Origin of the sequence: Corynebacterium sp. MSK204 (assembly GCF_030229885.1) — a bacterium.
In the GTDB taxonomy this organism is placed as follows: Bacteria; Actinomycetota; Actinomycetes; order Mycobacteriales; family Mycobacteriaceae; genus Corynebacterium.
Genome location: NZ_JASPGQ010000011.1, coordinates 57406 through 98002 on the forward strand (window position 1 = coordinate 57406; position 40597 = coordinate 98002).

The window sequence follows — 40597 nt, forward strand, 5'->3', positions numbered from 1 at the left end:
TCAATCGAGCTATGCGGATTGGCAACAAAGGCGATGAGGCCGGCGGCCACGAAGGAACCCAGGGTGGTAAAGAAGGCCTTCCATTCGCGTCGGACGAAGAAGACAGCCAAAAAGACCGCCGGGGTGAGCTTGATGGCGATGGCGATGCCGGTCAGGATGCCGCGGGTCTTTTTCACCCATAGCAAATCAATGACCACGAGTGCGGTGAGCAGGATATTGATTTGGCCAAAGCTAAAGGTCTGCGTAATTGGCTCGGCCAGCATGGCGGCAAAAAGCCACCACGCCGCCCATTGTTGGCAGTTGAGGGTACGCAATACCAGCGCAATGCAGACCCACAAGGCGAGCACGGAGAGGACCGTGATCACCACGGCGGCAGCGGTGAGGGGGATCCACTGGAGCGGGGCGAAGAGCAGGGCCGCAAACGGTGGGTAGGTAAATGGGAGAGAGACGTTGCGGTCGGTGCCTACGAAATAGTCGCGGTTATAAAGGTCGCTGCCGAATCCGGCCCCGCCTTCGCGGTAAACATCGAGGTCAATGTGGTAAAAGGCGCGAAAATCACCGGAGAATAAGGCAGGAATATCGATAATCCACCACAGGGCGGCAAGCGCTGACAGGATTAGGGGGAGGGCGGTGGTCCACAGGGATTTATTATCGGTTCGGCTCACCTGCAAAATTTTACAGCGGCGCGATCGTGGGGCCAATTTCCCGCGCCCATCGCCGCAGCGCTAGGCTTGTACAACGTGCGTTACTTCTATGACACCGAATTTATCGAGGATGGCAAGACCATTGAATTGGTCTCCATCGGCATCGTCGGTGAGAACGGAAGTGAATATTATGCCGTATCCACGGATTTTGACCCGTCCAAGGCCAACTCTTGGGTTAAGGAAAACGTCTTGGCCAAACTGCCCAGTCCCCAGGATTCCGCATGGAAGCCGGCGAGCACCATCCGCACGGAAATCCTGGAGTTTCTAACGCGCAGCTCTACGCCCATTGAATTGTGGGCGTGGGTCGGCGCGTATGACCACGTGGTATTGGCGCAGCTGTGGGGCGACATGGCGAGTTTTCCCAAGCGCCTGCCGCGCTATACTCGCGAGCTAAAGCAGCTGTGGGAGTTCGCCGGGCGTCCTAGCTTGCCGGCCGTGCCTAAGGGCAACCACGATGCGCTTGTCGATGCCCGCCATAACCTCGTCAAATTCCGCGCCTGCACCGAGGTCTTGCCCTTGTCCAAGGGTAATAGAATCAATTTCTAGCAGTTAACTACCAAGCGACAGGCATTAAATGGTTAAATGGAAGAGTGAGTTGGACAGTAGATATTCCCCAAAGTGTTCTGCCTGATCTTCCGCCCTTGCCTGAGGGCATTGAGGAGGTCTTCCAGGACGTCATCAAGCGCGATGCAAAGCAACAGCCCAGTTGGGATCCCACCCAAGCCGATAACGTGCGCAAGATTCTCGAGTCGGTGCCACCCATCGTGGTTGCCCCAGAGATTGAGAAGCTCAAGCTGCAGCTTGCCGATGTCGCACTAGGCAACGCCTTCCTGTTGCAAGGCGGCGATTGCGCCGAGACCTTTGAATCGAATACCGAACCGCATATTCGCGGCAACGTTAAGACCCTGCTGCAGATGGCCGTCGTATTGACCTATGGCGCGTCCGTTCCAGTGGTGAAGCTGGGGCGCATTGCTGGGCAGTACGCCAAGCCGCGTTCCTCGGATACGGACGCGAATGGCCTGTTGAATTACCGCGGGGACATCGTCAATGGCGTGGACCCCACCGATGAGGATCGCCGCCACGATCCTGCCCGCATGATCCGTGCTTACGCTAACTCTTCTGCCGCCATGAACTTGGTGCGCTCTTTGACCTCCTCCGGCACCGCGGATCTCTACCGCCTGCACGAATGGAACCGCGAGTTCGTCCGGAAATCGCGCGCCGGTGCCCGCTACCAAGACTTGGCCCGCGAGATTGAAAATGGCTTGAAGTTCATGAATGCGTGCGGCGTGCAGGACTCCACCCTGCACTCGGCGGATATTTACTGCTCGCACGAGGCGCTGCTCAAGGATTATGAGCGTTCCATGCTGCGCTTGGGCCAAGATGATAATGGCGATACCAAGCTCTATGACCTCTCCGCGCACCAGGTGTGGATTGGTGAGCGCACCCGTGGGCTGGATGACTTCCACGTTAATTTCGCCGCCATGATCGGCAACCCAGTGGGCATCAAGCTCGGACCTGGAGCCACGCCTGAGCAGGCCGTGGAATACGCCGAAAAGCTAGATCCCAACCGCGAGCCTGGCCGCCTGACCATCATCTCCCGCATGGGCCACGACAAGGTTCGTAGCGTCTTGCCGCCCATCATCAAGGCCGTCGAAGATTCTGGGCACACCGTGGTCTGGCAGTCCGACCCCATGCACGGCAATACCTTTACCTCGTCCAACGGGTACAAGACCCGCCACTTCGACAAGATCGTCGACGAGGTGCAGGGCTTTTTCGAGGTACACCGCGATTTGGGCACCCACCCGGGCGGCGTGCACCTCGAGTTCACCGGCGAAGACGTGACGGAATGCCTCGGTGGCGCCGAGGACATCACCGACCTGGACCTGCCGGGCCGCTATGAATCCGCCGTGGATCCGCGCCTGAATACGCAGCAGTCCCTCGAGCTCTCGTTCCTCATCGCTGAGATGCTGCGGAACTAGGGCACCACCTAGACCCAGAGGGAAGGGGTTCCTTCGTAGTAGGAGGAACCAAACCACCACCCGCTGATAGCGACCGCACCGGTAGCCACCGCCACTGCGAGGAGAAAGACCAGCAGTGAGGCGGGATGGCGATTGGTCAGGGGCCGCTCGGCGGGTTCTTCTTCTGCCGCCTGTGCCGGCGGCTGCGCGGGAGAATGTGCTGCTGCACCCACGCCCGCAGCGGGTGCTGGGGCGGGGACAGGAGCCGGGGCCGGCGCTGGTGCTGGAGCAGGAGCCAGCGGCGGCTCGGGGGAATCGTCGGCGGGCGCCTGGGGGACATCGAGGCGCGTTTCAAAGTCTGGCTGCGGCGGATCCGGCTCGGGCTCAGGGGGAATGACCTCGGTGGGCCCGCCGTCTAAATGCTCGGTAGCGCCTTGCGGGATGGTCCGCGTGGGCTCAAATACATCCGTGGCGCCGATGCCGGAATAATCCGTCGGCGTTTGCGCGGTGCGCGCGGCGGCCGCATTGCGGGGAACCGGGATGGTCACCGTGGGCAGATCCAACTCCCGGCAAATATCTTCGATGGCATCGAGGAACTCCCCGGCATCGGCAAAGCGCTCGCGGGGATCGCGGGCGGTGGCGGTGGCCACGAGGGCATCGACAAGCTTGGGCACGCCCTCAGCGCGCGTGGATGGGGCGGGAACATCATCGTAGAGGCGCGCGGTGGCGTGCGCGATCGGGGTATCCCCGGAGAAGGGCACGGTTCCGGTCAGGAGCTCAAAAAGCACGATGCCGGCCGAATACACGTCGGTAGCGGGGGTTATATCCTCGCCGGTGACCTGTTCCGGTGCCAAGTACGAGACGGTGCCGACGATCATATTCGAGGTGGCCTGCGCATTCGTCGCACGGACCAAGCCGAAATCGCCCAATTTCACCCGGTGATGCGAGGTAATGAGCACGTTATCCGGCTTAATATCGCGGTGGATAAGCCCCGTGGAGTGCACCTCGGTTAAGCCTTGGAGCACGCTGCGCAGCGTCGATAATGCGGCAGGAACGGTAAGCGGGCCGCCTTCGGCAAGCAGCTCCCGCAAAGTGCCGCCATCGATAAGCTCCATGATGAGGTAAATGGGCTCGCCATCGGCGGAAAAATCATGAATGGCCACGAGGTTGGGGTGCTGCAAACGCGCCATCGCGCGGGCCTCGCGGGAAAAACGCTTGATAAAAACCGGGTCATCGTCATAGCGCTCATCCATGACCTTTGCGGCCACTTGGCGGCCCAAGCGCATATCCACGCAGCGATAGACGGTAGACATACCGCCGCGGGCGATGGGGCGATCGATGCGGTAACGGTCTTCCAACACGTCACCAATTTCCAACCTAGTCATACCTCCCAGTATGGCCGATCCCCTAGGCCGCGTTAAAGTAGGTGGCGTGACTAACGCAGAAAACTCCCTGAATTCCTTATTGGCCGGCGAAGAGCTGCTCAGCATGCAGCAGGTGGCAGACAAGCTAGGCCTTCCCATCACGCGCGCCTATGACCTGCTCCAGGACCGCAAATTCATTGTCTGGGACTCGCCCGAAGGCAAGCGCGTGCCGCTCGCATTTTTCAATGACAAGGGGAGCATCGCCAAGCATATCACTGGCGTTATCACCGTGCTTACCGATGGCGGCTATGACGACGAAGAAATCCTGCGCCACCTTTTTACCGCAGATGATTCCCTGCCTGGCCGGCCAATCGACGCCCTGCACGGGCACCTGGCGCGCGAGGTCATTCGGCGGGCTCAGGCGTCTGCTTTTTAGCCCAGCGCTTGGGGAGTTGAGGGCCTTTTTGGCTCACGCCATCGAACATCCACTGCGTTGCGGACCAGGACAAAACGATGACGCCAATGACCCAGAACCAGTTATAGAGCTGGTGGTTGCCATCGCCGGAAAAGCTCAAGCTGATAAATAGCGCTACGCCAGAGGTAAACTTCAGCAGCCACAGCGGCGGGCGGAAGGTGCCCATGAGCGTAAAGATGGAGGCGTAGTACCACGGCAGGGTCACCGAGTTGAAGACGAAGGCAACCTGGTAGGCCGCCGCGGTGCCCATAATCGCATCGCGGGCCGTGTGCCGGCTTAGCCACCACACGATGACCAGCCCGATGAGCATGCACACCATCGCGATGGTGCGCAGGACGCCCAGGATGGCGTTATAGGATGCGTCCGGGTCAAAAATGTGGACCGCTGGGACGATGATGTCTGCGGCCAATGTCGGGCCCGCCAAGGGGTTAATCACCTTAGAATTTCCGCTGACCTGGGATAGCCAGCCCCATGAGGTGCCGGAGGCCCAGGTAATAAGCGCCACGGAGGCGATGATTTCCACGGCAGCGATGAGCCCTGAGCAGACGAAAACTACCGCCGTGCGCGCCGCGGTAGAACCCTTGGGCGCGTAGCGGTGCAGCATCAGCCAGACGATGAAGGGGGCTGCAAAGATCGCGGTAGCCTTCATCGCCACCGCCGTGCCGACTAGCAGTAGCGCGGCGTGGAAGCGCTGGTGCAGCGCGGCCAAAAGCCCCAAGGACACCAGGCCGACCATGAGGGATTCATTATGCATGCCGCCAATGAGGTGCAAGATGATGACCGGGTTGGCAACGCCAATCCACAGCGCGACCGCCGGGTCCGCGCCGAGCTTTCTGGCGATGCGCGGGACCGTCCACGCAATGAGGACAAAGCCCGAGAGCGAAAGCAGCTTATAGATGATGATCCCGGCGGTGACGTTATCGCCCACAACGGTGGTCACGATCTTGCCTATCCACAGGTGCAGCGGACCGTACGGGGTGGTGGTATTGCGCCAGTCTTGGGAGACCTCCAGCAGGAAGGGGCCGGGGTTGATGGCGGCGCCCTCGGTATAAGGGTCGAACCCATCGCGGACCATGGCGCCCTGCATGAGGTAGGAATACACGTCCCTAGAAGCCATGGGGCCGGCGAAAAGCAGTGGGGTGACCCAAGCGATAAGGATGCGTCGTAGCTCGCGCACCCCTCCCTCTGGGCGCGGGTTTTTAAGCTGCCGGCGGATAATCATGCGCCCGGCAAGCACCCAGGCGGCGGCGAGGAGGAAAATGCCCACCCAATACAGCACCAACCCAAGGTTGCGCCCGTGACCATAGGAGAAGAAGCCGATATTGAGCGCTTCGAGCACGCCGCCGCGATTGCGGGTCGAGCCGCCGGAAAAGGACGAGAAAAGGAGCACACACGAGGCCACGAGGCCCAGCGGGAGCGCGCGGGGGACTGGCAAGGAGTAGGTTTTGGCCACGGTGATACCTACTTTTGGCGCGTCGTCGCCTGAATGGCCAAGTGCTCTAGCGTTTCCGTGATCTGCGGATCCACGTTCGCCGCACGCAGATGGGCTAACCCGGATTCCGTCAACGCGGTAATGCGGCGCTCAATCTCATCCGGGGCGCCGGAATCCGCAATGATTTGGGACAGGCGCAGCAAGTCCTGCGTATCGGAGGTGCGGCCGATGAATTTCCGCAGGGTAGCGGCGGCACTGGGGTCGCGTTCATCGGCGCGCTGTAGCGCTAAGGCAAGAAGCTCCGTGCGCTTGCCCTCTCGCAGATCGTCGCCGGCGGGCTTGCCCGTAATTTCGGGGTCCCCAAAGACCCCCAGTTGGTCATCGCGGAGCTGATACGCGATGCCGATATCGTGCCCATAGCCGCGGAAAGCCGAGATTAATTCTTCGCTTGCTCCCGCGATGGCAGCGCCCAAATGCAGGGGCCGCTCGATGGTATAGGCGGCGGTTTTATAGCGATTGACGGAATTGCTCAGCGCCACCGATTCCGAACCGGCTGCCTCGAGGGAAATATCGAGCAATTGGCCGCCCAAAACCTCGGTGCGCATTCCCCGCCAGGGCTCGCGCGCACGCTGCAAAGCCTCTGGGCTGAGCCCAGAATCCTGAAACATATCCTCGGCGTAGACCAGCGCAAAATCGCCCACCAAGATGGCCACGGACGTGCCAAAGAATTCCGGATCCCCTAAGAAATCGGACTCCCGGTGAAGGCGCTCTGCTTCCCGATGCACCGTCGGTTTCCCGCGCCTCGTATTCGACGCGTCAATGATGTCATCGTGGATAAGCGCGCAGGCTTGGATGAACTCCAGCGAGGATGCCGCGCGCAGCATCGCCTCTGGGGATTCCGAACCGCGCCCGGCGGCAAGGTAACCCGCCCACGCGTACATGGGGCGCACCCTTTTCCCGCCATCGAGGACGAATGATTCCAAAAAGCTCATGGCGGTACTGACCGGGGCACCGATTTCTGCCACGTGTTCCCGGCGCTGATCCAAGAAGATGGCCAGTTTTTCGCGCACCGCGCCGGGGATATCCGCAAGCTCAGGAATATTCGTCATAGTCACACTTTCACACGATACCGCCTAGAGCCGAGAAGAAATAACGCAGGTTTATAGCGGCAGGCCCACTCCTAAAATGGCAAAGGGCCGGGGATCCGCCGGGTAGCGATGGTGGCGCACGACATCAAAGAAGCCCACAGACCGGTAGAGGCGAAAAGCCCCGTTGGCTTCCCGTGGCGATTCCGGCGTTGATAATAAAGCATATTGGGCAGGGATATTCCACAGCAGCCCTTTTAGTAGCTGCCTGCCTAAACCGTGTCCTTGAAAGGAAGGCAGCACGTGTACTTCGGACACCTCAAAGTAGCTGCGCAGCATGCCCCATTCGGACTCAGTTATCCCGCCATTGCGGCGCAGGGCGCGGCGCAGTTCGGAATCCCACCAAGTATCTGGTGAGCCTAAAAATCCATAGGCCACTCCCACGACGCCGTTGTCATGCGCAGCGATAAGCGCTGTAAACCCGGGCCGCATGGAATCCGACTGCCAATTGTCCACGCTGCGCGAAAACGTGACCGGGTCATATCCCATGGCCTCGATGTAGATCTCCACGAGTTGGGGAGCCAGCATAGAGAACTCTTGCGGGGTTAAGCGGCGGATTTCGAAACTCACGGTATCTATCACACCAGATACGTGTGGCTACCGGCGGACGAGGGTGGGGGCGGGGTTATTCAGTCGAACAAAGAAAACTATCGAACGTTGTTCGATATGCATCGATTTATGGCTGGTAAAACTCTTGAGTAATTCGAACAGGTGAACTAGAATAGGGGGTAGATGTCCGGTTGGCTACTTAAAGTCAACGGCAATCGAACACGGTTAGTTATTAGCGCAGTACAGGAGAAAAACAATGGCACAGATTATTTCGGCAACGCAGTCCCGCTCTACCGGTCGCTTCGCTGGCAAGCAGGGCGCAAAGCGGGCCCACTTTCTTTTCCAGGCCCGCGAGCTTCTAGATCAGGCCAGAAGCTACGCGGCGGATGGTCGCTTTGACCAAGCGCTAGAGGTGGCTTATCAGTCCGCATTGCGTACGGCGGGTGCGCGAGTAGCCGTGTCGGTGGTCTCTCGCCGCCGGCGCCTGCCAACGAGCGCGTGGGACCGCTTGGCTCTGGTCGGGGCCGAAGAAAAGCAGTGGGCGGAAGCTTTTAAGACCTATTCTCGTACTCGCGCCCGGGTGGGATCTGGCTTGGATGCAACTCCGGATGAGGAGTATGTCTACGGGCTAATGGAGCAGGCGGCGCAATTTTTAGATGAGAGTGAAACCGAGACGATTCTGGGATCCTTTGCGGCATAGCAGCAGCATTGCGGCGCCATAATCACTGTTGAGGGGAATAACTACCTTTTGGGGAACATACTGGTTACTCTGGGCGTTAGTATTGGTAGAAGATATATCGGCCGAAGCCCAGTCCCTAGTTGGAGGAAAAGTGTCTCTTTCTGAGCAGGAGCAACGCACGCTCCGTGAAATAGAGGAATCGTTATTAGCGGACGATCCTAAATTTGGCGCTTCTGTGTCTGAATCTACCTCGATCGGCGGATCCGGCGGCGCAGTTACCCTACGTGGGGTCGCGCTCATCGTGGTTGGTTTGTGCATGCTTGTTGGCGGCGTGGCCTTGGCGCAGCAAAGCTTGTGGTTTATTGCGCTCTCCATCGCCGGATTCCTCGTCATGTTCGCCGCTGGCGTGTGGATGCTCCGCGGCGACCAGCCCGCTAGTGCAGGAAAGAAAAAGTCCACCAATGGGCGGTCAAAGAAAGCAGCCTCGTCTCGTAACAGTGGGGTAGGCAGCAAGTTGGAAGAAAACTTCCGTCGGCGCTTTGAGGAAAGCTAGCTGCGAACTCTTCATTTCCCCAGTCACCAAGAAGGGTGGCTGGGGATTTTTTACGCCTTACCAAAATTTCCCACTTTGCCCCACCTTCTGACCAAAACCGCGGCGCGGTGGGGGCTTGTGGGTGGCAGAGGGTGGTAGCAGGTCGGATATGCAGGCATTGCGCTGTAAGTGGTGTATGAGGTGGGGCGATCTCGATGTTGTAAATGGGGCTAAAGGGGTGGATTTTCGGGGTTGTCAAGGTGGGGCGCGGGATTTCTCCCCACCGTAAAAATACCCTTTTAACTGCACATATTTTTTGAGTTATTAAGAATATGGCGATTTAAGTGGGGTATGTGGGGGAATGTGGGGTAGAGTGGGGCGCAGCGGAGGAATGGGGTTGAAAAACTCTCTTCTGACGTGAGGGAATCCGGAGTTGTCGAGTGAGGAAGGTGGACGCCGGGATGTTTCTCGGAACCTACACTCCGAAGCTTGATGACAAAGGGCGCTTAACGCTTCCTGCAAAATTTCGCGACGAGCTCGCCGGTGGCCTGATGGTTACCAAGGGGCAGGACCATTCTTTGGCCGTGTACCCGCGCGAAGAGTTCGCCGAACGCGCACGGAAGGCTGCGGCGGTTTCTCGAACCAACCCGGAAGCGCGCGCTTTCATTCGTAACTTGGCGGCAAGTGCGGACGAACAGCGGCCCGACGGGCATGGTCGCATCACCTTGTCCGCAGGCCACCGTGAGTACGCGGGCTTGTCCAAAGAGTGCGTGGTGGTTGGCTCAGTAGATTTCCTCGAAATTTGGGATGCAGCCGCGTGGGCTGAGTATCAATCGCAAACTGAAGATGCTTATTCGGCAGCAGATGCCGATGACGTACTTGCGGGCTTGCTGTAAAAGCCCGCATCTCGAGTGCGTGTAAGGACTCTGTCCGAGGCGGATGATTCTGGTGTACTTCCCCGATATCAGAAACCTGCCTCGGACAGGGCCCTATATGCACTCGTCGTGCTTTCCACGATAGGAAGTCCTGCACAGCGGAAATAAGAAAGGGGGACGCGGGGAGTAATGGCTACAACTGACCTTAATTACAATGTGGCGGATAACCACGGCCATGTGCCGGTCATGCGCGAGCGCATGGCAGAGCTCCTGCGCCCCGGAGTGGAGGCTGCGGGCTCGCAGGCTGTGCTTGTCGATGCCACCTTGGGTGCCGGCGGCCACAGCGAGTACTTCCTCCAGACCTTCCCGCAGGCACGCGTTATCGGTGTGGACCGCGATGAGCAGGCATTGCGCAATGCTTCGGCCAGGCTAGAGCCCTTCGGCCCGCGTTTTTGCGCGGTTAATGCTCGCTTCGATGAGTTGGGTACCGCCATTGCCCAGGGCGAGGGTGATATCTTTGATGCTGCCCGCGCCCACGGAATCGCGGGAGCCCTCTTCGATTTGGGCGTTTCTTCCATGCAGCTGGATCAGGCAGAGCGCGGCTTTGCCTATAAGACGGACGCACCGCTGGATATGCGGATGGATCCGAGCCACGGGCTTACCGCCGCTGACGTGCTCAATACGTATTCGCACGGGGACCTGGCGCGGATTCTCAAGACCTATGGTGACGAGCGCTTTGCGGGCAAGATTGCCTCCGCTGTGCTCAAGGAGCGCGAGAAGGAACCGTTTAGCACCTCGGGCCGCTTGGTTGAGCTTCTATACTCGACCATCCCTGCGGCAACGCGCCGCACGGGTGGGCATCCCGCAAAGCGCACGTTCCAGGCGCTGCGAGTAGAGGTCAACCGCGAGTTGGAGGCCATTGAAAATGTGCTTCCCGTAATCACCAGTGCGCTTTCCATTGGGGCGCGCGCGGTCTTTATGAGCTACCAGTCCTTAGAGGACCGCCTCGTAAAGGCAGCATTCAAGGAGCTATCTACGTCCACCACGCCTGTCGGTCTACCGATGGACCTGCCGGGCACCGCACCGGAATTCGCCACGGTTACCCGTGGGGCCGAAAAAGCATCTGCGGCGGAAGTAGAAGAAAATTCCCGCGCCGCGTCGGTGCGCGTGCGGGCTCTAGAACGGCTCGAAGGCACGCCAGAATTTTTACCCCCGGGAGGCAAGAAATGAGCACCATCCCACGCCGAAACCAGCACTTGACGGACAGCCGCGACAGAGAGGCCACTCGCAGCATGGGCGCCAGCCGAGACTTCACCACCGGAATCGACACCGGAGTGCCTACCGCTGTGCGCGAGCGCACCGCCCCTAGGGTTACCGGGAAAACGGCGCGCCGGACGGCTCCTAGCCGTACCCGGGTTCCGCACCGCGGGGCGAAGCGGCTTGGTTCGAAGCAGGTCGTCAGCTTCCGCGGCCGGCGGGTGCAACAGCAGACGAAGCAGAATAATGCTTTTACCCGCGTTGCTGTCTTAGCCGTTACCTTGCTGATTGGCGGGGTAGTGCTGGCCATGTGGCTATCTGGTTTGTCCACCTCGCAGACGTTTAAGATCCAGCAGCTAACGGTGCAGGAATCGCAGTTGGATAATCAGATTGAGTCGCTGAACCGTGATGCAGAGAACTTAAGCTCCTCGGCGGATATTGCCCGCCGCGCGGATGAGCTGGGCTTGGCCGTACCCAAGCAACCCGGCGTGACTGAGGTCGGCGGGGATGGCGAGATCATCGCCAAGCGCGAAGGCACTCCTGATACGGAAAAGCTTATCGATGTTAACGGTGAACCCATCCGCCCGGGCCAAGCCTCGAGCGACCCGAAGGATACGGAGGGAATGTCTGATTCCCTTAACGCTGTGCCGCGCGGGCAGCAGCAACATGCGCGCGGTAATGATGCGGACGAGGATCGGGATGAGCACCGCGGCAGCGATAACGACGATAATCGCGATGACGCCAGCGATAATCGCCCCAACCTTCCCGCCCGCGCGCCGTACACCAGCCAGGCCGATTAAACGGACAGAATAAGTGGTGAAATTCTCTGTGCTCGCGCGTGGTAGCGCGGGCACTGCCCATCTTGTAGGGCACAATCGATACACGCAAGAACCTGTGGCGGCGAAGGGAAGGTGACTGAGCACCGTGACTGCACCGAATAATGGTGGCAACCGTGGATACCGTCCGCGGCCGCGCCGCACCGCTAGCTCTGTTGTGCCCCAAAAAGCGATCATGCGCCAGCGCCTGCGCATCATTTTGACCTGTGTTGTCGTCGCCACCGTCGCCTTGGGCGGGCGCCTTGCGTGGGTCCAATTGGTCTGGGGCCCAGATCTTGCGGCAAAGGCTGTTACCCAGCGCGAACGCGTCTATATCGACCCGGCCCGCCGGGGAGAGATCCTGGACCGGGATGGCCAGCGTTTGGCCTATACAATGAAGTCTCGTTCCTTGACTGTCTCTCCCACGCGCCTGCGCGATGAGCTCAAAGAGCAGGCGAAAATGGAAGCCACGTCCGAGGGAAAACTCGAGGACATGGATGACAGCAAAAAAGATGAGTACCTCACCAACCAAATGGAGGACAAGCTCAAGGAGATGGCTGAGGGCATCCCGAAGATGATTGAGGATTCGGGTGCCTCTGCCTCCAAGGTGGATGCGGGCGATATTAAAAACAAGCTCAAGGCCGATACGCAGTACGAGGTCCTAGTCCGCAATGTGGACCCGGATGTCGCCGTAGAGATTTCCAATAAGTACCACGGCGTCGCGGCTGACCGGCAAGATATCCGCCAGTACCCGAATGGGGCGATTGCAGAAAATGTCGTGGGCAAGGTCTCGATGGATGGCCACGGCCAATTTGGCTTTGAGGCGGCCCGCGATACCGAGCTGACCGGCATTGATGGGCAGTCAACGGAGGATGTCTCCGCCGATGGGCAGGTCATCCCCGGCACGCTGCGCGATGTTGTGGATGCCGTCGATGGTCGCGATGTCACCCTCACCCTGGATTTGGACCTGCAGACTTACGTCCAGCAAAAGCTGGAAAAGGCCAAGGCCAATTCCCAGGCGGAGGGTGCCGAGGCCGTTGTGCTTGATGCCGCGACGGGCCAGGTGCTCGCCATGGCTAATACCGACACGGTGGATCCGAATAAGAATATCGAAGACCAGCTTAAAGAGGGCAAGGACTTCGAGAACCGTAGCATCTCCCACCCCTATGAGCCGGGTTCCGTTGCCAAGATAGTGACGGCGGCAGCCGCATTGCAGGAGGGTATTACCACTCCGGATGAGGTGCACCAGGTTCCGGGCTCCATCGACATGGCTGGCGTGACCGTCAACGATGCCTGGAATCACGGCACCGAGCCGTATACCACCACCGGCATCTTTGGTAAGTCCTCCAACGTGGGCACCTTGATGATCGCGGATAAGCTTGGCCCCGAGAAATATGCCGAGTACCTGAAGAAGTTTGGCTTGGGCGCTAACACGGGCGTTGAGCTTCCGAATGAATCCGCCGGCACGGTGCCAGACCAAGAGCAATGGTCCGGCGGCACCTTTGCCAACTTGCCCATCGGCCAGGGCCAGGCGTGGACGACGCTGCAGATGGCTAGCGTGTATCAAGCATTGGCCAACGGCGGCGAGCGCATCGAACCGCGCATCATCGACGAGATCAAAGACCCCGATGGCGAGACGGAAAAGCTACCCGAGCCTAAGAAGACCCAGGTAGTGGACAAGGAAACCGCCAAGACTGCGGTGGATATGTTCCGCGCCGTCTTCCAAGATGACGATGCCGGGGTGCAAAACGGTACGGCCGCCAACGCCCAATTGGATGGCTACCAGCTCTCCGGTAAGACCGGTACCGCGCAGAAGGTGGACCCGAATTCCGGGGCGTATTCTAATTCTGCCTACTGGATCACCTTTGCGGGCATTGCGCCTGCCGATGACCCACGATTCGTCGTCGCAGTCATGCTCGATGAGCCCAAATCCGGCGTGGAAGACAATGGCGGCGGCGGCCAGTCTGCGGCCCCAATCTTCCGGGATATCTCTTCCTGGCTGCTTAACCGCGATAATATTCCTACCTCGACACCAGCGCCGCGGATGACCCTGCGGGAACAATAGGAGCTTGAAATGTCTGTTTCCTTAGAAAAACTTGCGCAGCTTTCGCACGGACGCGTCATCGGTGATGGCACCGTTGAGGTCAGCGCGTGCGGCTTGGATTCCGCGAGCCTTCCCGAAGGCGCATTATTTGCCGCCCTTCCGGGCACGCGCGTGCACGGCGCCCAGTTCGTCGGCGATACCAAGGCGGGCGCGGTGCTTACCGATGCCCCCGGGCTCGATCACCTTCGCCAGGCTAACGAAACCCGGCCGATCATCGTGGTAGAAGATATCCGCGCAGTCCTAGGTCCGATTGCAGCAGAAATCTACGGACACCCCACCCGCGATCTCACGGTCTTGGGTATTACCGGCACCTCCGGCAAGACCACGACTAGTTACTTGCTGGAGGCTGGCCTCTTGCAGGCCGGGCACTCCGTCGGCCTTATCGGAACCACCGGCACCCGCATCAATCGCACGCCGGTGCCCACCTCTTTGACCACGCCGGAAGCCCCACGGCTGCAAGAACTTTTCGCCCGCATGAAGGACGAGGGCGTGACTCACGTGGTCATGGAGGTCTCCTCCCATGCTTTGGAGCTCGGCCGCGTGCGCGGAACCAACTTTGCTGTGGCCGGGTTCAGCAACCTCAGCCAAGACCACTTGGATTTCCATCCCACGATGGAGGAGTACTTTTCGGCCAAGTCCCGGCTATTCCTAGGGGAGCAGGCCGCCCAGCGCGCGGTCATCTGTGTTGATGATGAGTGGGGCGAGCGCCTCCGCGGAAAGATAGAAGACGCCGGTTCTCCGGTTACGACGGTGGCAACGCGTACAGGCGATGCCACGATCTCCGCCCGGCAGACGGCTACCGAGGCGACCGGTGCACAGGAGGTTGACCTCAACCTAGACGGCACCGACTATTCCTTCCGGCTACCGCTGCCCGGCGAATTCAATATCGCCAATGCTGCGCTCGCCCTAGGGATGGCTACTGCGGTGGGCGAAGACCCGCAGGTCTTTTTGACCGGCGTGGAAAACGTCGCCGTTCCGGGGCGCATGGAAAGGATCGACCGCGGTCAGGACTTCGTGGCCGTGGTGGATTATGCCCACAAGCCCGCGGCCATCGCGGCGGTGCTCGATACCCTGCGCCTGCAATTGGAGGGCACTACCGGTCGCGTCGGCGTCGTCGTGGGCGCCGGCGGTGACCGCGATAGCACCAAGCGCCCGATTATGGGAGAGGCTGCGGCCACCCGGGCGGATCTCACGGTGGTGACCGATGATAATCCGCGCACCGAGGACCCAGCCGCGATTCGCGCAGCGGTCATTGAGGGCGCTCGCCAGGCCGCACCGGACGCCGATATTCGGGAGCAGGGCTCGCGCGCACACGCCATCGATGAAGTGGTGGATTGGGCGGAGCCGGGCGATGCCATCATCGTCGTCGGCAAGGGCCATGAGGTAGGCCAGCTCGTCGGCGAGCGCACGCTGCACTTTGATGACCGAGAGGAAATGGCGCGCGCCATTGAGGAAAAGCTGGCAGGAACGGCGCATCGCGATACTCTTAGGGATACGAAGGAGTAGTAATGATTCCACTTTCTATTGGAGATATCGCCGCGATAACCGGCGGTAGCCTGGATGGCGTTGATGATCCCGATGAACGCGTGACCGGCTTCGTGGAGTTTGATTCGCGCAAGGTCACCACCGGCAGCTTGTTCGTAGCCCTGCCCGGTGCCCGCGTCGATGGCCATGATTTTGCAGAAAAAGCCATAGAGCAAGGCGCCGTGGCCGTGCTGGCCGCTCGGCCGGTGGGGGTACCGGCGATCATCGTCAAGCCCCAAGGCCGCGTGACCGGTAACGCCGCCAATGCCGATATTTATGCCAACGATGAGGATGGCTCCGCCGCCGCTGTGATCGGGGCATTATCCGATCTCGCGCGCGAGGTGACCTCCCGCCTCGCCGCGGAACAGGGCTTGGATATCGTCGGCGTTACTGGCTCTGCGGGCAAGACTTCTACCAAGGATTTGCTGGCTACCATTTTCCGCGCCGAGGGCGAAACCGTCGCCCCGCCCGGCTCCTTCAATAACGAGGTAGGCCTTCCCTATACCGCCCTGCGCTGCGATGAGCACACCCGCTTCCTCGTGGCGGAAATGTCCGCGCGCGGCATCGGCCATATTCGCCACCTGACCGAGATCACGGCCCCGACGGTGGGCGTGGTGCTCAACGTGGGCACCGCCCACCTAGGCGAGTTTGGCTCGCGGGAGAATATCGCCCAGGCCAAGGGCGAGCTTATCGAGTCCCTGCCCGCCGCGGCAGACGGCGGGGTAGCGGTCCTGAATGCGGACGATCCCTTCGTCGCCTCGATGGCACCGCGCACGCAGGCCAAGGTGGTCTATTATTCCGCCAACCGCCCGCAGGCCGCGGATGCGCAGTACTATGCCACCGATATTGAGCTTGACGATGTCGCCCGCCCGTCCTTTACCTTCCACGCCCCCGGCGTCGAGCCGATGAGCATTAAGCTACAGGTCTTTGGCAAGCACCAGGTCTCTAATGCCCTGGCCGCGGCCGCAGCGGCCATCGAATCGGGCGTGGAACCCGCCGTTGCCGCGCGGGCGCTCAGCGGACACCAGACGAGCTCGGCGCACCGCATGGACGTGCGCACCCGCCGCGATGGCGTCACCGTCATCGATGACTCCTATAATGCCAACCCGGATTCGATGCACGCGGCGATTGCCGCCTTGGCCTATACCTCCGCGGCCCGCCCGGATGCCCGCTCCATCGCGGTGCTGGGGGAGATGGGCGAGCTTGGCGGCGAAGCCGTCGAAGCTCACCGCATCCTAGGATCGGTGCTCTCGAAATACCACGTGGATCACCTCGTTGCGGTAGGAGAAGGCGCGCATACCGTAGCCATGGTGGAGGCCGCGCACGCGCACGGCATCCAGACCGAACTTTGCCCCGATATTGAGGCCGCGACGACGGCCGTAGAAAATATCCTGCGGGTAGCCCCTGCCGGGGTGGAGGACTGGTCCACGCGCGCGGCCAAGGACGTCGTCCTCGTGAAATCCTCGAATGCCCAGCGCCTGTGGCGCGTGGCAGAACAGCTCAATCGCCGTTAGTCCCTATCTCAAGGAGAAAGATCTCTAGCAATGACTCAGATCATTATCGCGGGCGTCGTTAGTTTCCTCGTCGCGATTTTTACCACCCCAGTTTTGGTTCGGTATTTTTCTGGCGTCGGAAAAGGCCAAGAAATCCGCGAAGACGGCCCGCAGCTCCACCTGCGCAAGCGGGGCACCCCGACGATGGGCGGACTGGCGATCCTGCTGGCCATCACCGTGGCCTACCTCATCGTGGGAATCTATGCCCGCGCGACAGGCAACGGTGGATTTAGCCCCTCTGGGCTATTGGTCTACTTCTTGACCATGGGACTCGGCGGACTGGGTTTTGCCGATGACTTCATCAAGCTGTTTAAAAAGCGCAACCTCGGACTTAATAAAACAGCCAAGCTGGTAGGCCAGCTGGCCATCGCGCTCATCTTCGGCATCCTCGCCCTACAATTCCCGGATGCCAATGGGCTGACCCCCGCCTCGACGAACCTTTCCTTCGTCCGCGATTTCGACACCTTCGATATCGCCGTCGGCGGCGCCGTTATTGGCACGATCATCTTCTTGGTCTTTTTGTACCTGCTCATCGCCGCGTGGTCGAATGCGGTCAACCTGACCGATGGCCTCGACGGTCTGGCGGCAGGTACCACGGCCATGGTGATGGGCGCCTATACGCTTATTAGCTTCTGGCAGTTCCGCAACTCGTGCTCGATTTCCCCGGCCGCCGGCTGCTACGAGGTCCGCGATCCCTTGGATCTTGCGGTTCTCGCCGCCGCGGGCCTGGGCGGCTGCCTCGGCTTCCTGTGGTGGAATGCCGCACCGGCGAAGATCTTCATGGGCGATACCGGTTCGCTCGCGCTTGGTGGCCTCGTCGCCGGCCTGTCTGTGACCACCCGCACCGAGCTGCTGATGATCGTCATCGGCGCCATCTTTGTTATCGAGACGGTCTCCGTAGTCATCCAGATCGTGGTCTTCCGCACGACGGGCAAGCGCTTTTTCCGCATGGCTCCCATTCACCACCACTTTGAAAACGGCGGCTGGGCCGAAACCGCGGTTGTCACCCGTTTCTGGCTGCTTAGCGCGATGGCCGCAATGGCGGGCATCTGCATCTTCTACGGCGATTGGCTCTCTGCAGTGAGCTTTGGAAACCTGCAATAAATCTTTGGCACTAGATATTTAAGGATTGAGGCACTCATCATGGCTGAGCTATCACCTTTTCTGCGCGGGCGCGTCCTTGTAGCAGGAGCCGGCGTTTCTGGCCGCGGGTGCGTGGCGATGCTCGCGCGCCTCGGTGTAGACACCACCGTCGCCGATTCCAACGCAGCGGCCCTATCGACCTTGGAGGAAGAGTTCGGCGTAGCGACGGTATCAACCGACGCTCCAGCACCGGGTGAGTATGACCTGGTGGTGACCTCGCCGGGGTGGCGGCCCGATTCCGCCCTCTTAGACTCCTTCCAGGCCGCCGGCGTGGAGGTCATTGGCGATGTCGAGTTGGCCTACCGCCTCGACCGCGCCGAGGTTTTCGGCCCGAAGCGCACCTGGCTTGTCGTCACTGGCACGAATGGAAAGACCACCACCACGGGGATGCTGACCAAGATTATGCAGGCCGATACCGCCCGCAGCGGGCTGCGCGCCCAAGCCGTGGGCAATATTGGGGTCTCGCTTTTTGACGCCCTGACCGCCACCCCACGGGTTGACGTGCTGTGCGCCGAGCTTTCGTCCTTCCAATTGCACTGGTCCAGCGAGCTGCGCCCCGATGTTGGTGTCTTACTCAATGTGGCCGAAGACCACCTGGATTGGCACGGTTCCTTCGAGGCTTATGCCCGTGCCAAGGCCAAGGCCCTGCACGGCACCCGCGCCGTGGTGGGCAAGGACGATGTCGCGGCGGGCCGCTACGCCAAAGGAATCGACGGCGTATACGGCTTTACCGCCGGCGAACCGGCCGCAGGCGAGGTAGGGGTGAGCGCCGGGCGCTTGGTCTCCAGGCTGGACGGAGAGGACGCCATAGATCTCGCCTCCGCCGAAGGCATCGAGCCGGCCGGCCTTGCGGGAGTCCTCGACGCGGCGGCGGCCGCGAGCGTGGCGCGGTTGGCGGGCGCCAGCTCCGCCGCCATACAGGAAGGCCTGGCCGCCTATGCGGTGGCCGGCCACCGCGGCGCCGTGGTGCACGAGCACGACGGGATTTCTTATATCGATAATTCCAAGGCCACCAACCCACACGCGGCCGATGCCGCCCTAGAGGGATTCGACTCCGTTGTCTGGGTCGCCGGCGGGCAGCTCAAGGGCGCGGACGTGGATAAGCTCATCGCCACCCACGCCGCACGGTTGAAGGCAGCGGTACTGGTGGGCATCGATAAGAGCATGATCGCGGAAGCGCTGGCCCGCCGCGCCCCGCAAACCCCGGTTGAGCTCATCGAGGATACCGACCCACAGGTGGCGATGGACGCTGCAGTGCGCACCGCCGTGCAACACGCCGAAGCGGGCGATACCGTCCTCTTGGCACCGGCTGCGGCATCGTTGGATATGTACACCGGAATGGCCCAACGCGGCGACCTTTTTGCCGCGGCGGCGCGGGATATCGCCCGCGCGCATTAGACCTTTTTCAATCTAGGAGACTTCATGACGGCCACCTCCCCGCAGCGCCCCCGCGCAAAGAGCATGCGCGAGCGCATTCGTGATGTGCGCGAACAAGCCCGCCAGCAAGCCGGGCTAGATTATCAGCTGCTGCGCCTGATTATCTTCTCGCTCATTGGTATTGGCGTGGTCATGGTCTTTTCCTCGTCCATGGCTACGTCGCTGACAGAAGATGGTGGCGTGTGGAATCAGGCGCTGCGGCAAACCGCGATGGTTATTATCGGCTTGGGTGCATTCTGGCTCGGCCTCAAAGTTTCCCCGCACACGCTGCGCAAATTCATCCCGTGGCTATTGGCCCTTTCCATTTTGCTGTTGATCGCGGTGCTCATCCCCGGCATCGGTACCGGCCGTGAGGAGGTGGGCTCCCAGTCGTGGATCTACATTGGCCCGATTTCCCTGCAGCCTTCCGAGCTAGCACGCATCACGGTGGGCATGTTCGGTGCCTCGGTGCTCGCGGATAAGGAACACCATTCCCTCAAGCTCTCGGACCCGTTCATGATGTACTCGCTCATCGCGGGCCTCATGTTCCTGCTCATCGTGGGGCAGGGTGACTTGGGCATGGCCCTGTCCTTTGCCCTCGTTGTGGTCTTCACGCTCTTTTTCGCCGGCGTTAACAGGCGCGTGCCCATCATCATCGGCATCCTCTGTGCGCTGGGCCTGGTCGCTGTCTTCCTCATCGGCGGCTTCCGCTCCCACCGTTTCCACACCTATTTCGATGCCCTCTTTGGCAATATCTCCGATACCCAGGGCACGGGTTTCCAGTCTTACCAGGGCTTTCTCTCGCTTGCCGATGGCGGCTTCTGGGGCGTTGGCCTCGGCCAATCGCGTGCCAAGTGGTTCTACCTGCCAGAAGCCAAGAATGACTTCATCTTCGCCATCGTGGGTGAGGAGCTCGGCCTGTGGGGCGGCGCGCTGGTGATTTTCCTGTTTGCAGCCTTGGGCTATGTGGGGCTGCGCACCGCAACCCGCGCGCAGAACCAGTACCAATCCCTGCTGGCCGCGACGCTGACCATTGGCGTGGTGACCCAGGCGTTTATCAATATCGCCTATGTCGTCGGCTTGCTGCCGGTGACCGGTATTCAGCTGCCGATGATTTCCGCGGGTGGTACGGCCGCGATTATTACGATTGGCTCGATGGGCATTTTGTGCAACGTGGCCCGCCACGAGCCGATGCAGATTTCTGCCATGCAGAACTTTGGGCGCCCGCTATTTGATCGCCTCTTTTTCATTGGCGAGCCGCAACCGCTGACGGCGAGGAAGCAGAAAAAGCGGGGCCGGCACGCCCAGCCGCAGGAGACCCGTCCGCGGGTGCGCGACGAGCGCTACGGCCGGCCGGTGACCGGAAGTGGGCGGAGGTATCCGCGCGCCGAGCACCGCCCGAGGCGGTAGGCGCTGGTAGCCTTTAGGCTATGAATTCCACGCCATTTTCCGTCGTCCTTGCAGGTGGCGGCACTGCAGGACATATTGAGCCCGCCCTTGCCGTCGGTGAAGCTTTACGCGAGCGCTACGGCGCCAGGATTACCGCATTAGGGACCGAAAAGGGGCTGGAAAGCGATATTATTCCCGCCCGCGGCGTGGACCTGCGCCTAATTACGCCCGTGCCGATTCCCCGCAAGGTGAGCACCAACCTGGCCAAGTTACCCGTCAAGCTTGCGCGGTCCGTCCGCCAGGCGCGGAAGGTCTTAAAGGACGTGGAGGCCGATGTCGTCTTCGGCACCGGCGGATACGTCTCTGGGCCCGCCTATATAGCGGCGAAGACCTTAGGTATTCCGTTTTACGTCCTCGAGACCAATGCCTTGGCAGGTATGGCCAATAAGCTGGGCGTGAAGCTCGGCGGCATCGGCCTTAATGCCCACGCCAATTCCGGCATGGAGGGCGAGGTCATCGGCATCCCAGTGCGCCCCAGCCTGGCCGCGGCTGCCGGGGATAAGGACGGGAATACCGCTGCGGATGCCCGCACGAAGTGGGATTTAGCGCAGCTGCCCACCATCCTCATTACCGGCGGCTCCCAAGGAGCGGCCAGCATCAACGGCGCCGTAGCGGGCGCAGCGGAGGACCTCACTAAGGACTTCCAGCTCTTGCACGCCTATGGCAAGAAAAACGATTCGCCCAAGCCGTATCCCAACTACGCCGCTCTGCCGTATATCGACGACATGGCCGGTGCGCTCGCCGCGGCGGACCTCGTGGTGTGCCGTTCGGGCGCGATGACGGTGGCAGAGGTTTCCGCCGCGGGCCTTCCCGCCATCTACGTCCCGTTGCCACACGGCAATGGCGAGCAAGCGCTGAACTCGCGCGAATTGGTAGAAGCCGGTGCTGCGGTGCAGATTCCCGATGCCGAATTGGGCTCCGATCGCCTCATCGAAGAGGTCCGCGCCATTCTTGATGATCCAGAGCGCCTGAAATCCATGACGCAGGCCGCCGCCCAGTCTAAGGCGGGGGATGCGGCGAATATCATCGCTGACCGCATCGCCACCCGCGTGCAGGACGCAGAATTGCAGGCCGGAAAGAAGGATAAGTAAATGACCGATCCCGCACAGTACGATCTCAGCCGCGTCCACCTCATTGGCATCGGTGGTTCCGGGATGTCGGGTCTTGCCCGCATCCTCGCCGCACGCGGCGCCGTCGTTACCGGCTCCGATGTGAAGGACTCCACCCCGGTGGAGGTTTTGCGCTCGATGGGTGCCAAGGTGGCCATCGGCCACGCTGCGGACAACCTCAAGCTTTCCGGCGAGCTGCCCACCACCGTCGTCACCTCCTTCGCGGCGATTCCGCAAGATAACCCGGAGCTCGTCGCCGCGCGGGAGAATAATATTCCGCTCATTCGCCGCTCGGATCTGCTCGCCGCGCTGATGGAGGGCCACACCCAGGTGCTGCTGGCGGGCACGCACGGCAAGACCTCGACAACCTCGATGGCCGTGAGCGCCATGCAGCACGCAGGCCTGGATCCCTCCTTTGCCATCGGCGGCCAACTCAACCGCGCCGGCACCAACGCGCATGGCGGCACCGGTGAGGCCTTCGTTGCCGAGGCCGATGAGTCCGATGCCTCGCTCTTGCGCTATAGCCCCGATATCGCCGTCATCACCAACGCGGAGCCGGACCACCTTGACTATTTCCACTCCGCGGACGCCTACTTCAAGGTCTTTGCGGACTTCGCGGACTTGGTCACCCCGGATACCGGTTACCTCGTCGTGTGCGCGGAGGACGAGCATGCCGCCGAGATCGGTGAGCAGGCGCTTAGCCGCGGCATCAACGTCATCGGCTATGGCGGCGCGGAGAAAGCGCGTACCACCTCCGTGCCGCTTGCCGCAACGCTGACCGCAGAAGAGACCACTGCCGCCGGCATGGCGTGTACCGTGCAGCTTTCCCTGCCCGGCGTGGAGGAATCCGTGAGCTACCAGCTGCAGATCCCCGGCCACCACATGGTGCTCAACTCCATGGCTGCGCTTATCGCCGGCGTGTTATCGGGCGGCGATCCCCGCACCATTGCGGAGGGGCTCGCGGATTTCAGCGGCGTGCGCCGCCGCTTTGAGTACCGGGGCAGCGTGGACGGGCAGGGCGGTAGCGTCCGCGTCTTCGACGATTATGCCCACCATCCCACCGAGGTTGCCGCGGTGCTGCGGGCCGCGCGCGCCAAGGTTGCGGCCGAGGGCAATGGAGGGCGCGTCATCGCTTGTTTTCAGCCGCACCTGTACTCGCGCACCATGGAATTCGACGCCGAGTTTGCGCAGGCGCTTGCGCTTGCCGATGCCGCCGTTGTACTCGATATCTACGGCGCCCGCGAGCAACCCGTGGAAGGCATTACCTCGCGCATTATCACCAATAAGATGCCGGAAGAGATGGAGGTTATCTTTGAGCCAGACTTTTCCGCCGCGGCCAAGGACGTGGTCTCCATCGCACAGCCGGGCGATATCATCTTGACCATCGGCGCCGGTTCCATCACCCTCGTGGCCGCGGAAATTCTCGATGAATTGCGGGCCCACTAGTGCGGGTGTCGAAGAAGCTTATTTTCGGCATCGTCGGTGGCCTGCTCGCCCTCGTGCTGCTGGTGGGCATCGCGGTGTGGGCGCTGCCCATCTTTAAGGTGAAAAACTTTGAGGTAGAAGGCGTGCACCAACTCGATGCCGCCCAGGTGCAGGAGGCCGCCGGAGTCCCCGAGGGAGAAAACCTTTTGCGGGTGGACGCGCACGCGGCCGCCAGTAGCGTTGCGAGCCTGGACTGGGCGGATTCGGTGACGGTCTCGCGCGACCTGCCATCGACATTGACGATATCCGTGCAGGAACACAAGCCCGTCGCCTTCGTAAAGCGAGACGACACCACTTTCCTCATCGATGCCAAGGGGGAGGAGTTTACCTCTGCAGAGCCTCCCGAAGGTGCGGTGGAGCTTACCGGGGACATCGACAGTGGCTCCTCCGAAGCCCAAGACGCGGTGGCTGCCATTGCTGCGCTTCCTGATGACGTCCGCCACCAAGTCGCCACCCTCGAAGTCACCGATTCCTATTCCTTGCAGTTCACCACCAAAGATGATCGCCGCATTTTCTGGGGAGCCAGCGATAAAAATAACGATGATAAGGCCCGCGCCTTCGCCACCGTGCTGAAGATGGAGGGCCAAGAATGGAATATCTCTAACCCTGAACTGGTCACTACCCGCGGATAGGGTAGATACCTCGGTGGAAGCTGAGATAGGCCCGAAAAATTCCCTGCCGCGCCGCGCCCCAAGCGTATGCGCTGCAGGGTCTTTTAATTTCTCTTTCGGGTGGTGTCAGTGGTGCGGAAGTGGCGGACAAAACCGCAGGCCAGCAACCCTAAAGTGGTACTTGAGAGTCCCGACACGCGTAAAATGAGCATGAAAATTACAGGTGTGTCGTTAAAGATGGAGGGGAACGCGATTCACGCTCGTGAAGCGCATACAATCCTCGTTTAATGCACGTGCAGACTTAAAGTAGCGAAAGGTGAGACCTGCTCACATGATCTCTTCCAACAACAATCTCGCGGATATCAAGGTCGTCGGCGTCGGCGGTGGCGGCGTCAACGCCGTGAACCGCATGATCGAAGAAGGCCTGAAGGGCGTCCAATTCGTCGCCATCAACACCGACTCCCAGGCGCTGATTTTCTCCGATGCCGATACCAAGCTCGACATCGGCCGCGAGGCCACCCGCGGGTTGGGCGCAGGCGCCAACCCTGAGGTGGGCAAGACCTCTGCGGAAGACCACAAGTCCGAAATCGAGGACGCCCTGCAGGGCTCCGATATGGTCTTCGTTACCGCCGGCGAGGGCGGCGGCACCGGTACGGGTGCCGCTCCTGTTGTGGCTTCCATCGCGAAGAAGATGGGCGCGTTGACCGTGGGTGTTGTCACCCGCCCCTTCAAGTTCGAGGGTGCGCGCCGTACCCGCCAGGCCATGGCCGGCATCGAGGAGCTGCGCGAGGTCTGCGATACCCTCATCGTTATCCCCAATGACCGCCTGATGCAGCTCGGTGGGGAAGAGCTTTCCATGGTGGAAGCCTTCCGCGCGGCCGATGAGGTCCTCCACAATGGTGTCCAGGGTATTACCAACCTGATCACCATCCCGGGCATGATCAACGTCGACTTTGCTGACGTTCGCTCCGTCATGTCTGACGCCGGTTCCGCGCTGATGGGCATCGGCTCCGCACGGGGCGATAACCGCGCCATGACCGCCGCCGAGCAGGCCATCAACTCGCCGCTATTGGAATCCACGATGGAAGGCGCCAAGGGCGTGCTGCTTTCCATCGCCGGCGGCTCCGACCTGGGCCTGCACGAGGTCAACTCTGCGGCCTCCATGGTCGAAGAACGCGCCGATGAAGACGTCAACCTCATCTTCGGTACCATCATTGATGACACCTTGGGCGATGAAATCCGCATCACCATCATCGCCACCGGTTTCGACGCCGAGGCCAATGCCGCCCAGGCAGCATCGGGTAAGCGCGCCTCCGAGCAGCGCAAGCCCGGCTCGCTCTTTGATAACCGCGACCGCGAGTCCGGAAACTCCGCCACCCCGGCGCCCGCGCAGCCCGCCGCCGATGACTACGCTCCGCGCCACTCCTATGAGCCGCGCGCCGGCCAGGGTGGCGTGGAGGATCGCCGCGCTGATGAGCGCCGCGTAGACGATCGTCGTTACGATGACCGTCGCGTGGAAGAACGCCGCCCCGAGGAGCGCCGCAGTGAGTCTGGCGGTCTGTTCACCAATTCCGATCGCTTCCGCGAGGAGCGCCGCGATGATGATGGCGACGACGATCTCGATGTGCCGTCCTTCATGCGCTAAGCGCAAACCGCTACGCTGGTGTGCATGCCAGTAAACGAGGAACATCGCACCAGCCGCCCCGTCCGCATGGTTTTTACCAGCCGTGCAGGCGGGGCGTCTGCATATCCCTATGAGTCTTTTAATCTTGGCGGCCACGTCGGCGACGATCCCGCCAACGTGGCGGCTAACCGCGAGCGCCTTTTGCGCGTTACCGGGCTCGAGAACATCGTGTGGATGGAACAGCTCCATACCAATACGGTTTCCGTCATCGATGGCCCGCAAGAGTCCCCGGTGCCAGCGACGGATGCGATTGTGACCACGCAGCGCCGGCTTGGCCTTGGTGTTCTCGTCGCGGATTGCACGCCCGTGCTGCTTGTCGATGTCCCCGCCGGCGTCATCGCCGCCGTCCACGCCGGCCGGCTCGGTGCCCGCAACGGCATCGTGGTCAATACCGTGCGCGAGATGCAGAAACTTGGCGCCCAACCGGAGAGAATCCAGGCGGTCATGGGGCCTGCCGCATCCGGGAAAAACTACGAGGTGCCGGAAGACATGGCCAACGATGTCGAACGGCGCCTTCCCGGCTCGAAATGTAAGACCGCGAAGGGAACGTGGGGCATCGACGTGCGCGCGGGGCTTATCCGTCAATTGATGGGCCTGGGCATTACCAATATCGATTCGGATCCGCGCTGCACCATTGAGGACACGGATTTCTTTTCTTATCGCCGCGAAGGAACCACTGGCCGCCAGGCCGGTGTGATTTGGTTGGAGGCTAATCATGAGTAACCGGAAACAAGAACTGGCAGATAACCTCGCCGCAACAAAGGAACACATTAGCGCCATCGCCGCCGAGCATGAGCGCCCGGCACCGCAATTGCTGGTCGTGACCAAGTTCCATCCCGCAGAGGACATCGCCCTTTTGGCTGAGCTCGGGGTGGAAGACGTCGCGGAAAACCGCGAGCAAGAAGCCCGGGCAAAGGCACAGGAGCTAGAGCAGCTGCGCTTTCACATGATTGGCCAGATTCAAACCAAGAAGGCCAACCACGTCGCGCGGTGGGCTACTAGTGTGCATTCGGTGGATTCGGTGAAGCTGGCCAACGCGCTGGACCGCGGCGTGAGCCTGGCAAAAGAACGCGGCCAGCGAGAGAACAACCTCCCAATATTCATTCAGGTTTCTGCCGATGGCGATACGTCGCGCGGGGGAGTAATCCGCGAGGAATTGGATGAGGTGATCGAGTCCGTCGAGGCGGCGGAGCACCTAGAATTCGCCGGGCTCATGGTGGTTCCTCCTCTCGATGCCGATGCGCGGGAAGTATTTTCCACGGTGCGCGCAGACGTGGATCGCCTGTCCGAACGCCTTGGCCGGCAGCTCAAACTATCAGCCGGGATGAGTGCAGATATGGATGCGGCGATTGCTGCGGGCACCGATATTGTGCGTGTCGGAACCAGCATCATGGGAAAGCGCCCAGTAGGTTAAAAATATCGCAAAAGCGCATTTCACAGCGTAAATCACATGAGTCACATCATTCACATTTGCGCGCTTGAACTTGAACAAATTTAGGTCAGAGGGAGACCCAAAATGTCATTCATTGATAGGACGAAGAATTTCTTCGGGCTTGGTCCGATGGATTTCGAAGAAGACGACGCCTACTACAACGACGAGCCGCGTTACGCGGGCAACGGAGCTGCCACTTCTGCGGCCTACGCCCCACGCCGCGCCCCGCAGGCCTATGAGCCAACCCCAGCGCCTGCGCCCGTCGAGGAGAAGTTCGTTCCGACTATCGTGGCAATCTCCTTGACCTCGTTCAACGATGCCGCCAAGGTGGGCGAACCCTTCCGCGATGGCGATGCAGTGGTCTTTGAGCTTACCGATGCCGAGCGCGGAACCGCCAAGCGCTTCATCGACTTCGCCGCAGGCCTCTGCTTCGGCCTGGAAGGCCGCATGCTCAACCTGTCGAAGGGCATGGACACCCAGCGCAAGGTATTCGCCGTCGTGCCTAAGTCCGCTGATATTGCCAAGCCTGAACTAGAGCGCGCCGCCGGTCTGCGCTAGGTTCGCGGGCTAGGTAAAACGACGCACATCCCATTAACCCCCGTACGGTGCGCAATGCGCACGTGCGGGGGACTATTCGATAGGCTGAGTAATCGTGACTGAAATTGGAATTATTCTCATCTTCTTGGTGAGGGTTTATACATGGGTATTGATCGCCCGGATTATTATTGAGATGATTCAATCTTTCTCGCGGCAATTCAACCCGCCGCGCTGGTTCATGATCATCGCTGAGCCCCTTTTCGCCATCACGGATCCGCCGGTCAAGGCGCTGCGCCGGGTCATTCCTCCGCTGCAGATGGGTGGAATCGCGCTGGACGTTTCCGTCTTGGTGCTATTTTTTATCCTCTCGTTCCTGACAATTTTCCTGCAGGCCATTTTCTTGTAGGACAACCCCGCATCACCCCGTAACCTGTGGTAGACATTGAGAGTCAGCGTTACGTCCATTATTGTGGACTTTCGGTTACAATAAAATGCGATAACCCGTATTATGAACCACATATAACTTTGTGGGGAAGGTTTAGATAAACTGGAACCGCAGCTCCTAAGGCCCTGGAACCTCCGGGGTTGTATCAACTCGAAGGGGAAGACAAGTCATGCCACTGTCACCAGCTGATGTACACAACGTCGCGTTCAGCAAGCCGCCGATTGGCAAGCGTGGCTACAACGAGGATGAGGTAGATCAGTTCCTCGACCTCGTTGAGGATGCCCTTGCCCAATTGCAGGATGAGAACGAAGACCTGCAGGCGCAGGTGAGCGATCTTAGCTCCGGGTCCAAGGCCGGCGGAGCAGGGGCTGGTGCCGCAGCCGCCGCAACCTCTGGCGCAGATGAAGAAGCTCTGCGTAAGGAGATTGAGGCCAAGCTGCGCGCTGAGTATGAAACCAAGTTGGCAGATTCCAAGTCCGAGGTCTCTCGCGCCAAGGAAGAAACCAAGAAGGCCCAGGAGCAGGTCAAGGCCGCCCAGGCCGAGGCCGCAAAGGCCAAGGAGAGCGGTGCCGATGCCCCGGCAGCTGGCGCCACCGCCGCCGCTAATACCGCCGAGCTCAAGGCGGCTCGCGATGAGGCTGCGAAGGCTAAGAAGGAAGCCGAGGAGGCTCGCGCCGAGGCCAAGCAGGCCAAGAAGGAGCTGGAGTCTTCCCAGCGCGAGAACGAGAGCCTGAAGAAGTCCGCTTCCGCCGCTGGCTCCTCGAACTCGGCTGCCTCCAACGCCGCAGCGGCCGCTGCAGGCGCTGGTGTAGCACAGGGCGCAGACGGCCTGGCTACCCCTGATACGCACATGCAGGCAGCCCGCGTGCTGGGCTTGGCCCAGGAGATGGCGGACCGCCTGACCTCTGAGGCTCGCGCCGAGTCTGAGTCCATGCTGTCTGAGGCCCGCACGGCTGCAGAAAAGCAGCTTTCCGATGCTGACTCTCGTTCCAAGGCACAGCTTGCCGAGGCGCAGAAGAAGTACGACACTCAGGTGCAGGACGCAGAAACCCGCTCCAAGAAGCTGGTTTCTGAGGCAGAGTCCAAGGCTCAGCAGACCGAGTCCGATGCTTCCTCCCGTGCCGAGGCCCAGATTCGCCAGGCAGAGGAGAAGGCCGCATCGCTGCAGGCGGATGCCGAGAAGAAGCACACCGAAGTGATGAACACGGTCAAGCAGCAGCAGACCGCTTTGGAGGCACGCATTTCCGAGCTGCGCACCTTCGAGCGCGAGTACCGCACCCGCTTGAAGACCCTCCTCGAGTCCCAGCTGGAAGAGCTCGAGACCCGCGGAACCGCCGCACCAAATGGCGATGCCGGCAAGAACTAAGAAAGCTGGTTGGCAGTAACTAAGCCAAATTAGTTACCCGTAGCGCCCACGCCTCTAGGGGAGTGGGCGCTATTGTGGTTTTATCCCCGCTATGATTGTTCCCATCGCTTCTTTTTAACCCCTGAGAGGAACTGCCATGCTCGTTGCCGCCCTCGTCCTTGCCCTTGTGGCCTTCGTGGCTTTGGTGACGTATGTCTTAAATACCGCCGACTGGGCGTTGTACCTCGTCTTTATCGCAGCGGGTTCCGGCATCGTTTTGTTTATCATTGATTGGGCACGCAAACACCGAGCGGATAATAGTGCCCTTGACGAAGACCTGTCCCAAGGATGGAAACAGAATTAGGGCCCTTCATCGCCCAATTCCGTCTCAACCTGCTCTGTTTCGGTGTGGATTGGCTGATGCAGTCAAATTGAACGGCCAGAAACAATCGCCCCGCAATCGCGGCATGCCAAAGTAGGCGCACGTAGGCGCCTCAACTGGCTGGTGGGGTCCAGGCCGCAGCAGCAACTACACCGATCTCACTAACCGGACCACCCGCGACATCTGCGGTTTACTGGAACGCGGTTTCCTTGGATCCGGTCTCGGATAACTTCTGTCTAATCCGGGGGCTCCCACCGAATGGTCCCATTCCTGCGGACCAGGTGTCCGCGCAGTGGTGGGGCATTGGGGGCATCGTCGTTGACTCCATTGTGGTAGGCGCAGGCTGTGGATAAGTTACCTATGTTGGTCAATCCACCGTGCAACCACGGTTCCAAATGATGAATCTGGCATTCGTCTGCGGGCTTATTGCACCGCGGCCACGGGCAAATTGGATTCTCTGCCGCCGCCAAAAGGCGTTGCTTCGCATTGGCAAAGCGCTCCGTGCGGTACAGGTTGACCGCTCCTTCAAAGGGACTGATGAGGGTAATGAGCCCGCGTTCCTTGAGGGCGCGCTCTAGGTACTCGGCGCCAGTAAGAGTTGCGCCGTTGGTCATCTGCAGCTGGATTTCCTCGCCATCGCCATTGATGATGCGCACGTAGTCATCCAGGTTGACGAGGACATTGGTCATCACCGTGGTTTTAACGGCGGATCCACCGCCGAAAAAGGTCTGTTCCACCGCCTCCAGCGGCTCCTTGCCGCTCTCTTTTAGCGCGGCATGAAGGTCTGCAATGAGCGAGGACCGCGCATCGATGGCCAGGGTCCACGGCGCATTCTTGCGGCGAATGATGCGCACACCAGGCTTAACCTTTTTCTTTTTCGCAGGTAGCTTGGATTTTGCCAGCTTTTCTAGGTCCGCCGTGCTGGCATTGGTGGTGCAGAGTTGCTCGCGGAGGAGCCAGGCATCGAAAAGCGTGGGCATCTTGCGGGCATACTTTTCGATGATGGATAACGCCACAATGGAATGACCGTTGCGGCGGGCACCTTCCATGGCGCGCCGGCGCCGACCGGTGAATTTAGTATTCCCGCAATAAGCCTCTTTGAGCAGGATAAGTTCCCGTGCCGTGTGTTCTGTTGCGCCGTGCGCCCGAAGATCGTCCTCAGACAGGCCAGCGCACCCGGTGACGATATCCATCCCCGGGGCCATAGATGCTAAGTAATTCTCGAGCGCGTTCATGCTTCATAATCTATGGCTGCACGCAACCGCGTACAACAGTAAATTTTCTACCTGTGGATAACTTTTGTGCACAGCGTTCTTGTGGCGCTATACTGGCGGGCACATGCGATGATCCGGCCATCACCGGGGGAGCAATTCAGAAGAACGGCCTGAAGGCTCAGTAGAACTGAACGGGTGGGACCGTTATCTCCTTCACCGAAACGAAGCGGAGCTTTTTAGCTCAAGCAGGGTGGTACCGCGAGCCATTGGCCCGTCCCTGCACCAAGTTATAGCGTGAAGGAAGATAATGGTGAAAAAGATTTACCCCAAGGTCGATATGACCGGCGGCTCGAGCCGGTTCCCGGACATGGAAGAAGAAGTCCAGAAGTATTGGAAGCAGGACGATACGTTCCAGGCTTCTTTGGAAAAGACTAAAGACTGCCCCGAATACATCTTTTATGATGGCCCTCCCTTTGCCAATGGCCTGCCGCACTACGGTCACCTGCTGACCGGTTACGTTAAGGACATCGTGCCGCGCTACCGCACGATGGCCGGAAATTACGTCCCCCGCGTCTTTGGCTGGGATACCCACGGCCTGCCAGCGGAGCTGGAGGCGGAAAAGCAGCTCGGGATCACCGATAAAGCCCAGATCGAGGACATGGGCCTGGACAAGTTCAACGAGTACTGCGCAAAGTCGGTGCTGGAATACACCGATGAGTGGGAAGACTACGTCAACCGCCAGGCCCGCTGGGTGGACTTTGACAATGGCTACAAGACCATGGATATCAACTTCATGGAATCGGTCATGTGGGCGTTCAAGGAGCTCTATGACAAGGGCCTGATCTACAAGGGTTTCCGCGTGCTGCCTTACTCCTGGGCGGAGCATACCTCCCTGTCCAACCAGGAAACGCGCCTGGATGATTCCTATAAGATGCGCCAGGATCCCACCTTGACGGTGACCTTCCCGGTCGCAGGCGCTCGCGAGGGCACCGCGGCGGAAAAGACGCTGGCGGATTACCCCGCGCTTGCCGATGCCTCCTTCCTCGCCTGGACCACCACCCCCTGGACCTTGCCGTCCAACGAGGCGCTGGCGGTTCACCCGGAGGTCTCCTACGCACTATTTAAGGCCACCGACGGCGAGTTCGCCGGCCGCACGTTCATAATGGCCGACAACCTGCTGGGCACCCTGGAAAAGGAACTAGGTGAGGCCGAGGTGCTAGACACCTTCACTGGCGCGCAACTCGAGGGCTTTAAGTACGAGCCGATCTTCGGCTTCTTCCCGGACCTGCGCAATGCCTACCAGGTGCTATTGGCAGACTACGTCACCACCGAAGACGGTACGGGTGTTGTCCACCAGTCACCTGCCTTTGGTGAAGACGATATGAATACCACCAACGAGTATGACATCGAGTTGGTGGTCCCGGTGGATGAGGACGGTAAGTTCACCTCCCAGGTCCCGCCGTACGAGGGCCAGCTGGTCTTCGATGCGAATAAATCCATCATCAAGGATCTCAAGGCCGCTGGGCGAGTGGTGCGCCACGTGACCATCGAGCACTCCTACCCACACTCTTGGCGCTCGGGCGAGCCGCTTATCTACATGGCGCTGCCCGCTTGGTTTGTGAAGGTCACCGAATTCCGTGATCGCATGGTGGAGCTCAACCACAACGAGATCGAATGGTTGCCGGAGCACATCCGCGATGGCCAATTTGGCAAGTGGCTGGAAGGCGCCCGCGACTGGAATATCTCGCGCACTCGCTACTGGGGCGCGCCCATCCCGGTGTGGATGTCCGATGATGACGAGTACCCGCGCATGGACGTCTACGGCTCTTTGGATGAGCTGGAGAGGGACTTCGGCAAGCGCCCGGAGTCGCTGCACCGCCCGCACATCGATGAGCTGACCCGCCCCAACCCGGACGATCCCACCGGTAAGTCCACCATGCGCCGCGTGCCGGACGTGCTGGACTGCTGGTTCGAATCCGGTTCCATGCCGTTTGCGCAAAAGCACTACCCGTTTGAAAACAAGGAGTGGTTTGAAACTCACTCGCCGGCGGACTTCATCGTGGAGTACTCCGGGCAAACCCGCGGCTGGTTCTACCTGCTGCACGTGCTGTCCACCGCGCTCTTTGACCGCCCAGCGTTCAAGAAGGTCGTGGCCCACGGTATCGTCTTGGGCAACGACGGGCTAAAGATGTCCAAGTCCAAGGGTAACTACCCGGACGTCAACGAGGTCTTTGACCGCGACGGTTCCGATGCCATGCGCTGGTTCCTGATGTCCTCGCCCATTCTGCGCGGCGGCAACCTCATCGTCACCGAGCAGGGCATCCGCGAAGGCGTGCGCCAGGCGCTGCTCCCCATCTGGAATGCGTACACCTTCCTGCAGCTCTACGCCGAGCAGGAGGCCAAGTTCGATACGAGCTCCACGCACGTGCTCGACCGCTACATCCTGGCTAAGACCCACGACCTTGTGGCGAATGTCGATGCCGCGCTGGCGGGGACCGATATCGCCACCGCTACCGAAGAGGTTCGTCTTTTCGCCGATGTGCTGACCAACTGGTACGTCCGTCGCTCCCGCGATCGCTTCTGGGGTGGCGAGGACTCCAACCCAGAGGCCTTCAACACCCTCTACACCGTTTTGGAGACAACCACGCGCGTGGTTGCCCCGCTGCTGCCGCACGTCGCCGAGGTCATTTACCGCGGCCTGACCGGTGAGCGCTCCGTGCACTTGGCGGACTTCCCGAAGGCCGAGGACTACCCCGCGGATGCGGAGCTAGTGTCTGCCATGGACGCCACTCGCGCGGTGGCATCGGCTGCATCCTCGGTGCGCAAGGCCAATAAGCTACGCAACCGCCTGCCGTTGCCAAAGCTCACCGTGGCCTTCACGGGCTCGCAGAGCCTGTCGGACTTCGCGGACATTATCCGCGACGAGGTCAATGTCAAAGAGGTTGAGCTTACTGATGATGTGGATTCCGTCGGCACCTTCCAGGTGGTCTGTAACGCCAAGGTTGCCGGCCCGCGCTTGGGTAAGGATGTCCAGCGCGCCATCAAGAACCTTAAGGCGGGCAACTACGAGCGCCGCGGCGATGAGGTCGTGGTAGATGGTGACATCGTCTTGAGTCCTGAGGAATACACCGAGCGTTTGCAGGCTGCGAACCCAGACTCCACGGCCCGCATCGAGGGCTTGGATGGCCTGGTTGTCCTAGATACCGAGGTCACCGAAGAGCTCGAGGCCGAAGGCTGGGCCGCCGACGTCATCCGTGGCCTGCAGGATGCCCGCAAGAACTCCGGCTTCGACGTATCTGACCGCATCTCCGTGGTCCTTTCCGTGCCCGAAGATAAGAAGGAGTGGGCGCAGCGCCACGCTGAGACCATCGCGGGCGAGGTGCTGGCAACGGAGTTCTCCGTGGTCACCGAGCAGCTTGCCGATGCTCACGATATCCTCACCGGAGTCACCGCCACCGTAGCCAACAACTAAGAGCGCACAGCTTAAACGTTAAGCGGCCCGGCCGGATGCTGTCCATAGCGTTCGACTGGGCCGCTGCTTTTATCAGGGCTGCGCTGCATTTGCCTCTAAACCCCGGAAGGACAGGAGGAATAGGGGAGTAGACTGGCGGCCGAACTCCCCGACGTGAGGAAGGTAGCCGTGACAGAGAGCGATTCTTTAGCGCCCGCAGAAATTATCCGCAGCGGCCGAGGAGTACTCGGCATTGAAGTCGGCTCGACGCGTATTAAAGCGTGCCTCATCGACAGCTCCGGACGGGTCATCGCAACCGGTTCTCATCGCTGGGAAAGCGACTATGTAGATGGCCACTGGAGCTACGCACTAGATGATGTATGGGAAGGTCTGCGTGCCGCCTACGCTGATTTGAACGCAGAGATACGTGAGCTCACGGGGGAAAGGCTCACCCGGATAGCAGCTATCGGCATATCTGGGATGATGCATGGCTACTTGGCTTTCAATAAGTCCGATGAACAGCTCGTGCCCTTTCGCACTTGGCGCGATACTTATACGGGCGAAGCCGCGAAGAAACTATCGGAACTCTTCGACGTTAATATCCCAATGCGCTGGTCCGTCGCCCATTTCTATCAGGCATTGCTGGACGGCGAGCCACACGTTGGCGACGTCGATTTTCTGACAACCTTGTCCGGCTATATCCACTGGCAGTTAACGGGTCAGAAAGTTCTCGGCGTGGGGGATGCCTCTGGCATGTTTCCTATTGACCCTCAAACGGCGTCCTACGATGAGGCGGCGCTCGCGAAATTCCGCAGAGAAATTGGGCGAGACTTCGCAGAGTTATTGCCCGAGTCCTTGTCTGCGGGCGCGGCCGCGGGTGCCCTTGAGCACCCAGAACTCCTGGATCCCAGCGGAGCGCTGCAGGCCGGCGCGGTGGCATGCCCGCCTGAAGGCGATGCTGGAACGGGCATGGTGGCCACGAATACCGTCAGCATCAATACGGGCAACGTGAGCGTGGGTACCTCGATTTTTGCAATGCTTGTTCACCAAAAGCCCTTGAGTAAGTCCTATCCCGAAATTGACCCGGTGACCACACCGACGGGTCTGCCAGTGTCGATGGTGCACTGTAATAACGGCGCGCAGGAAATTTCGGATTGGATCTCGCTGTTTAGCGATGTAGCAGTGGCGTTCGGTACCAAGAACATTGACCACATCGACGATGTATATACGGCCATTTTGACCGAGGCATTACGCGGTGAACCGGATGCCGGCGGGGTAGTGGTCTATCCCTACCGGGCCGGTGAACCGATTGCGGGTTTGAGTGAAGGGCGCCCCATGGTGGCGCGGACACCCGATGCGAATTTCTCCCTTGCTAACCTCATGCGCGCCAACCTGTATAGCGTCTTCGCCTCGCTGGCACTGGGTATGCGCTTGCTGGAACAAGAAGGAATTTCCGTTGACGTCGTCCAAGCCCACGGTGGGATTTTCCGCACGGTCGGTGTAGCGCAGCGCTTCTTGGCGGCCTCTTTGAAAACCCCAGTGGCCGTGGCGCAGTCCGCTGGCGAAGGCGGTGCTTGGGGGATCGCGTTGCTGGCGAACTACATGGGCTCGGATAAAGACTTTGCGGATTACCTCAACGATGAGATTGCCAGCAGCAATAATACTGGGCGCATCCGTCAGCCCGATCCGTGCGATGTCGCGGGCTTTGCTACCTACCTCGAGCGATTCATAGAGGGATTGTCCATGCAAGAAGGCGCAGTTTCAGCGTTGCCTACCTCCGTATCTCAAGAAGAAGACTAAGGCACTAGGGAAAGGCCACAATGGTTCAGCATCTATCTGAGTATCGCCCAGAAATCCAACAAGCGGTGTCTAAGACCCGCCAGCGCGTCAGCGACCTTCACGCCGAACTGCCGCGGTGGGGCCTTGTGTCGTGGACTGCAGGCAATGTCTCTGAACGCATTGTCGTCGATGCCTCCGGTACTCCGAGCACACAGGATCTTTTCGTCATCAAGCCCTCTGGCGTGCGCTACGAGGAGCTAAGCCCAGAATCGATGGTGCTCTGCGACTTAGAAGGCGTGCTTGTCGATGGCGCTTATGCTCCCTCCTCGGATACCGCCGCACATGCCTATGTGTATAAGCATATGCCGGAGGTTGGCGGAATCGTCCACACCCACTCGAGCTACGCCACAGCGTGGGCCGCCCGCGGGGAAGAGATTCCATGCGTACTTACGATGATCGCCGATGAATTTGGCGGGCCAGTGCCCGTTGGACCCCTTGCGATCATCGGCGATGACTCCATCGGCCGGGGCATCGTGGAGACCTTGCGGGAGTCCCGTTCACCTGCCGTGTTGATGCAAAATCATGGTCCCTTCACCATCGGTGACGATGCTGAAAATGCCGTGAAAGCAGCCGTGATGGTTGAAGAAGTTGCGCGTACCGTGCACTTAGCCAAGGAGCTCGGCGGCCCTAAGCCCATCCCACAGGACATTATCGATAGACTCAATGACCGCTATCAGAATGAATACGGCCAATAAGGCTTCCGGCTGATATTTATTTATCCGTAATGAATATCGTGATGTGCTCTGGGCTCTTCATAGCCTCGAGCGCTTCTTCGTAGCGGTCAACTGGGAACGTACCGGTGACTAGGCCATCGAGTTTGTCATAAAGGTGAGCCATCCGCTTGGCCGCAGCGGGGTACATATTAGCCAGGGACTGGGCCCCGATGAGCGAGATTTCCTTCTCGAATAGGTCGAGCGGGCGGAAATCTATCGTGGCATCTGGAGAAGGCACACCCATCTGGATTAAGCGGCTGCGCTTGCCGAGGATACGGATGGCATCAGCAATAGCACCTGCATTGCCGGATGCATCCACGGTGAGGTCATAGGAATCCTGATCCAAATCTGCGGCTGAGTCCACTGCTTGGACGGCGCCCAGTTTTACAGCTTGCGCGCGCCGGGCCGGGTTGGGTTCAACAACAGAGACGCTTGCTGCGCCCTCATCTAATGCGACGACGAGCGCCACCAAGCCGATGGAACCGGCACCGAAGATGACCATATCCTGGTCTTTCCAACCAGGCGCGAGGTCTAATGCGTGCAAAACGCAAGATAGCGGTTCGGTCAGCGGTGCAACATGGTGAGGAATTTCTGTGGAGAGCTTGTAGACGAATTTGGCCGGCATGGCGATGAATTCCGCACAGGAACCATCCTGCATAATGCCGGCGGGTGAGATGTGCTCGCACAGATTCGTTGCGTTTTGCTTGCACCAGGTGCACTCGCCGCACGTCACGTTGGGGTTAGCGCCAACGTAGTCACCGACGGAAAAATCGGTGACCTCTGTGCCGACCTCCGTGATGTAGCCTGCCATTTCGTGCCCCAGGATGAGTGGATAGTTGCCGATGACATAGTCACCTCTTACTAAGTGCAGGTCAGTGCCACAGATACCGGTGCCCACCGGTTCGATGACTACCTCGTTGGCTTTTGCGTGGGGAACAGGGACGTCTTGGATTTCAATATCGCCGTGACCAGTGGTAACAACGGCGCGCATGGTATCGGTCATGGGGTATGGCTCCTCTCCGGCGCAGATTGGGCTACGCCGGTACCTGGAATTATCCAGTTGTAGGGTGGGAAGAACTTAGTTTCGAGATGTGTTACCTACGATGTTAAGCGTATCACTTGGACTTGAAGATTTAAGGCAAATAAAATTTTAAAGATAGTGATAGCTACATCATAAAATGACTGGCTAAGCCTCACTTCCTCGTAGTGAGCCAGGCGAGCGAAGTCTCATCATGCGTAATGGCCAAAAGTGCGAGGAACATACACCGTAAAGGGGTTTGTCATTCAAATGGTTTACGCATGATCTGATGTACAGGTTGAAAACGCTAAGAGCACGGGAAGTATCGTGCTCTTAGCGTTTTCTGTGGATTGTTCTATCTCTCTATTGGCACTGACAGTGAAGGCGCATTATTGCGCTTATAGCCTGAAGTCCTCACTAACGCCTTGAAAGGTTCGTATGAAATTCAGTAAACGTATTGTCGCTTCTGCAGCTCTGCCTGTATCTCTCGTTGCTCCGGCTGTCACTCTAGTCGCTGGAGCTGCTGACGGTGAAGCTTGCTTTTAAAACTGTGAAACAGGCACTGTTGATCGATCCAAACTCAGGAATGCGGGCGGATTTGCAGTAGTCGAATACCTGCAAAAGCACTGCGGCATGACCCCAGGTGAGATCTAAAAGTTGAGCCTTCGAAGAGCTGAAGGAAGTAGTTCAACGGCCAAATGATGACGAGGGTAATCCGACTTTCACTGAGTTGGAATTTCTAAGGTATCAAAAACCAATCTCGCGCCTCCCTCCCCAATTCTTGGCGTATCTGGACACGTCAGATAACCGGGCAGGTATTGTGCCGCAGGAGAATGGGGACCTTATTGGAGCTGCAAGGGTCTCCTGCGGAGGTTTCGGGTGATGTGAACGGCATCCAGCTCGGGGCAAGATGATCACCGGTAAAGTGGGCCTAAATTCAGGGCAGAAAGTTGAATGCGCGGTAACTTTCTAGGCAAGGACCCAGTGAAGACTCTTGTTGGACCGTTGCAAGGTGATGAGACTCAGGACATTCCGTTTCAAATTGGCGTTTCAGAAGGCGTTAACTAAAGACCGGTGATGAGGGATTGGTCACCGCAGTGCCAAACTTTTCAGTCTTCAAGACTGGGAAAGGAAACGGCAAAATCGTTGTTGTGAAGGCCACCGAGGAGGCTGGGGCCAAGAGCAAGATCCTGACAATGCCAAGGACTCTAATGTGCCTGAGGTGTTGCCGCAGCCTGAGTACCCAGAGCAGCCGATCGAAACTGGGGGCAATGAGCCTTCGGTTGAGTCGTCTGAGGTTGAGCAGTCCGAGTCTGCGGGTAAGCCGACCCTGGAACCGAAGCCGGGAGACACTCCGGGCAACGGCACTGGCGACAAATTGAAAAAGCCGTCGGTTACGAGCAACGATGGTGCCTCTGATGGCGTAGAAGTCGGCTTTAAATTTGGCACGGTCTTTGGTGTAATTGATGGCCTCGGTGGCTTGGTTGCTCTGGTTGTAGGTGCTACCCCACTGAATGAACCAGAACCACGATGTCGCTCACTTGCTGCAGCCACTCCGTGACTTTTTGGCATCGTTCAACATCAAGTTCTAATCGCGCCCGGTAGCGCGGAATTGCGGGACAGAAATTCCGATTGCTTTTCGGTGTAGAGACGGAAACCGGAGCCCTCTTTTTCGGAGGTACTCCGGCTCCTCTTGGCTAATAGGGGTAGAGAAGTGGACTTTGGTTGTTTTGCTTCAGTCTCGTGCTACATCATGTACCCGGTGACCGCCCCTATTGAGCGGGGCTCGATACTGGTAATCGTTTCGCTGCACTACAGGCGCGGCTATTAAGTGATCTCGCACACTTTTCAGTAGAGGTACTATTGAATGAAAAATCAATATGATTTACTAATCCTGCGTTTAAAAACGTAAATGGCACGATAAAAGTCGTGCAATCCGACTGACTGCGGGGTTCGCTTGTGCCTTCGAATTCTTGAAAGCGCGACTTTGTATATAGATCCCGTAGCTTGTAGTTCCCCTTGGAAGGTTCGTATGAAACTCAAAAAGCGTGTTCTCGCTTCTGCAGCTATCTCTGCATCTCTCGTGGCTACCGCTGTTACCCCAGTTGCTTGGGCTGCTGGTGAGCATCTTAACTGCGCACAGAACTTCCGAGCCGGCGTCGATTTTGATGCTGGTATCAATGCCAACGTTGCGGAGCATCTGCAGCGTAACTGCAAGTTGAGTGTGGAACAGATTACTGAGCTAAGTGTTGACGATATGACACAGACAGCTAGGGGTCTCCTGGGTGACGCGCGACGCTATTTAGTACCGGTAGGGCGGTATCGAGTACCGACCGGTGCGGATATCGGGTACCGGGG

The 40597-nt window shown here is 59.7% G+C and carries 35 protein-coding genes and 1 pseudogene (1 of these 36 cut by a window edge); 29 read left to right on the forward strand and 7 right to left on the reverse strand.

Going from position 1 to position 40597, the window contains the following annotated elements:
- Positions 1 to 665 carry the 5' portion of a glycosyltransferase 87 family protein gene (locus tag QP908_RS08130; RefSeq protein WP_239269948.1) on the reverse strand. 523 nt of this gene lie to the left of the window's left edge, so only the first 665 of its 1188 coding nucleotides appear in the window; it begins with the start codon at positions 663 to 665; the stop codon falls past the left edge of the window.
- 75 nt (positions 666 to 740) lie between these two features.
- Between QP908_RS08130 and QP908_RS08135 the strand changes: the two genes are divergently transcribed.
- Entirely contained in the window at positions 741 to 1250 is a 510-nt protein-coding gene (locus QP908_RS08135; protein WP_239269947.1) for a polyadenylate-specific 3'-exoribonuclease AS, read from the forward strand.
- 44 nt (positions 1251 to 1294) lie between these two features.
- Positions 1295 to 2683, forward strand: coding sequence for a class II 3-deoxy-7-phosphoheptulonate synthase (locus QP908_RS08140; RefSeq protein ID WP_239269946.1), 1389 nt, complete (start codon positions 1295 to 1297; stop codon positions 2681 to 2683).
- An 8-nt stretch (positions 2684 to 2691) separates the two neighbouring features.
- Here the strand turns inward: QP908_RS08140 and QP908_RS08145 are convergent, their stop codons facing one another.
- Positions 2692 to 4047 carry a protein kinase domain-containing protein gene (locus QP908_RS08145; RefSeq protein ID WP_284772039.1) on the reverse strand — a complete coding sequence of 452 codons (1356 nt, stop codon included), beginning with the start codon at positions 4045 to 4047 and terminating at the stop codon, positions 2692 to 2694.
- A gap of 10 nt (positions 4048 to 4057) precedes the next feature.
- On the opposite strand from QP908_RS08145, the gene QP908_RS08150 reads away from it, so the two are divergent.
- The gene (locus tag QP908_RS08150) at positions 4058 to 4462 is read left to right on the forward strand and encodes an Rv2175c family DNA-binding protein (RefSeq protein WP_284772040.1); all 405 of its coding nucleotides are present in this window, start codon (positions 4058 to 4060) and stop codon (positions 4460 to 4462) included.
- On the opposite strand, the gene QP908_RS08155 is transcribed toward QP908_RS08150, so the two are convergent.
- The 3 genes from QP908_RS08155 to QP908_RS08165 are packed head-to-tail and all read right to left on the reverse strand — an operon-like array spanning position 4431 to position 7648.
- Positions 4431 to 5954, reverse strand: coding sequence for an alpha-(1->6)-mannopyranosyltransferase A (locus tag QP908_RS08155; RefSeq protein ID WP_239269943.1), 1524 nt, complete (start codon positions 5952 to 5954; stop codon positions 4431 to 4433). The two genes, QP908_RS08150 and QP908_RS08155, sit on opposite strands and share 32 nt — an antisense overlap.
- A gap of 8 nt (positions 5955 to 5962) precedes the next feature.
- Entirely contained in the window at positions 5963 to 7042 is a 1080-nt protein-coding gene (locus QP908_RS08160; protein WP_239269942.1) for a polyprenyl synthetase family protein, read from the reverse strand.
- Between the two features lie 51 nt (positions 7043 to 7093).
- Positions 7094 to 7648 (reverse strand): GNAT family N-acetyltransferase, encoded by a 555-nt coding sequence (locus QP908_RS08165; protein WP_284772041.1) that lies wholly within the window; start codon positions 7646 to 7648, stop codon positions 7094 to 7096.
- Positions 7649 to 7883: 235 nt separating this feature from the next.
- Here QP908_RS08165 and QP908_RS08170 point away from each other — a divergent pair, with 235 nt between their 5' ends.
- The 21 genes from QP908_RS08170 (at position 7884) to QP908_RS08270 (ending at position 29986) form a co-directional block, all read left to right on the forward strand.
- The gene (locus QP908_RS08170) at positions 7884 to 8327 is read left to right on the forward strand and encodes an SAV_6107 family HEPN domain-containing protein (RefSeq protein WP_239269940.1); all 444 of its coding nucleotides are present in this window, start codon (positions 7884 to 7886) and stop codon (positions 8325 to 8327) included.
- A 130-nt stretch (positions 8328 to 8457) separates the two neighbouring features.
- Positions 8458 to 8859 carry a DUF3040 domain-containing protein gene (locus tag QP908_RS08175; protein WP_239269939.1) on the forward strand — a complete coding sequence of 134 codons (402 nt, stop codon included), beginning with the start codon at positions 8458 to 8460 and terminating at the stop codon, positions 8857 to 8859.
- A gap of 440 nt (positions 8860 to 9299) precedes the next feature.
- On the forward strand, positions 9300 to 9734 hold the full coding sequence (gene mraZ, locus QP908_RS08180; protein WP_034654127.1) for a division/cell wall cluster transcriptional repressor MraZ: 435 nt from the start codon (positions 9300 to 9302) through the stop codon (positions 9732 to 9734).
- A 168-nt stretch (positions 9735 to 9902) separates the two neighbouring features.
- Complete coding sequence (gene rsmH / locus QP908_RS08185) at positions 9903 to 10943, forward strand: 16S rRNA (cytosine(1402)-N(4))-methyltransferase RsmH (RefSeq protein WP_239269938.1); 1041 nt, start codon at positions 9903 to 9905, stop codon at positions 10941 to 10943.
- On the forward strand, positions 10940 to 11770 hold the full coding sequence (gene ftsL, locus QP908_RS08190) for a cell division protein FtsL (RefSeq protein WP_239269937.1): 831 nt from the start codon (positions 10940 to 10942) through the stop codon (positions 11768 to 11770). Before rsmH ends, ftsL begins: the two co-directional genes overlap by 4 nt.
- A 211-nt stretch (positions 11771 to 11981) precedes the next feature.
- The gene (locus tag QP908_RS08195; protein WP_284772055.1) at positions 11982 to 13850 is read left to right on the forward strand and encodes a peptidoglycan D,D-transpeptidase FtsI family protein; all 1869 of its coding nucleotides are present in this window, start codon (positions 11982 to 11984) and stop codon (positions 13848 to 13850) included.
- 9 nt (positions 13851 to 13859) lie between these two features.
- Entirely contained in the window at positions 13860 to 15395 is a 1536-nt protein-coding gene (locus QP908_RS08200; protein ID WP_239269936.1) for a UDP-N-acetylmuramoyl-L-alanyl-D-glutamate--2,6-diaminopimelate ligase, read from the forward strand.
- A 2-nt stretch (positions 15396 to 15397) separates the two neighbouring features.
- On the forward strand, positions 15398 to 16927 hold the full coding sequence (locus tag QP908_RS08205; protein WP_239269935.1) for a UDP-N-acetylmuramoyl-tripeptide--D-alanyl-D-alanine ligase: 1530 nt from the start codon (positions 15398 to 15400) through the stop codon (positions 16925 to 16927).
- A gap of 30 nt (positions 16928 to 16957) precedes the next feature.
- The gene (mraY, locus tag QP908_RS08210; protein ID WP_023023075.1) at positions 16958 to 18070 is read left to right on the forward strand and encodes a phospho-N-acetylmuramoyl-pentapeptide-transferase; all 1113 of its coding nucleotides are present in this window, start codon (positions 16958 to 16960) and stop codon (positions 18068 to 18070) included.
- Between the two features lie 39 nt (positions 18071 to 18109).
- Positions 18110 to 19507, forward strand: a complete 1398-nt coding sequence (murD, locus tag QP908_RS08215; RefSeq protein ID WP_284772042.1) for a UDP-N-acetylmuramoyl-L-alanine--D-glutamate ligase — start codon at positions 18110 to 18112, stop codon at positions 19505 to 19507.
- Between the two features lie 24 nt (positions 19508 to 19531).
- On the forward strand, positions 19532 to 20935 hold the full coding sequence (locus tag QP908_RS08220) for an FtsW/RodA/SpoVE family cell cycle protein (protein ID WP_239269932.1): 1404 nt from the start codon (positions 19532 to 19534) through the stop codon (positions 20933 to 20935).
- A 20-nt stretch (positions 20936 to 20955) separates the two neighbouring features.
- Positions 20956 to 22065, forward strand: a complete 1110-nt coding sequence (gene murG, locus QP908_RS08225; protein WP_239269931.1) for an undecaprenyldiphospho-muramoylpentapeptide beta-N-acetylglucosaminyltransferase — start codon at positions 20956 to 20958, stop codon at positions 22063 to 22065.
- Positions 22066 to 23529 carry a UDP-N-acetylmuramate--L-alanine ligase gene (gene murC, locus QP908_RS08230; protein WP_284772043.1) on the forward strand — a complete coding sequence of 488 codons (1464 nt, stop codon included), beginning with the start codon at positions 22066 to 22068 and terminating at the stop codon, positions 23527 to 23529.
- Positions 23529 to 24200: a cell division protein FtsQ/DivIB gene (locus QP908_RS08235; protein ID WP_350338376.1), complete on the forward strand. Its 672-nt coding sequence runs from the start codon at positions 23529 to 23531 to the stop codon at positions 24198 to 24200. Before murC ends, QP908_RS08235 begins: the two co-directional genes overlap by 1 nt.
- Before the next feature lie 310 nt (positions 24201 to 24510).
- Complete coding sequence (ftsZ, locus tag QP908_RS08240; RefSeq protein WP_284772045.1) at positions 24511 to 25824, forward strand: cell division protein FtsZ; 1314 nt, start codon at positions 24511 to 24513, stop codon at positions 25822 to 25824.
- A 24-nt stretch (positions 25825 to 25848) separates the two neighbouring features.
- Positions 25849 to 26586 carry a peptidoglycan editing factor PgeF gene (pgeF, locus tag QP908_RS08245; protein WP_284772046.1) on the forward strand — a complete coding sequence of 246 codons (738 nt, stop codon included), beginning with the start codon at positions 25849 to 25851 and terminating at the stop codon, positions 26584 to 26586.
- The gene (locus QP908_RS08250) at positions 26579 to 27277 is read left to right on the forward strand and encodes a YggS family pyridoxal phosphate-dependent enzyme (protein ID WP_239269926.1); all 699 of its coding nucleotides are present in this window, start codon (positions 26579 to 26581) and stop codon (positions 27275 to 27277) included. Before pgeF ends, QP908_RS08250 begins: the two co-directional genes overlap by 8 nt.
- Positions 27278 to 27379: 102 nt before the next feature.
- Positions 27380 to 27853: a cell division protein SepF gene (locus QP908_RS08255; protein ID WP_239269925.1), complete on the forward strand. Its 474-nt coding sequence runs from the start codon at positions 27380 to 27382 to the stop codon at positions 27851 to 27853.
- Between the two features lie 94 nt (positions 27854 to 27947).
- Entirely contained in the window at positions 27948 to 28238 is a 291-nt protein-coding gene (locus QP908_RS08260; RefSeq protein WP_023023058.1) for a YggT family protein, read from the forward strand.
- Between the two features lie 208 nt (positions 28239 to 28446).
- Entirely contained in the window at positions 28447 to 29643 is a 1197-nt protein-coding gene (locus tag QP908_RS08265; RefSeq protein WP_284772047.1) for a DivIVA domain-containing protein, read from the forward strand.
- Between the two features lie 136 nt (positions 29644 to 29779).
- Positions 29780 to 29986, forward strand: a complete 207-nt coding sequence (locus QP908_RS08270) for a zinc-binding dehydrogenase (protein WP_284772048.1) — start codon at positions 29780 to 29782, stop codon at positions 29984 to 29986.
- A gap of 254 nt (positions 29987 to 30240) precedes the next feature.
- Here QP908_RS08270 and QP908_RS08275 read toward each other — a convergent pair whose 3' ends face one another.
- Positions 30241 to 31239, reverse strand: coding sequence for an HNH endonuclease signature motif containing protein (locus tag QP908_RS08275; protein WP_284772049.1), 999 nt, complete (start codon positions 31237 to 31239; stop codon positions 30241 to 30243).
- A 286-nt stretch (positions 31240 to 31525) separates the two neighbouring features.
- Here QP908_RS08275 and ileS point away from each other — a divergent pair, with 286 nt between their 5' ends.
- The 3 genes from ileS (at position 31526) to QP908_RS08290 (ending at position 37203) form a co-directional block, all read left to right on the forward strand.
- Positions 31526 to 34690 carry an isoleucine--tRNA ligase gene (gene ileS / locus QP908_RS08280; protein WP_284772050.1) on the forward strand — a complete coding sequence of 1055 codons (3165 nt, stop codon included), beginning with the start codon at positions 31526 to 31528 and terminating at the stop codon, positions 34688 to 34690.
- Positions 34691 to 34858: 168 nt separating this feature from the next.
- A complete protein-coding gene (locus tag QP908_RS08285; protein WP_284772051.1) occupies positions 34859 to 36469 on the forward strand; it encodes a xylulokinase in 1611 nt (536 codons plus the stop codon).
- A gap of 20 nt (positions 36470 to 36489) precedes the next feature.
- Positions 36490 to 37203: an L-ribulose-5-phosphate 4-epimerase gene (locus QP908_RS08290; RefSeq protein ID WP_284772052.1), complete on the forward strand. Its 714-nt coding sequence runs from the start codon at positions 36490 to 36492 to the stop codon at positions 37201 to 37203.
- Between the two features lie 16 nt (positions 37204 to 37219).
- Here QP908_RS08290 and QP908_RS08295 read toward each other — a convergent pair whose 3' ends face one another.
- The gene (locus QP908_RS08295; protein WP_284772053.1) at positions 37220 to 38224 is read right to left on the reverse strand and encodes an alcohol dehydrogenase catalytic domain-containing protein; all 1005 of its coding nucleotides are present in this window, start codon (positions 38222 to 38224) and stop codon (positions 37220 to 37222) included.
- A 1228-nt stretch (positions 38225 to 39452) separates the two neighbouring features.
- On the opposite strand from QP908_RS08295, the gene QP908_RS08300 reads away from it, so the two are divergent.
- Together QP908_RS08300 and QP908_RS08305 are read left to right on the forward strand one after the other, a co-directional pair.
- The gene (locus QP908_RS08300) at positions 39453 to 39800 is read left to right on the forward strand and encodes a hypothetical protein (RefSeq protein ID WP_284772054.1); all 348 of its coding nucleotides are present in this window, start codon (positions 39453 to 39455) and stop codon (positions 39798 to 39800) included.
- A gap of 471 nt (positions 39801 to 40271) precedes the next feature.
- A pseudogene (locus QP908_RS08305) lies at positions 40272 to 40597 on the forward strand (hypothetical protein); the annotation flags it as partial.

Bases quoted from the DNA above. Each gene is read 5' to 3' on its own strand.
- QP908_RS08145 (WP_284772039.1), bottom strand. From the start codon at position 4,047: ATGACTAGGTTGGAAATTGGTGACGTGTTGGAAGACCGTTACCGCATC.
- QP908_RS08150 (WP_284772040.1), top strand. From the start codon at position 4,058: ATGGCCGATCCCCTAGGCCGCGTTAAAGTAGGTGGCGTGACTAACGCA.
- QP908_RS08160 (WP_239269942.1), bottom strand. From the start codon at position 7,042: ATGACGAATATTCCTGAGCTTGCGGATATCCCCGGCGCGGTGCGCGAA.
- QP908_RS08170 (WP_239269940.1), top strand. From the start codon at position 7,884: ATGGCACAGATTATTTCGGCAACGCAGTCCCGCTCTACCGGTCGCTTC.
- mraZ (WP_034654127.1), top strand. From the start codon at position 9,300: ATGTTTCTCGGAACCTACACTCCGAAGCTTGATGACAAAGGGCGCTTA.
- rsmH (WP_239269938.1), top strand. From the start codon at position 9,903: ATGGCTACAACTGACCTTAATTACAATGTGGCGGATAACCACGGCCAT.
- ftsL (WP_239269937.1), top strand. From the start codon at position 10,940: ATGAGCACCATCCCACGCCGAAACCAGCACTTGACGGACAGCCGCGAC.
- QP908_RS08195 (WP_284772055.1), top strand. From the start codon at position 11,982: ATGCGCCAGCGCCTGCGCATCATTTTGACCTGTGTTGTCGTCGCCACC.
- QP908_RS08200 (WP_239269936.1), top strand. From the start codon at position 13,860: ATGTCTGTTTCCTTAGAAAAACTTGCGCAGCTTTCGCACGGACGCGTC.
- QP908_RS08205 (WP_239269935.1), top strand. From the start codon at position 15,398: ATGATTCCACTTTCTATTGGAGATATCGCCGCGATAACCGGCGGTAGC.
- mraY (WP_023023075.1), top strand. From the start codon at position 16,958: ATGACTCAGATCATTATCGCGGGCGTCGTTAGTTTCCTCGTCGCGATT.
- murD (WP_284772042.1), top strand. From the start codon at position 18,110: ATGGCTGAGCTATCACCTTTTCTGCGCGGGCGCGTCCTTGTAGCAGGA.
- QP908_RS08220 (WP_239269932.1), top strand. From the start codon at position 19,532: ATGACGGCCACCTCCCCGCAGCGCCCCCGCGCAAAGAGCATGCGCGAG.
- murG (WP_239269931.1), top strand. From the start codon at position 20,956: ATGAATTCCACGCCATTTTCCGTCGTCCTTGCAGGTGGCGGCACTGCA.
- murC (WP_284772043.1), top strand. From the start codon at position 22,066: ATGACCGATCCCGCACAGTACGATCTCAGCCGCGTCCACCTCATTGGC.
- ftsZ (WP_284772045.1), top strand. From the start codon at position 24,511: ATGATCTCTTCCAACAACAATCTCGCGGATATCAAGGTCGTCGGCGTC.
- pgeF (WP_284772046.1), top strand. From the start codon at position 25,849: ATGCCAGTAAACGAGGAACATCGCACCAGCCGCCCCGTCCGCATGGTT.
- QP908_RS08250 (WP_239269926.1), top strand. From the start codon at position 26,579: ATGAGTAACCGGAAACAAGAACTGGCAGATAACCTCGCCGCAACAAAG.
- QP908_RS08255 (WP_239269925.1), top strand. From the start codon at position 27,380: ATGTCATTCATTGATAGGACGAAGAATTTCTTCGGGCTTGGTCCGATG.
- QP908_RS08265 (WP_284772047.1), top strand. From the start codon at position 28,447: ATGCCACTGTCACCAGCTGATGTACACAACGTCGCGTTCAGCAAGCCG.
- QP908_RS08270 (WP_284772048.1), top strand. From the start codon at position 29,780: ATGCTCGTTGCCGCCCTCGTCCTTGCCCTTGTGGCCTTCGTGGCTTTG.
- QP908_RS08275 (WP_284772049.1), bottom strand. From the start codon at position 31,239: ATGAACGCGCTCGAGAATTACTTAGCATCTATGGCCCCGGGGATGGAT.
- ileS (WP_284772050.1), top strand. From the start codon at position 31,526: ATGGTGAAAAAGATTTACCCCAAGGTCGATATGACCGGCGGCTCGAGC.
- QP908_RS08290 (WP_284772052.1), top strand. From the start codon at position 36,490: ATGGTTCAGCATCTATCTGAGTATCGCCCAGAAATCCAACAAGCGGTG.
- QP908_RS08295 (WP_284772053.1), bottom strand. From the start codon at position 38,224: ATGACCGATACCATGCGCGCCGTTGTTACCACTGGTCACGGCGATATT.